This is a genomic window from Brevundimonas sp., from assembly GCF_036676055.1.
Lineage (GTDB): Bacteria > Pseudomonadota > Alphaproteobacteria > Caulobacterales > Caulobacteraceae > Brevundimonas.
In genome coordinates, this window is record NZ_JAKFDS010000058.1 from 1 (window position 1) to 55321 (window position 55321).

General features: G+C 70.0%; 56 protein-coding genes (1 of these 56 cut by a window edge). 20 read left to right on the forward strand and 36 right to left on the reverse strand.

Annotated elements, in window-relative coordinates; genetic code table 11:
- On the reverse strand, positions 1-1204 hold a 1204-nt coding region (locus V6M45_RS10430; protein ID WP_332656164.1), incomplete at its 3' end, for a DEAD/DEAH box helicase family protein.
- Between the two features lie 184 nt (positions 1205-1388).
- On the opposite strand from V6M45_RS10430, the gene V6M45_RS10435 reads away from it, so the two are divergent.
- Together V6M45_RS10435 and V6M45_RS10440 are read left to right on the forward strand one after the other, a co-directional pair.
- Entirely contained in the window at positions 1389-2177 is a 789-nt protein-coding gene (locus V6M45_RS10435) for an isocitrate lyase/PEP mutase family protein (protein WP_332656166.1), read from the forward strand.
- Entirely contained in the window at positions 2174-2701 is a 528-nt protein-coding gene (locus V6M45_RS10440; RefSeq protein WP_332656168.1) for a methylated-DNA--[protein]-cysteine S-methyltransferase, read from the forward strand. Before V6M45_RS10435 ends, V6M45_RS10440 begins: the two co-directional genes overlap by 4 nt.
- A gap of 19 nt (positions 2702-2720) precedes the next feature.
- Here V6M45_RS10440 and V6M45_RS10445 read toward each other — a convergent pair whose 3' ends face one another.
- On the reverse strand, positions 2721-3812 hold the full coding sequence (locus tag V6M45_RS10445) for a hypothetical protein (RefSeq protein WP_332656170.1): 1092 nt from the start codon (positions 3810-3812) through the stop codon (positions 2721-2723).
- Positions 3813-3931: 119 nt separating this feature from the next.
- Here V6M45_RS10445 and V6M45_RS10450 point away from each other — a divergent pair, with 119 nt between their 5' ends.
- Positions 3932-4756 (forward strand): sulfite exporter TauE/SafE family protein, encoded by an 825-nt coding sequence (locus tag V6M45_RS10450; protein ID WP_332656172.1) that lies wholly within the window; start codon positions 3932-3934, stop codon positions 4754-4756.
- A gap of 23 nt (positions 4757-4779) precedes the next feature.
- On the opposite strand, the gene V6M45_RS10455 is transcribed toward V6M45_RS10450, so the two are convergent.
- Both V6M45_RS10455 and V6M45_RS10460 read right to left on the reverse strand, forming a co-directional pair.
- On the reverse strand, positions 4780-5289 hold the full coding sequence (locus tag V6M45_RS10455; RefSeq protein ID WP_332656174.1) for a retropepsin-like aspartic protease family protein: 510 nt from the start codon (positions 5287-5289) through the stop codon (positions 4780-4782).
- A 77-nt stretch (positions 5290-5366) separates the two neighbouring features.
- Positions 5367-5597, reverse strand: coding sequence for a DUF1289 domain-containing protein (locus V6M45_RS10460; protein ID WP_332656176.1), 231 nt, complete (start codon positions 5595-5597; stop codon positions 5367-5369).
- Between the two features lie 154 nt (positions 5598-5751).
- On the opposite strand from V6M45_RS10460, the gene V6M45_RS10465 reads away from it, so the two are divergent.
- Both V6M45_RS10465 and V6M45_RS10470 read left to right on the forward strand, forming a co-directional pair.
- On the forward strand, positions 5752-5910 hold the full coding sequence (locus V6M45_RS10465; protein ID WP_332656178.1) for a hypothetical protein: 159 nt from the start codon (positions 5752-5754) through the stop codon (positions 5908-5910).
- Positions 5911-6019: 109 nt separating this feature from the next.
- Positions 6020-6817 carry a crotonase/enoyl-CoA hydratase family protein gene (locus V6M45_RS10470; protein WP_332656179.1) on the forward strand — a complete coding sequence of 266 codons (798 nt, stop codon included), beginning with the start codon at positions 6020-6022 and terminating at the stop codon, positions 6815-6817.
- 3 nt (positions 6818-6820) lie between these two features.
- Here V6M45_RS10470 and V6M45_RS10475 read toward each other — a convergent pair whose 3' ends face one another.
- From V6M45_RS10475 to V6M45_RS10485, 3 genes are read right to left on the reverse strand one after another with little or no spacing between them, the layout of a single operon-like run.
- On the reverse strand, positions 6821-7834 hold the full coding sequence (locus V6M45_RS10475) for an HlyD family secretion protein (RefSeq protein WP_332656180.1): 1014 nt from the start codon (positions 7832-7834) through the stop codon (positions 6821-6823).
- Between the two features lie 25 nt (positions 7835-7859).
- A complete protein-coding gene (locus V6M45_RS10480; RefSeq protein ID WP_332656182.1) occupies positions 7860-8615 on the reverse strand; it encodes an ABC transporter ATP-binding protein in 756 nt (251 codons plus the stop codon).
- Positions 8612-9754, reverse strand: a complete 1143-nt coding sequence (locus V6M45_RS10485; protein WP_332656184.1) for an ABC transporter permease — start codon at positions 9752-9754, stop codon at positions 8612-8614. The genes V6M45_RS10480 and V6M45_RS10485 overlap by 4 nt, the downstream gene beginning before the upstream one ends.
- A 161-nt stretch (positions 9755-9915) precedes the next feature.
- Here V6M45_RS10485 and V6M45_RS10490 point away from each other — a divergent pair, with 161 nt between their 5' ends.
- Both V6M45_RS10490 and V6M45_RS10495 read left to right on the forward strand, forming a co-directional pair.
- Entirely contained in the window at positions 9916-11982 is a 2067-nt protein-coding gene (locus tag V6M45_RS10490; protein WP_332656186.1) for a S46 family peptidase, read from the forward strand.
- A 169-nt stretch (positions 11983-12151) separates the two neighbouring features.
- The gene (locus tag V6M45_RS10495; RefSeq protein ID WP_332656188.1) at positions 12152-14236 is read left to right on the forward strand and encodes a S46 family peptidase; all 2085 of its coding nucleotides are present in this window, start codon (positions 12152-12154) and stop codon (positions 14234-14236) included.
- Between the two features lie 18 nt (positions 14237-14254).
- Here the strand turns inward: V6M45_RS10495 and pgsA are convergent, their stop codons facing one another.
- The 5 genes from pgsA to V6M45_RS10520 all read right to left on the reverse strand — a co-directional run bounded on the left by pgsA (position 14255) and on the right by V6M45_RS10520 (position 18956).
- Positions 14255-14890 (reverse strand): CDP-diacylglycerol--glycerol-3-phosphate 3-phosphatidyltransferase, encoded by a 636-nt coding sequence (gene pgsA / locus V6M45_RS10500; protein WP_332656190.1) that lies wholly within the window; start codon positions 14888-14890, stop codon positions 14255-14257.
- Positions 14891-14959: 69 nt separating this feature from the next.
- The gene (locus V6M45_RS10505; protein WP_332656192.1) at positions 14960-15583 is read right to left on the reverse strand and encodes a carbonic anhydrase; all 624 of its coding nucleotides are present in this window, start codon (positions 15581-15583) and stop codon (positions 14960-14962) included.
- A 66-nt stretch (positions 15584-15649) separates the two neighbouring features.
- Positions 15650-16462 (reverse strand): class I SAM-dependent methyltransferase, encoded by an 813-nt coding sequence (locus tag V6M45_RS10510; protein WP_332656194.1) that lies wholly within the window; start codon positions 16460-16462, stop codon positions 15650-15652.
- Between the two features lie 135 nt (positions 16463-16597).
- Positions 16598-18493: an excinuclease ABC subunit UvrC gene (gene uvrC / locus V6M45_RS10515; protein WP_332656195.1), complete on the reverse strand. Its 1896-nt coding sequence runs from the start codon at positions 18491-18493 to the stop codon at positions 16598-16600.
- A 16-nt stretch (positions 18494-18509) separates the two neighbouring features.
- Positions 18510-18956, reverse strand: a complete 447-nt coding sequence (locus V6M45_RS10520) for a DMT family transporter (RefSeq protein WP_332656196.1) — start codon at positions 18954-18956, stop codon at positions 18510-18512.
- Between the two features lie 249 nt (positions 18957-19205).
- On the opposite strand from V6M45_RS10520, the gene V6M45_RS10525 reads away from it, so the two are divergent.
- The 5 genes from V6M45_RS10525 to V6M45_RS10545 all read left to right on the forward strand — a co-directional run bounded on the left by V6M45_RS10525 (position 19206) and on the right by V6M45_RS10545 (position 21983).
- On the forward strand, positions 19206-19964 hold the full coding sequence (locus V6M45_RS10525) for an SDR family oxidoreductase (RefSeq protein WP_332656198.1): 759 nt from the start codon (positions 19206-19208) through the stop codon (positions 19962-19964).
- 3 nt (positions 19965-19967) lie between these two features.
- Positions 19968-20372: a dihydroneopterin aldolase gene (gene folB, locus V6M45_RS10530; protein WP_442880577.1), complete on the forward strand. Its 405-nt coding sequence runs from the start codon at positions 19968-19970 to the stop codon at positions 20370-20372.
- A gap of 70 nt (positions 20373-20442) precedes the next feature.
- The gene (locus V6M45_RS10535; protein ID WP_332656200.1) at positions 20443-21162 is read left to right on the forward strand and encodes a DUF4870 family protein; all 720 of its coding nucleotides are present in this window, start codon (positions 20443-20445) and stop codon (positions 21160-21162) included.
- A 12-nt stretch (positions 21163-21174) separates the two neighbouring features.
- Positions 21175-21573: a hypothetical protein gene (locus V6M45_RS10540; protein WP_332656202.1), complete on the forward strand. Its 399-nt coding sequence runs from the start codon at positions 21175-21177 to the stop codon at positions 21571-21573.
- Positions 21574-21695: 122 nt separating this feature from the next.
- A complete protein-coding gene (locus V6M45_RS10545; RefSeq protein WP_332656204.1) occupies positions 21696-21983 on the forward strand; it encodes a GNAT family N-acetyltransferase in 288 nt (95 codons plus the stop codon).
- A gap of 20 nt (positions 21984-22003) precedes the next feature.
- Here the strand turns inward: V6M45_RS10545 and V6M45_RS10550 are convergent, their stop codons facing one another.
- Entirely contained in the window at positions 22004-22990 is a 987-nt protein-coding gene (locus tag V6M45_RS10550; RefSeq protein WP_332656205.1) for an SDR family oxidoreductase, read from the reverse strand.
- 49 nt (positions 22991-23039) lie between these two features.
- On the opposite strand from V6M45_RS10550, the gene V6M45_RS10555 reads away from it, so the two are divergent.
- Positions 23040-23708, forward strand: coding sequence for a DUF4126 domain-containing protein (locus tag V6M45_RS10555; protein WP_332656207.1), 669 nt, complete (start codon positions 23040-23042; stop codon positions 23706-23708).
- On the opposite strand, the gene V6M45_RS10560 is transcribed toward V6M45_RS10555, so the two are convergent.
- Both V6M45_RS10560 and dusA read right to left on the reverse strand, forming a co-directional pair.
- A complete protein-coding gene (locus V6M45_RS10560; protein ID WP_332656209.1) occupies positions 23705-24016 on the reverse strand; it encodes a hypothetical protein in 312 nt (103 codons plus the stop codon). The genes V6M45_RS10555 and V6M45_RS10560 overlap by 4 nt on opposite strands.
- Before the next feature lie 124 nt (positions 24017-24140).
- A complete protein-coding gene (gene dusA / locus V6M45_RS10565; RefSeq protein ID WP_332656211.1) occupies positions 24141-25154 on the reverse strand; it encodes a tRNA dihydrouridine(20/20a) synthase DusA in 1014 nt (337 codons plus the stop codon).
- Between the two features lie 93 nt (positions 25155-25247).
- Here dusA and V6M45_RS10570 point away from each other — a divergent pair, with 93 nt between their 5' ends.
- Positions 25248-25823 (forward strand): DUF4142 domain-containing protein, encoded by a 576-nt coding sequence (locus V6M45_RS10570; RefSeq protein WP_332656213.1) that lies wholly within the window; start codon positions 25248-25250, stop codon positions 25821-25823.
- 38 nt (positions 25824-25861) lie between these two features.
- On the opposite strand, the gene V6M45_RS10575 is transcribed toward V6M45_RS10570, so the two are convergent.
- Positions 25862-27718 carry a monovalent cation:proton antiporter-2 (CPA2) family protein gene (locus tag V6M45_RS10575; protein ID WP_332656215.1) on the reverse strand — a complete coding sequence of 619 codons (1857 nt, stop codon included), beginning with the start codon at positions 27716-27718 and terminating at the stop codon, positions 25862-25864.
- 144 nt (positions 27719-27862) lie between these two features.
- Here V6M45_RS10575 and V6M45_RS10580 point away from each other — a divergent pair, with 144 nt between their 5' ends.
- Together V6M45_RS10580 and V6M45_RS10585 are read left to right on the forward strand one after the other, a co-directional pair.
- Positions 27863-29686 carry a vWA domain-containing protein gene (locus V6M45_RS10580; RefSeq protein ID WP_332656219.1) on the forward strand — a complete coding sequence of 608 codons (1824 nt, stop codon included), beginning with the start codon at positions 27863-27865 and terminating at the stop codon, positions 29684-29686.
- 12 nt (positions 29687-29698) lie between these two features.
- Positions 29699-30889, forward strand: a complete 1191-nt coding sequence (locus tag V6M45_RS10585; RefSeq protein ID WP_332656221.1) for a winged helix-turn-helix domain-containing protein — start codon at positions 29699-29701, stop codon at positions 30887-30889.
- Here the strand turns inward: V6M45_RS10585 and amaB are convergent.
- Positions 30886-32391, reverse strand: coding sequence for an L-piperidine-6-carboxylate dehydrogenase (gene amaB, locus V6M45_RS10590; protein ID WP_332656223.1), 1506 nt, complete (start codon positions 32389-32391; stop codon positions 30886-30888). The two genes, V6M45_RS10585 and amaB, sit on opposite strands and share 4 nt — an antisense overlap.
- 96 nt (positions 32392-32487) lie before the next feature.
- Positions 32488-32883, reverse strand: a complete 396-nt coding sequence (locus V6M45_RS10595; RefSeq protein WP_332656225.1) for a hypothetical protein — start codon at positions 32881-32883, stop codon at positions 32488-32490.
- 170 nt (positions 32884-33053) lie between these two features.
- Here V6M45_RS10595 and V6M45_RS10600 point away from each other — a divergent pair, with 170 nt between their 5' ends.
- The 3 genes from V6M45_RS10600 to V6M45_RS10610 all read left to right on the forward strand — a co-directional run bounded on the left by V6M45_RS10600 (position 33054) and on the right by V6M45_RS10610 (position 36661).
- Positions 33054-33464, forward strand: a complete 411-nt coding sequence (locus V6M45_RS10600) for a CBS domain-containing protein (protein ID WP_332656227.1) — start codon at positions 33054-33056, stop codon at positions 33462-33464.
- A gap of 102 nt (positions 33465-33566) precedes the next feature.
- Positions 33567-34139 (forward strand): hypothetical protein, encoded by a 573-nt coding sequence (locus V6M45_RS10605; RefSeq protein ID WP_332656229.1) that lies wholly within the window; start codon positions 33567-33569, stop codon positions 34137-34139.
- A 110-nt stretch (positions 34140-34249) separates the two neighbouring features.
- A complete protein-coding gene (locus V6M45_RS10610) occupies positions 34250-36661 on the forward strand; it encodes a sensor histidine kinase (protein ID WP_332656230.1) in 2412 nt (803 codons plus the stop codon).
- A 5-nt stretch (positions 36662-36666) separates the two neighbouring features.
- Here V6M45_RS10610 and V6M45_RS10615 read toward each other — a convergent pair whose 3' ends face one another.
- The 16 genes from V6M45_RS10615 to V6M45_RS10690 all read right to left on the reverse strand — a co-directional run bounded on the left by V6M45_RS10615 (position 36667) and on the right by V6M45_RS10690 (position 53338).
- Complete coding sequence (locus V6M45_RS10615; RefSeq protein ID WP_332656232.1) at positions 36667-37179, reverse strand: periplasmic heavy metal sensor; 513 nt, start codon at positions 37177-37179, stop codon at positions 36667-36669.
- Entirely contained in the window at positions 37176-37592 is a 417-nt protein-coding gene (locus tag V6M45_RS10620; RefSeq protein ID WP_332656234.1) for a hypothetical protein, read from the reverse strand. The genes V6M45_RS10615 and V6M45_RS10620 overlap by 4 nt, the downstream gene beginning before the upstream one ends.
- Positions 37592-38161, reverse strand: coding sequence for an RNA polymerase sigma factor (locus tag V6M45_RS10625; protein WP_332656277.1), 570 nt, complete (start codon positions 38159-38161; stop codon positions 37592-37594). Before V6M45_RS10625 ends, V6M45_RS10620 begins: the two co-directional genes overlap by 1 nt.
- Before the next feature lie 64 nt (positions 38162-38225).
- A complete protein-coding gene (locus V6M45_RS10630) occupies positions 38226-38852 on the reverse strand; it encodes an EF-hand domain-containing protein (protein WP_332656236.1) in 627 nt (208 codons plus the stop codon).
- 66 nt (positions 38853-38918) lie between these two features.
- Positions 38919-41807, reverse strand: a complete 2889-nt coding sequence (locus V6M45_RS10635) for a bifunctional [glutamine synthetase] adenylyltransferase/[glutamine synthetase]-adenylyl-L-tyrosine phosphorylase (protein ID WP_332656237.1) — start codon at positions 41805-41807, stop codon at positions 38919-38921.
- Positions 41804-43216: a HAMP domain-containing sensor histidine kinase gene (locus V6M45_RS10640; RefSeq protein WP_332656239.1), complete on the reverse strand. Its 1413-nt coding sequence runs from the start codon at positions 43214-43216 to the stop codon at positions 41804-41806. The genes V6M45_RS10635 and V6M45_RS10640 overlap by 4 nt, the downstream gene beginning before the upstream one ends.
- A 9-nt stretch (positions 43217-43225) precedes the next feature.
- Positions 43226-43897: a response regulator transcription factor gene (locus tag V6M45_RS10645; protein ID WP_259548316.1), complete on the reverse strand. Its 672-nt coding sequence runs from the start codon at positions 43895-43897 to the stop codon at positions 43226-43228.
- An 82-nt stretch (positions 43898-43979) separates the two neighbouring features.
- Complete coding sequence (locus V6M45_RS10650) at positions 43980-45527, reverse strand: Do family serine endopeptidase (protein ID WP_332656242.1); 1548 nt, start codon at positions 45525-45527, stop codon at positions 43980-43982.
- 111 nt (positions 45528-45638) lie between these two features.
- Positions 45639-46145 (reverse strand): cytochrome c-type biogenesis protein, encoded by a 507-nt coding sequence (locus V6M45_RS10655; protein WP_332656244.1) that lies wholly within the window; start codon positions 46143-46145, stop codon positions 45639-45641.
- Complete coding sequence (locus V6M45_RS10660) at positions 46142-48127, reverse strand: heme lyase CcmF/NrfE family subunit (protein WP_332656246.1); 1986 nt, start codon at positions 48125-48127, stop codon at positions 46142-46144. The genes V6M45_RS10655 and V6M45_RS10660 overlap by 4 nt, the downstream gene beginning before the upstream one ends.
- A complete protein-coding gene (gene ccmE / locus V6M45_RS10665; RefSeq protein ID WP_332656248.1) occupies positions 48124-48600 on the reverse strand; it encodes a cytochrome c maturation protein CcmE in 477 nt (158 codons plus the stop codon). The genes V6M45_RS10660 and ccmE overlap by 4 nt, the downstream gene beginning before the upstream one ends.
- Positions 48597-49415 carry a c-type cytochrome biogenesis protein CcmI gene (ccmI, locus tag V6M45_RS10670; protein WP_332656250.1) on the reverse strand — a complete coding sequence of 273 codons (819 nt, stop codon included), beginning with the start codon at positions 49413-49415 and terminating at the stop codon, positions 48597-48599. Before ccmI ends, ccmE begins: the two co-directional genes overlap by 4 nt.
- An 18-nt stretch (positions 49416-49433) precedes the next feature.
- A complete protein-coding gene (locus V6M45_RS10675; RefSeq protein ID WP_332656252.1) occupies positions 49434-50795 on the reverse strand; it encodes a hypothetical protein in 1362 nt (453 codons plus the stop codon).
- An 81-nt stretch (positions 50796-50876) separates the two neighbouring features.
- Complete coding sequence (locus V6M45_RS10680) at positions 50877-52349, reverse strand: ATP-binding protein (protein WP_332656254.1); 1473 nt, start codon at positions 52347-52349, stop codon at positions 50877-50879.
- Positions 52346-53026 carry a response regulator transcription factor gene (locus tag V6M45_RS10685; protein WP_332656256.1) on the reverse strand — a complete coding sequence of 227 codons (681 nt, stop codon included), beginning with the start codon at positions 53024-53026 and terminating at the stop codon, positions 52346-52348. Before V6M45_RS10685 ends, V6M45_RS10680 begins: the two co-directional genes overlap by 4 nt.
- On the reverse strand, positions 53027-53338 hold the full coding sequence (locus tag V6M45_RS10690) for a hypothetical protein (protein ID WP_332656258.1): 312 nt from the start codon (positions 53336-53338) through the stop codon (positions 53027-53029).
- 238 nt (positions 53339-53576) lie between these two features.
- Here V6M45_RS10690 and V6M45_RS10695 point away from each other — a divergent pair, with 238 nt between their 5' ends.
- Complete coding sequence (locus tag V6M45_RS10695) at positions 53577-54017, forward strand: hypothetical protein (protein ID WP_332656259.1); 441 nt, start codon at positions 53577-53579, stop codon at positions 54015-54017.
- A 61-nt stretch (positions 54018-54078) separates the two neighbouring features.
- On the opposite strand, the gene V6M45_RS10700 is transcribed toward V6M45_RS10695, so the two are convergent.
- Together V6M45_RS10700 and V6M45_RS10705 are read right to left on the reverse strand one after the other, a co-directional pair.
- Positions 54079-54894 (reverse strand): PhzF family phenazine biosynthesis protein, encoded by an 816-nt coding sequence (locus V6M45_RS10700; protein ID WP_332656261.1) that lies wholly within the window; start codon positions 54892-54894, stop codon positions 54079-54081.
- Positions 54894-55321, reverse strand: partial view of a nucleotidyltransferase family protein gene (locus V6M45_RS10705; protein ID WP_332656263.1) — the 3' portion only. 154 nt of this gene lie beyond the right edge of the window; 428 of the gene's 582 nt are visible here — the last part of the coding sequence; its start codon lies off the right edge, out of view — the gene reads right to left on this strand; it ends in the stop codon at positions 54894-54896. The genes V6M45_RS10700 and V6M45_RS10705 overlap by 1 nt, the downstream gene beginning before the upstream one ends.

A 55321-nucleotide genomic window follows, 5' to 3' on the forward strand; every position in this document is an offset into this window, starting at 1 on the left:
GGATGTATTCGAAGAAGGTGGGCGGCGGCTCGCCCGGGGCGCGGCCGGTCAGCCAGCGGCTGTAGTTCTCGATGCCGGCGCAGGAGCCGGTGGCCTCCATCATCTCCAGATCGAAGCGCACCCGTTGCTCGAGGCGCTGGGCCTCCAGCAGCTTGCCGTTCTCGACCATCCAGTCGAGCGTCTCCTTGAGCTCGGCCTTGATGCCGGTGATGGCCTGGTTGAGCGACGGTCTGGGCGTGACGTAGTGGCTGGCGGCGTAGACGGTGATCTCGGTCAGGTCGGCGGTCTTCTTCCCCGTCAGCGGATCGAACTCCTGGATGCTTTCCAGCTCGTCCCCGAACAGCTGGATGCGCCAGGCCCGGTCCTCCTGGTGGACCGGGAAGATTTCGATCGTGTCGCCGCGCTTCCTGAACATCCCCCGCTCGAACGCCGCGTCGTTCCTCTTGTACTGCAGCGCGATCAGATCGGCCCTGAGCTTCGCCTCATCGATCTGGTCCCCCACCTTCAGCGTGAACGTCATCGCGGTGTACGTCTCCACCGACCCGATGCCGTAGATGCAGCTGACCGAGGCCACCACGATCACATCGTCCCGCTCCAGAATCGCCCGCGTCGCCGAGTGGCGCATCCGGTCGATCTGCTCGTTCACCGAGGAGTCTTTTTCGATGTAAGTGTCTGTTCTGGGTACGTAAGCTTCGGGTTGGTAGTAATCGTAGTACGACACGAAATACTCGACCGCGTTGTCGGGGAAGAAGCTCTTGAACTCGCTGTAGAGCTGGGCGGCGAGGGTCTTGTTGTGGGCGAGGATCAGGGCCGGGCGCTGGGTCTGTTCGATGACCTTGGCCATGGTGAAGGTCTTGCCCGAGCCGGTGACGCCGAGCAGGACCTGGTCGCGCTCGCCGGTTTTGGCCGTGGCGACGAGCTCGGCGATGGCCGAGGGCTGGTCGCCGGCGGGGGTGTATTTCGTCTCGAGCCGGAACGGGATGTGCTTGCGGTTGTCGGGCCGGTCGGGGCGGTGGGGGACCCAGTCGGAGGGCTTGCCGGGGGCCTCCTCGGGCGTCAGGCGCGGGCCGGTGACGGGGGCGAACATCGGCATGCGGTTCTTCGCCGCCGCCGGGTCGTGCAGGAAGGCGGCCGGAGCTTCCGCCAGGCCCGACTGGCCGGGGACGTGGACGGGCTTGGCGGGCTTGCTGGGGGAACGGGCCATGAACGCAATCTAGGGGGCGGAGGGCGACAGCGCCACAACGCACCGGCGCGGCGGGGGATGCGGCGGGCCGCTGCTGACAGCAGGGTGGCAGGAGGACGGCGGCAGACGGGTGACACTGTCCGGAAACCGCCAGCGTGCGCAGGCGGCGGCGCCCATGTTATCCGTCCCGTCGAGGAGACCCGCCATGACCGCCTTCCGTGAGCTGCATCGATCCGGGCTGCTAATCCTGCCCAACGCCTGGGACGGGGGCTCGGCGGCGCTGATGCGGTCGCTGGGAGCGAAGGCGATCGCCACGACCAGCGCGGGCGTGGCCTGGGCGCTGGGCTGGCCGGACGGCGACGCCCCGCCGGTCGACCGGGTGGTTCAGGCGGCGCGGGACGTGGTCCGGGCGGCGCAGGGCCTGCCGGTCTCTGTCGATTTCGAGGGCGGCTATTCCGACGAGCCGGCCCAAGTGGCGGCGGTCGCGCGCAGGCTGGTCGAGGTGGGGGCGCAGGGGATCAATATCGAGGACGGCGGCGGGTCGCCGGAGGTCCTGGCGGCCAAGATCGCGGCGATCCGGGCGGCGGTCGGGCCCGAGCTGTTCATCAACGCCCGCTGCGACCTCTGGCTGAGGGGCGTCGGCGAGGCGGGGACGCGCGTGGCCGAGGCGGCGCGGCGCGGAGCGATCTACCGGGCGGCGGGGGCTGACGGGCTGTTCGCGCCGGGTCTGGTCGAGGAGGCGGGGATCGCCGACATGGTCAAGGCGACAGACATGCCGCTGAACCTGCTGGCTTACCCGGGACTACCCGAGGCGAAGCGGCTGGAGGCGTTGGGGGTTCGGCGGCTGAGCGCGGGGTCGGGCATCGTCGGGGCGGCGCTGGGGCGGGCTGCGGCGCTGACCCGCGACTTCCTTGTGGACGGGCGGTCCGAACCGCTGGGCGAGGGCGCCTTGAGCTGGGGCGAGTTGAACGCCCTGATGCCGCCTGCGCCATGACGCCCTCCCCACCCCCGGCCCTGACCCTGTCCTGGTTCGACAGTCCGATCGGACCGTTGGCGCTGGCCTGCGATGATGAGGGCGTGCTGCGCGGCCTGTCTTTCGGGGACGGGCTGATCAAGGCGATGCGGCGCGAATATCCGGCGGCGACGCTGGCGGACGGCGGGGCGCCGGCGCGTGTCGCCCGCACCCTCTCCGCCTACTTCGACGGCGAGCGCGAGGCGCTGGCGGGAATGCCGTGGTCGCTGGACGGCGCGGTCGCGGGGGAAGGCTTCCATGCGCGGGTGTGGCGGGGGCTGGCCGGAGTGCCGGCTGGCGTGACCATCACCTACGGCGAGATGGCGAAGCGGGCCGGAGAGCCGGGGGCGGCCCAGGCCGCGGGCGTCGCCCTGAACCGCAATCCGATCCCGCTGGTGCTGGCCTGCCACCGGGTCATCGGCGCGGACGGAGCGCTGGTGGGATTCGGCGGGGGGCTGGAACGCAAGGGCTGGCTGCTGCGACACGAGGGGGCGTTGCTGATCTAGCCCCCTTGTGTCGCACGGGTCAGCGTCGGATCTGCACCCGGGCCTCGAGCTCGGCCCAGCGGCGGGTCAGGTCACGAAGTTCCTCGCGCAGGCGGGCGGCCTCGGTGCGGCTGAACTGGCCGTTGCGTTCGCCGGCGACGATGCGGGCCTCGATCTCCGCGGCGCGGGGGTCGTAGCCGTAGCCGCCGTCATAGACGACGTCGCCGACGCGACGGTCGAGATCGGCGAGGCGGGCGGTCAGGTCCTCCTGTTCGCGTGCGCTGAGGCCGTCACGGCGATAGTCGGCCTCCAGCCGGACAAGGGCGTCGTAGTCGGTCCGCAGGCGGCTCGCCTCCGTACGGGTCAGACGTCGATCCCGAACGGCGAGATCAAGGCGCGCGTCGAAGGCGGCGCGCTGCTCGATGAGCGGGCGCCAGCCATAGCCGTCATCGTAGTCGTCGCGCCGCTCGTCGCTGACGCGTTGCGACAGGGCGCGATAACGGTCGCGCAAGTCGGCGCGCTCCGTCGTGGTCATGCGGCCATCCGCGGCGTAGCGGGTCTCAAGCTGCACCAGGGCCTCATAGTCGCTCCGCAGCCGGCTGGCCTCAGTGCGGCTGATCGAGCCGTCGCGAACGCCGGCCTCGATACGGGCGTCCAGGTCGGCGCGGCGCTGGTAGAGAGGACGGCGGCCGCGGCTCCAGTCATCGTCGAGAGCGCGGTCCTGGTCCGCGGTCTGGACGCCGAACAGGGCGCCAAGCAGGGCGCCGAAGACGCCGCCGGGCTGGTCCTGCGGCGAGGTTTGGCCATACCCTTGATCCGACCCGTACGGGTCGGCGGGATACAGGGGGCCGACCGTAGCCGTCGCCCCGCTGCAGCTCAGCACGCCATTGCGGTTGGTCATGGCGCTGCGGCAGTCGATGCTGCGGATCGAGCTCCAGCGGAAGCCGCCGTCGGTCTGGCATTCGGCCGAGACATAGCCATTGGCCAGTTGTTCGAAATTGCGGCACGACGAGGGGATCGCCGGTTGGCTCGACGGATAGCTGGTGTAGGGGGTCTGGGCCTGGGCGCCGCCAGCGGCGGACAGGGCCAGGGCGCCGGCCGCGAGGGCAGACAGGGTATGGATCGCGGTCATGGGGGTTTCTTTCCGGCGAATGCCTTGAGGCAGGAGAACGGAGTCAGGCCGCGAAGGTTGCCGCCTCCATGCCGAGGGCGGCCCTCCCCTCGCCCTTCCGGCTCGGCTAGAGCTGGCCGATGACCGCCCTGCCGCTGAATGAGATCCTGCTGTTGCTGGCCGCGCTGGTCGCAGCCGGACTGGCGGGCGGCCTGGTCGCCGGGCTGTTCGGAGTCGGCGGAGGCACGGTGATTGTGCCGGCCGTATTCTATGCCTTCGAGGTGCTGGGCGTCGGGGGCGAGGGCAATTTACATACGGCGATCGGGACCTCGCTACTGACCATCGTCGCGACCTCGTGGCGGTCGCTGGGGGCGCATCGGGCGCACGGGGCGGTGGACGAGGTCGTGCTCAAGACATGGACACCCTGGGTCGCCTTAGGCGCATTGGTAGGCGCGGCAGTAGCCGGTGTGACCTCGATGGAAGGGCTGGCCATTGTCTATGGCGTCTGTCTGGCGGTGGTGGCGGCGCAGCTGGGTTTGATGCCCGAGCGGTTCGTGCTGAGGCCGGGCCTGCCGACAGGCTGGAGGCGACGCGGGTTCGGAACCCTGATCGGCGGGCTGTCGGCGATGATGGGGATCGGCGGCGGCAGCTTCGGCGGGATGCTGATGACCCTGTGCGGGCGGCCGATCCACCAGGCGGTGGCGACGGCCTCGGGCTTCGGCGTAGCCATCGGCGCGGCGGCGACGCTGGGCTTCGTCGTGTTCGGCTGGGATGGGGGCGGACGACCGCCGCTCTCGCTGGGCTATGTCAACGTGCCGGGCGCGGTGGTGATGGCGGTGCTGACGACGGCCGTGGCGCCGTGGGGGGCGAAGCTTGCGCACTCACTGGACCGGCGGGTGCTGCGCAAGGCGTTCGCCCTGTACCTGCTGGCGACCGCCGCGGCGGTGATGGTGAAGGCGCTCTGAGGCCGTCGTCGGCCGCCTGCGCCTCAGGGACGGAGGGTCAGACCAACCGGAGTGGCGCTGAACGAGGACAGCCGCCCGAGGTAGCTCATGCCGAGGAGGGAGTGCGGCAGGCCGTGCTCGACGACGAGGGCCTCGACCGAGGTGACGCGAGCGCCGGCGACCGCGACAGCCTGAAGCCGGACCGGGGCGGCCCGGACCGTACCGGAGGCGGTGACGACCGTGCCCGAGAAATCCGCAGGCTCGAGGTCAAGGCCGAGGCGGGCGGCGTCGTCGCGGGTCAGGGCCACGACGCTGGCGCCAGTATCGACCATGACCCGGACCGCACGGCCCTCGATCAGGGCGTCGGCCCAGTAGTGGCCATCAGGCGCCTTGAGCACCTGGGCGGCGTCGCCGGTGGCGGGGGTGGAGACCGGGGCGGGCGTCGCCGCCTGGGCCTGGCCGCGCAGGCCGGCCTGATCCATCCACCAGGCGGTGGTCAGGGCCGAGGCGACAGCGAGGGCCATGATGGCCGCGGAGGAAGGATCGAACCGCATGGCCGTGTTCTCGCACGAGGCCGTTGGGATGCGGTGAAGAGGGATGGTTGGCGGGGAGTAAACGGAGGCGCGAGAGATCAGGGATCGGGGGCCAGGGATGCGGACCCGCCGCCCCTCGCCCGTTCCGGCAGCGCCGCCATGATCCGCGCCCGTTCGGCGTCAGTGAAGCCGCTCCAGCCGCCGATCTCCACCAGGGTGCGCCAGCAGCCGAGGCACAGGCCCGAGGCGCCGTCGACGATGCAGACCTTGACGCACGGCGTGGTGATCGAACGCGGCGGTCTCGGGGTGGGGGGATCATTTGATGACATAGTTTCGAAATATGCTCCGGCGGCGGAGTAAAGTTTATTGATATTCCGGCGGGTTTCGACTACCTTGACCGTGACGCGAAACGACCCGGAGGGTGAGACCCCCTGCAAGCACGACGTGTCTCTTTTCATCGCTCAGCGAAAGGAGACTTCAACGATGAATGACAAGGACCGCAAACTCCAGCACACCATGATGTCATTCGCCCTCTGGGGCGGGATGCTGGTGAACACCCGGGACACGAACGGGGCCGGCGACCGTGTGATCAGCCATCCGTCCAACTTCGTCCCGATCAGGATCGACAGGGTGCGCCGCTAGTCCCCTGGCGCATGACAGAGCCCCGGCCGGACGGCCGGGGTTTTGTGTTTCGGGGCCTCCGCAATGCTCCGGATTTGTGCGGCGAGATCGAATGCGGCACGGTCGGCGCATGACCCTGATCCACACCGAGAGACGCGGCGCCATCGAGATCTGGACCCTGGACCGGGCGGAGCGGCTGAACGCCCTGCCCGATCTTGAGGACGGCGAGGCCTTCGCCCGGGCCTGCGCGGCGGTGAACGGTGACGCCGAGGTGCGCTGCGTGATCATCACCGGAGCAGGCCGGGCCTTCTCAGCCGGCGGCGACCTGAAGGCGATGCGCGACCGGCGCGACCTGTTCGAAGGCTCGGGCGCCGAGATCCGCGAACGCTATCGGCGGGTGGTGCACCGGATCGTCCGCTCGCTGTACGGGCTGGAAGTCCCGCTGATCGCGGCGGTGAACGGAGCCGCCATGGGTCTGGGCTGCGACATCGCCGGGCTGGCTGACATCCGCATCGCCTCGACCAACGCCGCGTTCGGCGTGCCCTTCCTCAAGCTCGGCATCCTGCCCGGTGATGGCGGGGCCTGGCTGCTGCCGCGGAACGTCGGCTATGCGCGGGCGGCCGAAATGCTGTTCACGGGCGAGTCGATCGACGCCGCCACCGCCGAGCGCTGGGGGCTGGTCAACCATGTCGTCGCGCCCGAGGCCCTGATGGAGGAAGCCCTGTCCACGGCGGAACGGGTGGCGGCGCACGCACCGCAGGCCCTGCGCATGGCGAAGACCCTGCTACGCCAAGGCCGCGACATGAATTTCGACCAGATGCTGGAAATGACCGCCGCCATGCAGGCGCTGGCGCATCTGACCGAGGACCACGCCGAGGGCGTGGCCGCGGTGCTGGAGAAGCGGCCGGCGGACTTCACCGGCCGCTAGACGTCAGGTCTTTGCCGGGGCCTGCATGGCCCGGTCGGCGGGCACGCCGGCGGCGGCGGCGCGCGGGGCGCCGGCGCGCTCGCCGGGCTTCATGAATTTGACCAGCACCCGCTGGCCGATCAGCAGCGGGGCGTTATCGGCCGAAACGACGACCTCAACGACCCGTTCGTCGGTGCGCTGCGAGGGGTCCTCGGACGCCAGCTTCCGGGCCCCGAAAAGAGGGGCGCGGCGCAGGACGCGACCGACGTAGACCTTGGACTGGTCGACCTCGGAGATCAGTTCGACCTCCTGGCCGTCGGTGACGTTGGGGATGTCGGCCTCGACGATCTCGGCGCGGACGATGCGCTGGGTGTCAGGCTCCAGATCGAACATGTTGGACACGTTCAGGGTGGAGGCGCCGGCGCCGGGGTTGGCGTAGCGGCGCACGATGCGGCCGTCCATCGGCGCGCGGATCACCGTCAGTTCGAGATTGTAGGCGGCTTCGTTCAGACGGGCGCGGGCGGTCTGGACCGCGGCCTGCTGCGAGCCGAGGCGCGCCTCGGCGGCCGCGATCTGGTCACGGGCCTCATCCATGCGGGCGGCGGCGACGAAATTGGTCTCGACCAGGCGTGCGAGACGGTCGTGTTCGCGCCGGGCGGTGTTGATGTCGACCTGGATGGCCCGCAGCTGGCTCTCGGCCTGGGCGACCTCCGCCTGGGCCCGCTGGAGCGCCAGACGCGGTTCGTCATCCTCCTGCCGGGCGAGAATCTGTCCGGCGGTAACGCGCTCGCCTTCCTGCACATAGACGGCCCTGACCACGCCGCCGCGGCGGGCGGCGACCTGGATGATGCCGCCCTCGACGTCAGCCTTGCCGTTGGCGATGGCCGCATAGGGACTGTCGATCTTCTCGGCCGCGGCCTTTTCCTGCTCGACCTTCTTCGCGGCGGCGCCCTGCTGCATGAACATGAAGCCGACGACGGCGACAATGATCAGCGCCAGGCCGATCCAGAGCCACTTGTTCTTGAGGAAGCGGGGCATTTTTCGGATGTCCTTGAGGATCGGTCTAGTGCGAGCCGAGAGTGGCGTTGGGATCGGGGGTGCGGCGCTGGTCGTCGAGGATGCGGCCGTCCTCGATATGGATGACCCGGTCGGCCCAGGCCTCAAGGCGCGGGTCGTGGGTCACGCAGATGACGGCGGCGCCGTGTTCGGTGGCGGCCCGGCGCAGCAGGCGGATCACCACCTGGCCGTTTTCGCCGTCGAGGGCCGAGGTCGGTTCGTCCGCGAACAGCAGGGCCGGGTTCTTGGCGAGCGCGCGGGCGATGGCGATGCGTTGCTTCTCGCCGCCGGAGAGGGAGTCGGGCTTCTGGTTCAGGCGGGCGCCGAGACCGACCTCCTCGAGGGCGGCGACGGCGCGGCGACGGGCCTCGTCCTTGGGCACGCCCTGGTACTTCAGCACCGTCATGACCTGCTGGGTCGCGGTCAGGGCCGGGAACAGGTTGAAGCCCTGGAAGATGAAGCCGCAGTTATCGAGGCGGAATTTGTCGATGCGGCCGGACGAATGGTCCCACAGATTGTCCACGTCGAGGGCGTCGACGCGTCCCTCTTCGGGCTTGAGCAGGCCGGACAGGGCGGCGACGAGGGTCGACTTTCCGGACCCGGACGGGCCCATGACCATGGTCATCTCGCCGTGGCGCGCATCGAAGTCGACGCCCTTCAGCACCTCGATGAAGGAGCGGCCGGTCTTGAAGCGCTTGATCAGGCCTTTCGCCTCGATGGCTGATTCACCGGCGCGGCCGTGGGTGACGGTAATCGCATTCATCGCAGCAGATCCGCCGGCTGGCTCTTCTTGAGGACGCCCAGCGACAGGAAGCCGGAGGCGAGGGCGATGACGAGCAGCATGATGCAGACGCCGGCCACCATCGGGATGGGGAAGGCCATGGTCAGGCCGCCGGTAGTCGCCAGCAGGGACACCGCCCAGGTCAGCAGCCCCGCTGCGAATATGCCGGCGATGCCGACCCAGAAGCTGAGCTCCATGACGATGGCGCGGAGCGAGCCCATCGACACCCCCAGGGCGCGCAGGGAAGCGAACTCCTTGATGTTGGCCATGATGGCCCCCCGCAAGGTCTGCCAGGTGATGGCCACGCCGATCAGGATGCCGAGGAACAGGGAGAAGCCGAGCATGATGACGATGAAGCTCTCCTTGAACATCGCCGCCTGGTTGGCCTCGCCGAGCTCGGCCCGGGTCCAGGCCTTGAACTGGCCCCTCGACTGGGCATTGAGCTGGGCCACCACGCGCTCGGAATCGGCCCCCGGCCTGATGCCGACCATCAGCGGGCCGACGCGGTCGCCGGTGCTGGCCTCGCCCAGCATACGCAGGGTGTCGCGCGACATCACCACGCCGGCCTGCATCATGTTGGGGTAGCCGCGGGTGACGGCGACCACGCGCACGGTCTTGCCGTTGTAGATGGCCTTGTCGCCCAGTTTGACGCCGAGGCGTCCAAGCGCAGTCTCGTCGACGGCGACGCCGAACGGCTGGCGCAGCGCCTCCACCAGTTCGGGAGAGTAGTCGGTCGGGACCGTCACGGCGCCCGGAACGGCGTCGATGATCGAGACCTGGACGAACTCGGTCTTCCGCGGCGCGTCGCCCTCGACGACGTTCTGCCAGCGGCCGCCGGAGCCGTCGAGGTCGGCCACGGCGACGATATCGGGATGGCTCTGCACCACCGGCATAATCCGCCGGGGCACGCCGGACGGACCGCCATTGAACAGGCCGGTCGAGCCGGGAGCCAAGACCATGATATCGGCGCTGGCGCGGTCGATTGTCGCGGTGAAGGCCTTGCCGATGCCCATGAACATGCCAACCTGAGCCAGCACGAGCAGACCTGAGAAGGCGAGCGCCACAATCGCCGCCATGTAGCGACGCCACTCGTAGAGCAGGGTGGAAAGTGCAAGCGACATCGAGACGTACGGCCCCCCGGGTTTCGTCGCTATGTGAGGGCGCCTGTGGTGAGGGCCAAGTTAAATCGGGTTAAGGCCGTGTGGACGGGGTTCGTTCATCGGCGGTATGCAGTGTGTCTGTCTGTACCGGCCGGAGCCCCGGCAACCCTGGAGACCGCCTCATGATCCTTCGTTCGCTCCGCGCCGCCATGGCCGCTACCGCCTCGATCGTCGCCGTAGCCGGGGCTGTGACCACCGCGGCCGTCCCCACCTCCGCCCGGGCCGACGAGGGCATGTGGACCTTCGACAATTTCCCGGTCCAGACGGTGAACCAGAAATACGGCACCCGTATCGACCAGGCGTGGCTGGACCGGGTGCGCAACGCCTCGGTGCGGATCCAGGGCTGTTCCGCCTCGTTCGTCTCGGATGAAGGTCTGATCCTGACCAACTGGCACTGCGTCGTCGGCTGCGCCCAGGAGCTTTCGGATGCGCAGAAGGACTATGTGAAGAACGGCTTCACGGCCGGGACGCGCGAGGAAGAGATCCGCTGCCCGGGGCAGACGGCCGAGGTGCTGACCGAGATCACCGACGTCACCGCCCGCATCCGCGCCGCCGGCGAGGGGCTGGAAGGCGCCGCTTTCAACGCGGCCCGACAGGCCGAGACGACCCGCATCCAGAACGAGGCCTGCGCCGAAGATGCGAAATACAGCTGCCAGGTGATCAGCCTGTATCGAGGGGGTCAGTACAGCCTGCACAAATTCCGCAAGTACGACGACGTGCGGCTGGTCTTCGCGCCGGAGAACCAGGCGGCCTTCTTCGGCGGCGACCCCGACAATTTCAACTTCCCACGCTACGCCCTCGATGCCGGTTTCCTGCGCGCCTATGAGGACGGCAAGCCGGCCGAGACCCCGAACTTCCTGAAGTGGAACGCCGAGGCGCCCAAGGAAGGCGACGTGACCTTCGTGTCCGGTAATCCGGGTTCGACCTCGCGCCTGCTGACCATGAGCCAGCTGGAGCGGCTGCGGGACCAGCAGCTGCCGATCACCCTGATCCAGAACTCGGAGCTGCGCGGCCGCCTGCTGGAATATTCCCTGACGGGCGACGAGGCGAAGCGGGTCTCGTTCGATCCGATCTTCGGCCTCGAGAACAGCTTCAAGGTCTACTACGGCCAGCAGGGTGCCCTGACCGATCCGGCCTTCATGCAGACGAAACGGGAGGCGGAGGCTGAACTGCGCGCCCGCGTCGCGGCCGACCCGAATCTGGTGCAACAGATCGGCGACCCTTGGTCCGAACTGGAAGCGGTCCAGAACACCGCGCGCGACCTCTACCTGCCCTATCGCCAGCTGGAGCAGGCGGCGGGCGGCGGCTCGCAGCTCTACCAGATGGCCCGCACCCTGGTCCGCTCGGCCGGCGCCGAGCTGCCGGCCGAGCGCCGCGCGCGTCTGGCGGAAATGATGGGCGAGGAGACGCCGATCTCGACCGACATGGAAGAGATCCGGATGCGCTACTGGCTGTCCAAGACCCGGGAGTATCTGACGGTCGACAATCCGCAGGTGAAGGCGATGCTGGGCCGCGAAAGCCCGGAGGCCCTGGCCGAGCGCCTGATCAGCGGCACGCGGATGGCCGACGCCGCCTTCCGGCGCGAGGCGGCCGGCATGACGCTGGAGCAGCTGACGGCGGCTGACCCGCTGCTGGCCTTCGTCGCAGCCAATGACGCCGCGGCCAAGGCGATCGCCGACCGCTGGGCCGCCGAGGTCAACGCCCCCACGGCCCGCGCGGCCGAGAAGGTCGCCCAAGCCCGCTTCGCGGTCTACGGCACCAACCAGTATCCCGACGCCACCTTCAGCCTGCGTCTGTCCTATGGCGACGTCCGGGGCTGGACCTATCGCGGCGTGACGGTGCCGCCGTTCACCTACATCGGCGGCCTGTACGAGCGGGCGACCGGCTCGGAGCCGTTCAACCTGGCCCAGGCCTTCGCCGACAATGAGTCGCGGGTGAACAAGGAGGTCGTCTACGACTTCGTCTCGACCAACGACATTATCGGCGGCAACTCGGGCTCGCCGGTGATCAACGCCGAGGGCGAGGTGATCGGCGCGGCCTTCGACGGCAACATCCACTCGCTGGGCGGCGCCTTCGGGTATGACGGCGACCTGAACCGCACGGTGTCGGTGTCGACTGCGGCCATCACCGAAGTCCTTCGCACCGTCTATCCGAACCCGCGCCTCCTGGAGGAACTGGGGGTCGAGTAGGCCAAAAATCCTTCTCCCCTCGGGGGTGAAGGCGGCTCGTGGAGCGAGACGGTTGAGGGGGCTGGTTGACGCCGGCCCCCTTTTTCCGTTCTGGATGCGGACAGAGCCCCCTCATCCGAGCCCTTCGGGCCCACCTTCTCCCCCGGAGGGGAGAAGGAAGGAGAAGTCCATGCGCAACACCCTCGCCGCCTCCGCCGCCGTTCTCGCCTTCGCCGCCGCCTCGGGCGTCCACGCCGAAGAGGGCATGTGGACGTTCGACAACTTCCCGATCGCGCGGGCCAACCAGACACTGGGGACCAATATCGACCAGGCGTGGCTGGACCGGGTGCGGCTCAGCTCGGTCAAGTTCGGCGGCTGTTCGGCCGGACTGGTGTCGGGCGAAGGCCTGGTGATGACCAACAACCACTGCGTCGCCACCTGCGTGGCCAATCTGTCGACGCCGGAGGTGAATTACGCCGAGGCGGGCTTTGCGCCGCGCACCCGTGAAGAGGAACTGAAGTGCCCGGGCGGGACGGCGGAAATCCTGACCGACATTTCCGACGTGACGGCGAGGATGCACGCCGCGGGCGAGGGTCTGGACGGCCAGGCCTTCACCCAGGCGCGGGACGCAGAGGCGGGCCGGATCGAGCAGGAAGCCTGCGCCGGCGACGCGACCGTGCGCTGTCAGGTCGTGAGCCTGTATCGCGGCGGCCAGTTCAAGCTGTACAAGTTCCGCCGCTACTCCGACGTGCGTCTGGCCTGGGCTCCGGAGGATCGGGCGGCGACCTTTGGCGGTGATCTCGACAATTTCAGCTTCCCGCGCTTCGCCATCGATGCGGCCTTCATCCGCCTGTACGAGAACGGCCAGCCGGTCGTGACGCCGACCCACTTCAAATGGAATGCGGACAAGCCCGTCGAGGGCACGCCGGTGTTCGTCGCCGGCAGCCCGGGCGCGACCCAGCGGCTGCTGACCCAGGACCAGCTGATGACGGTGCGGGACGTGGTCCTGCCGCTGGACCAGCTGATCGCCTCCGAACTGCGCGGACGGCTGATCCGCTTCTCCGAGGAGAGCGAGGAGAACGCCTTCATCGCCATGGACCCGATCGTCGGTCTGGAAAACACATACAAGCGCGGGCGCGGGCGGATGGCCGCCCTGACCGATCCGGCCTTCATGGCCGGCCGGGCCGAGAACGAGGCCGATTTCCGGCGCCGCGTGGCGGCCGACCCCGCCCTGACGGCGCGGGTGGGGGATCCGTGGGGCGATCTGACGGCGGTGCAGCCGGCCCTGCGCGAACTGTATCCGGCGGTCGCCTTGCTTGAAGGCGGGACCGGCGTGGGGACGACCGCGCCCGGCGGCGGCTCGCAGCTGTTCAGCTGGGCCCGGACGTTGGTGCGCGGAGCGCAGGAGCGCGAGAAGCCGTCGGCCGAACGCCTGCCGGAGTACGCCGACAGCCGGCTGGCGGCGGCGCAGTCGGCCCTGTTCGCCGAGCGGCCGGTCTATCCGTCGCTGGAGCAGCTGCGTCTCGAATGGTGGCTGTCCAAGACCCGCGAGTGGCTGACGGTCGATGATCCGCGCGTGCGCGGCCTGCTGGGTCAGGAGTCCCCGGAAGGGCTGTCGGCGCGGCTGGTCGAGGGCACGACCCTGGCCGATCCGGCGGTGCGCCGGGCCCTGTGGGAGGGCGGCCAGGCCGCCATCGAGGCGTCCGACGACCCGCTGATCCGGTATATGCTGTCGATCCAGGACGAGACCCGGGCGGTCCGGTCGGACTGGGAAGCCCGCATCGAGGCGCCGACCAACCGAGCCTCCGAGCGGCTGGCCTCGGCCCGGTTCGCCGCCTATGGCGACGCCGTCTATCCGGACGCCACCGGCACCCTGCGCCTGACCTACGGCCGGATCGAGGGCACGGACGTGCCTGGACAGCGGTTCGGAGCCTTCACCACCTTCGCCGGCCTGTGGGACCGTGCCACAGGGGCTGCGCCGTTCGACGTGGCTCCGAAGCTTCTGGCGGCCAGGGACCGGATCGACCCGGACACGGTGATGAACATGGCGGTGTCGTCCGACACAATCGGCGGCTCGTCGGGTTCGCCGGTGGTCAATGAGGCGGGCGAGCTGCTGGGCGCCAACTTCGACTCCACCGTCCTGAGCCAGCGCAACGCCTATGGCTATGACGTCCGGGTCAACCGCTCGGTGATCGTGACGACCGGCGCGGTGACCGCCGCGCTGCGTGACGTCTACGGCATGGAACGCCTGGTCGAGGAGTTGGGGGTCGAATAGACCCCCTTCGCCCGGACCCTAGAGCTGGCTCATCTTCTGCTGGGCCTTTGAGAAATACTGCCACCCGGTCCAGAGAGTGACGATGGCGGCGGCCCAGATCAGCACATAGGCGAAAGTCTGGAAGTGGGGCTGCCAGTCCAGCGGCAGGCCGAAGCCGTCCCACAGAAGGACCATCTGCAGCGCGGCGAGGGCCACCATCTGCAGGGTGGTTTTCCACTTGGCCAACAGGGTGACCGGCAGCTTGACCTTGCCGGCCACGGTCTCGCGCAGGGCGGAAACCGCGAACTCGCGGAACAGGATCAGGCCGCAGGGAATGGCGATCTGGGGCACCGAACCCCAAGCCAGGACGCCGAGGATGGCGCCGGTGACAAGCACCTTGTCCGCGATCGGATCGAGGATGGCCCCCCAACGGGTGGTGGCGTGCCAGCGCCGCGCCAGATAGCCGTCGACCCAGTCGGTCGAGGCGGCGACGATGAAGATGACGAAGGCGGTCCGGCCGAAGCGGAACTGGTCATCCGGGCTCAGATAGTCCGACAGGATCGGCACGCCCTGCGGCGCGGCTCCGGCCAGAATCAGGAACATGACCACCCCCGCGATCAGGCGCAGGCCCGTCAGGATGTTCGGGATGGGGTTGGCGTGGTGGGTGGGGGTCATGGGGGACATCCTGCTTCAACGCCGATGTGCCACGCTTCGATGCGCGAGGCGAGCGAGGGCGGGTTCGACCTAGAGCGTTTCGAACCGGTCGGGGCCCCGGAGGGCCCGCAGGATCCCGTCGGCGATGCCGAAATGCAGGCCGGTCAGAACCAGTTCACCGGCGGCCTCGCGCTCGGCGATCCACGGAAAGGTGCGAAGGTTCTCGATCGACAGACGGACAACCGCCTCCTCGGCGGCGCGCTCGACCTGATCCGGCTCCACCGCCTCGGCCACGCGGCGCACCCGGGGAGCGCCTTGCGCGACCCAGGGGGCGACGAAGTCCTGACAGTTCCCCGGGGCGCCGTTGAGCATGGCGTTGACCCCGCCGCAGTGGGCGTGGCCCATGACCACGATCTGCGACACGCCCAGAACCTTGACCCCGAACTCCAGCGCCGCCGAGACGCCGTGCAGGCGGCCGTCGGGCTCATAGGGCGGCACCAGATTGGCGACGTTACGGACCACGAACAGCTGGCCCGGCGCCGTGTCGAAGATCAGCGCCGGGTCGGCGCGGCTGTCGGAACAAGCGACCACCAGGGTGTGCGGGCGCTGCCCCTCGGCGGCGAGCGCCTGGTACTCGGCCCGGGCCTCGGCCCAGTGGCCTTCGCGGAATCGGCGGTAGCCGGAAAGAAGGGCGTCGGGGGATTCGTCTGACATGGGACCTCTATAGGCGAACCGCCCTCACTGGGGGAGAGGGGCGGCAAGGCTGCGGATTGCCCTGACCTAAGGCTTTGTGACGACCACCTTGAGGAAAGTCGCCGGTATCTCGGTGCGGTCCGCGCCGCCGCGGTTGTGCGCCTCGAAGATCCCGGTCAATTCAGCCTCCAGTTCGTCAGCCCTGCCGTCCTTCGACGCCGCCTCAAAGGCGTTCATGGTCGGGCCGTAATAGTGTTTGAAGGTCTGAAGCAGGTCGGTTGGCGGCGTGGGCGAGATGAAGACGTAGGTCGCGCGCTCGCAGACGACATTCTCGGCCGGGACACCCGCCGCTTCGAAGCGTTCCCGGACGTGGGTCTCCACTCCCCACGTCACCGGGCTGACGAAGCCTTCGGGCGGCGCCGGAGTGTAGGCCGCGCTTGTCTTCAGAACCTGGGCGACCAGGGTCGGATCGCCGGGGATCCAGTTTCCCATGACGATGCGGCCCCCGCTACGGGTCACCCGCGTCATCTCCCTCGCCACGTCGAACGGGCGCGGGGCGAACATCGCGCCGAAGATGCTCACCACCAGATCGAAGCTCTCATCGTCGAGTTCCCGGAGGTCCGATGCATCGCCTTGCTGGAAGCGGAGATTGTCCAATCCCGCCTCGGCCGCACGCCGTTTGCCGGCGGCGACGAGGTTCTCGGCTATGTCGACGCCGAGCACCTCGGCGCCCCGCCGCGCCGCCGGAACGGCCGTCGTGCCATCCCCGCAGCCGAGATCGAGGACGCGGAGGCCCGGCGTAACCCCCAGGCCGTCGACCAGCGCCTCTCCGCTTTCCCGCATCGCCGCAGCGATGCGAGTGAAATCACCCTTCTCCCAGAGCGCCTTGTTCGGGTTCATGTCCTCGCCTCTCTTACAAGACCGATGTTCGTCACGTCACACGCAAGCCAACCATCGAGCGTAAGCGCCACAGGCGCTGCTGGAAAGACAGCCCCGACACTCAGCCCCGGAGCAGACTGGCGCAAGTCCGGGGGGTCAGCGGCTCGCGGGGTGGAAGAAGGCGTGGATACGTTCCGCCAGCGGCTGGCTGACGCCCTCGACCTTGACCAGGTCGGCGACGGCTGCACGGGAGACGCCCTTGGCCGAGCCGAAGGCGTGCAGCAGGGCCTTCTTGCGGCCGGGACCGACGCCCTCGATCTCGTCGAGCGGATTGCGCTTGATGTCCATCGAGCGCCGCTTGGCGTGAGCCCCGTTGGCGAAACGGTGCGCCTCGTCGCGCAGACGCTGGATGTAGTAGAGGGCCGGCGACTTCAAAGGCAGCATGAAGGGCGGTTTGCCGGGCACGAAGAAGCGTTCCAGACCGGCGTCGCGATCCGGCCCCTTGGCCACGCCGACGGCGAGGATGTCGTCGAGGCCCAGATCGGCGAGGACGGCCTGGACTTCGGCCAACTGGCCGGCGCCGCCGTCGATCAACAGCAGGTCGGGACGCTCGACTTCCTCGCCCTCGTCCTCGTCCTTGACCAGACGGCTGAAGCGGCGGCGCATGACCTCGCGCATCATGCCGTAGTCGTCGCCGGGGGTCAGGTCCTCGCCGCGGATGTTGAACTTGCGGTACTGGTTCTTGCGGAAGCCCTCGGGTCCGGCGACGACCATGCCGCCGACCGCATTGGTCCCCGAGATGTGGGCGTTGTCGTAGACCTCGATCCGCTCGGGTCGGGCGTCGAGACCGAAGGCCTCGCAAACCTCCTCGAGGATTTTGCCCTGGGCGGAGCTCTCGGCCATCTTGCGGCCCAGCGCTTCGCGGGCGTTGGTCAGGGCGTGGTCGACCAGCGCCTTGCGGTCGCCGCGGGCCGGCCGTTCGATGCTGACCACCCGGCGCCCGTCGACGGTCCTGGCCTTCATTGAGAAAGCCTCTTCCAGAAGCTCCTTTTCGTGCGGGACCACATTGGACAGGATCTGCCGCGGCACGGGCTTGTCCTCGTAGAACTGGCCGAGGAAGGCGGCGAGGATTTCGGGGTCGGTGTCGGTGCGGTCGACGCGCGGGAAGTAGGCGCGACCGCCCCAGTTCTGGCCGCCGCGGTAGAAGAAGACCTGAACGCAGGCCTGGCCGCCCTCGCTGAACAGGGCGAAGACGTCGGCCTCGGCCACGCCCTCGGCGCTGACCGAATTCTCCATCGAGATGGCCGAGAGGGCGCGGATGCGGTCGCGGACGCGGGCGGCCTGTTCGAAATCCATGGCGTCGGAGGCGGCCTGCATCTCCTGCGACAGGCGGGCGATCACGGCGCGGGACTTGCCGCGAAGGAACTGCTCCGCCTCCGTGACCAGATCGCCGTAGTCCTCAAGCGAGATCAGGCCGGTGCAGGGGGCCGAGCAGCGCTTGATCTGGTGCAGCATGCAGGGCCGGGTGCGGGTCTCGTAGACGCTGTCCGAACAGGACCGCAGCAGGAAGGCCTTCTGCAGGGTGGTCAGGGTGCGATTGACCGCCCAGGTCGAGGCGAACGGACCGAAATAGTCGCCCTTCATGGTGTGGGCGCCGCGGTGCTTGCGGACCTGGGGGGCGCGGTGGTCGCGGCGGATCATCAGTTCGGCGAAGGACTTGTCGTCGCGCAGCACCACGTTGAAGCGCGGCTTGAGCTTCTTGATGAAGTTGGATTCGAGCAGCAGGGCCTCGGTTTCCGAGGCGGTGACGACCAGCTCCATCGACCGCGTCAGGGAGACCATCAGGCCGATGCGCTGGGTGTGGAAGCGGCCTTGGGCGTACTGCAGGATTCGTTTCTTCAGCGAGCGCGCCTTGCCGACATAGAGGCAGGCGCCGTCCTCGCCGTACATGCGGTAGACCCCGGGCTTGTCGGGCGCGCGCCGGGCCTCGTCCCGGATCAGGTCGGCGGCCTTCAGGGCCTCGGCGTCAGCGGGAATCGTCTCCTCGGTCATCGGGACCGATATAGGCCTAGAAGCGGCGGACCATAAGCACGCCGGCGATCACCAGGCCGATGCCGGCGACGCGGCCGGGGCTGATCGGCTGTTTCGGCATGCCCATGGCCCCGAAATGGTCGAGCACGACGCTGAGCAGGAGCTGACCGGCGACCATCAGGATGATGGTGGTCGCCACGCCCAGCCGGGGCACGCCCCAGGCCGCCGCCACCACGAAGATCGCCCCGTAGAGACCGCCGACCCAGGCGTACCAGGGCAGGGCCCGGGACGCGGCGATGTCCGGGCGCACCTGCAGCACCAGGGCGAGAACGCCAAGCGCCGCCGTACCGACGGCGAACGACACGAAGGCGGCGTTCACCGGCGAACCGACGGCGCCCATCATCTTGGCGTTGGTCGGGGCCTGCAGGGCGGTGGCGGCGCCGCCGAAGACGACGGCCAGCATGGCGAGTAGGGAGGGGTTCATCCGGATTGGCTACCAGCTTGGCGCGCTTTCCGCATCGCCGAAAATCTCGGCCGGCCGCCGGCGGCGATCAGGCTCCGGCCGGCGCCCCGTCGGCACGGACGGAACGATAGGGCCTGACGGCTGCTTGAACAGCGGGGCCGCGCGCTTTATTGCGGGCGCCGACACAGGAGCATCCCATGCTGGCCCTCTACATCATCCTCGGCTTCGTGGCCGTTCTCGCCGCGATCAACTTCATCGAGTTCGGCCGGGTTGACTGAGCCGTCGGCCCGGAACGGCGCCGCCCTCGTCACCGGCGGGGCGCGGCGCATCGGCCGGGCCATTTGCCTCGAACTGGCCGCCGCCGGATTCGACGTCGCCGTACACCACCGCGCCTCGGAAGACGAGGCGGCCGGGCTCGTCCGCGAGATCGAGAGGCTCGGACGTCGCGCGGTGAGCCTGTCGGCCGACCTGACAGACGCGATCGCCACCCACGAGCTGATTGACCGCGCAGCGCAAGCGCTGGGGCCGCTGTCGGTGCTGGTCAACAACGCCTCCGTGTTCGCCGACGACCGGCTGGACACGATTACCGGCGACAGCTGGAGTGAACACCTCGACACCAATCTGCGCGCGCCGGTGCTGCTGGCGCAGGTATTCGCGCGGCAGGCGCCGGATGGCGCGGCCATCATCAACATCCTCGACCAGCGGGTGCTGAAGCCCGATCCGCGGTTCTTCTCCTACAGCCTGTCCAAATCGGCTCTGTGGTTCGCCACCCGGACCATGGCGCAGGCGCTGGCGCCGCGCATCCGGGTCAATGGAGTGGGACCGGGACCGACGCTGCCTTCGGTGCACCAAACCCCGGAAGAGTTCGAGGCCGAAGCCAGGGCCGTGCCCCTCGCTCGCGCCGGCAGCCCGGAGGCCGTGGCCTCAGCGGTGCGATGGTTGGTGGACGCGGAGCTGGTGACGGGTCAGATGATCGCCGTAGACGGGGGCCAGCATCTGGCCTGGCAAACCCCGGACATCGTGGAGTAGCCCGTGGCCGCCTCATCCCCCCTGCCCTTCCCGGGCGCTGTCGCCGCCCCGGGCATCCGCCGCGAGACCCTGACCGTGTTCGTGCGCGGGCTTGAGGTCGCGGCCGGCATCGGGGTGCACGATCATGAATTGGGACGGCTGCAGCGGCTGGTCATCGACGTCAGCCTCGACCTCGCCCCGGCGGCCGTCGAGCGGCTGGCCGACACCATCAACTATGAGACCGTAGCCGAGGCGGCCCGGGACATCGTGGCGGACGGTCATATCGGGCTGGTGGAGACCTTCGCCGAACGGCTGGCCCTAGCCATGCTGGCGGACGGGCGGGTCCGGCGTTGTACGGTGAGGATCGAAAAGCCGGGAGCCCTGGACGGGGCCGTCGCGCCCGGCTGCGAAGTGACGCTGGCGCGCTAAGCACCACGTTCGGCAGTTGCGCCCCCGACGGCGGACCGTCATTCTGATACGAGGACTCGAAGGACCCCCGATGGCCCAACCCGGCGATCCGCACGCCCCGGACGATCACGACGACCTGATCGGTTTCGCCTCGCCGGCGTCATTGCAGGGCCGCGCCCGGACGCCGGGCGAGCCCGAGGCGGAGGTGACGCTTCAGGCGCCGGAGCCTGAGCCCAATGCCGATGCCGAACCGGCCACCCGATCCGCGCCCGACCTTTTCACGGCTTCGGTCGCCGCCTCGATTCCGGTCGAGCCCGAGGTGGAGTTGGTGGAGATGCAGGAGCCGGAGCCACCGCAGGCCGACGAGATCCCGCCCGCGCCCGAAGCGTCCGTCGCGCCAGTTTCAGCCGCCTCCGTCTTCGAACCCTCGCGCGAGGTCTCGTCCCGTCCGCAGCGGCGCGAGCCTCCGGCCATTCCAGGAGGCGGCATGGGCCTGTACGCTGTCTATGCGCTGTTGCTTTTCGCCGTGCCGACCCTCGGGGTCTCGGCGATCATCGCCCTGTTCGCCGTCACCGGCCGTCCCGGCCCGGAAGACCCGCTGTCGCAGTCCCATTTCGTCTACCAGCAGCGGACGCTGTGGACCGCCGCCATGGCGGTCGGGGTGGGTGCGGTCTTCTTCCTCGTGCCATTCGGGCTCGGCCCCGCCATCATGTTCGTCGCGGCGCTGTGGCTGGTGGTGCGCGGCGCCGTCGGCGTCTGGGCGCTGAAGGCGGGGCGGCCCATCGCCGATCCCCGTGGCTGGTGGATCTGAAGGAGCTCGCCGATGACTTCCACACCTCCCCGCGACGAACCCGTGTTCCGGTCCGGCGGTCAGGCCGACGGCAAGGTCGCCGCCGTGCTGGCCTGGGGCCTGTACATCCTGTCCATTCCCAGCGCCAACGTGCTGGTTCTGGTCGGACTGATCGTCGCCTATGCGGGACGGGGCTCCGCCACCGGCGTGGCGCTTGAGCACCTCAACGCGCAAATTCGGCTGTTCTGGTCGGTGTTCTGGTGGACCGTCGCCTGCTGGCTGGCGATCGCCGTCAGCGCGGTGGCCAGCGTCGTGCTGATCGGAATCCCGTTCCTGTTCTTTTTCCTGCTGGTCTGGTTCCTGATCAGCGTCTGGTTCACGGTGAAGAGCGTCTTCGGCCTGATCAACCTCCTGGGGGAGCGGGCGCCCTGAGGCGACGCTGCGACAGTGGCCGCGCAATGCGCAGGCGACCCACGGTCGGTCAGGAACGGTTCGCCCGCACTGGAGTTGGCCGGGGGTCCGCGCGCCGACTGGTTTGACCGGAGTTCCCAACCATGACCGACCTTCGCGATGTCGTCGCCCAGCAGCGCTTCGAACAGGGTTTCACTGACGCCGACGGGCAGACGCGAACCGTGTTCGCGGACTACGCGGTGCAGGGAAACACCCGCGTGATCCTGCACGTCGAGGCGGACCCGGCGCTGCGTGGGACCGGGGCGGCCGGAAACTTCATGCAGGCCCTGGCGGAACACGCCCGCGCCGAAGGGCTGAAGCTGGCGCCCCGGTGCAGCTACGCTGTCGCCTGGCTGAAGCGGCACGCCGAGTATGACGACATCGTCGCCTGACGCATCCCGGCTCGGCCCGGTCAGCCGCCGCCGTAGCCGCCGATGATCGGCAGGATCTCGCCGGTGATGTAGCTGGAGCATTGCGGTGAGGCGAGGAAGACGAAGGCTGGGGCGATTTCTTCCGGCTGGGCCGGTCGTTTCATCACCGTCTTCGAGCCAAACTGCGCGACCTTGTCCGCCTGCTGATCCGCGGGATTCAGCGGCGTCCAGACCGGCCCCGGAGCGACCACATTGACCCGAATGCCCCTTGGCGCGAGGTGGGTTCCAAGCGACCGGGCGAAGGCGTGAATGCCGCCCTTGGTCATCGAATAATCGAGCAGGTTGTCGTTGCCCAGGATGCCGGTGACCGATCCGGTCATGACGATCGACCCGCCCGGCTTCAGATGCGGGACGGCCGCCTTCACGAGGCTGAAATAGCCGTAGAGGTTGGTTTTCAGCGTGCGGTCAAAATGCTCTAAGGTCAGGTCTTCCAGCGCCTCGACATGCTCCTGAAAGGCGGCGTTGGGTACGACCACATCGAGGCGGCCGAAGGCGTCGAGCGTGGCCTTCACGGCGGCCTCGGAGAAAGCCGGGTCCGCGACGTCCCCCTTGAGTACGATGGCCCGGCGGCCCTCCGCCTCGACCGCGGCCTTCGTGTCCCCGGCGTCTTCTTCCTCGTCGAGGTGGCAGATGGCGACGTCGCAGCCCTCGCGCGCGAACAGCACGGCCACGGCCCGGCCGATGCCCGAGTCGCCGCCGGTGATGATGGCCGCCATGCCGTCGAGCTTGCCCGAGCCTCTCCAGTATGGCGCGTCGTACATCGGAGCCGGATCGAGCGCCGCCTCATCGCCGGGCTTGCGCTGGTGCTGTTCCGGGAAGGGCGGTTCCGGGTATCTGCGAGCGCCGGCCTGGACTGCGCCCTCGTCCTGCGCTCCCCCTTCATCACCGGCCTTCGCGTCAATCCGGGCCTGAATCTTCCGCTCCTGGTCGGCGATATTTTCGGCGCGGCGTTCGAAGCGATCGTCCATGGCTGGCTCCTGTTTCGGGGAATGACCGGAAAGCCGATGGAGCGGGCGGGTGTTCCCGCGCATTGTAGCGGTGCGGTTGAAGGAGACGACGATGCCCGAGGTCGATCTGGAGGCGCTCGGCGCGGCGGCGGGGCCGATGCAGGTCTGGATTCTGCCGACCCTGCTGGGGCTGGGGCTGGCGTCAGCCACTGGGCTACGGACGTTTCTGCCCCTGCTCATGCTGGCGCTGGCGGCGCGGTTCGAGGTGTTCGGCGTCAGGCTGATCGACCAGATGGACTGGCTGGTCTCGTGGCCGGCCATTGCAGCGCTGGGCGTGGCGACAACGGCGGAGTTCCTGGGCGACAAGGTGCCGGCGATCGACCATGGCCTCAACGCGGTCGGCTATGTCACCCGGCCGGTGGCCGGGGCGATCGCAGCGGGCAGCGTGTTCTGGGCCGTCGATCCGGCGATGGCGGCGGTGGCCGGACTGATCGTGGGCGCGCCAGCGGCCCTCGCCTTCAACGCGGCCCAGACCGGCGTTCGCGTGAGCTCGACAGCGACTACCGGGGGGCTGGGGAATCCCGTGGTCTCGCTGATGGAGGACGTGCTCGCCTTCTTCACTGTGATCATCGCCTTCCTGGCGCCGATCGTGATCCCGGTGGTGCTGATCGTTCTGGCGGTGGTCGTGTTCCGGCTGGCGCGGCGTATCCGTGATGGCCGCGGGGCCCGACCGGCCTAGAGGCTGCGGCTCACGATGGCCTTGAGCGTCTCGGCCTTGGCCGGCAGGTCGGACGACAGCCGGGCGGCCAACTCCCGGGCGCCGACGGGATAGGCGTCGCCGCCGTCGGCGATCTCCTTCGCCATGCGCGAGGCTTCCAGCAGCACCCGTTCCAGCGCCTCGACCTGCTCCACAGCCAACGCCCGGGCCTCCAGCTGAAGCCGGCGCACCCGCTCCGAGGTGGATTCGGGCGTTCGCATCAGGTCGTAGATCTCGGCGTCGCCGGGGACGAGACGCAGGGCGGGCGTGGACGGCGGGTTCTTGGGCATGGCTGCACTCCTGCACAGCCAATGCGAAGCGGCGCCGCTCTGTTCCGCAGTGCAGGCCAAAACGGGCGTCAACCGGCGGCGGTGTGGTTCCGTTGCATCACGAGACGGTGTCGGAGCCGGCCGATCAGGCCGCCTCGGTGCGCGGGTCCGCCCGGGCTTCGGCCTCGCGCACCGCCTCGACAGCGCGGTCCACCACTTCAAGACCCGCCCCCGGCTTGACCGCCTCGACCGTCAGAATGCGGCGGAAGGTCCGCGCGCCGGGCCGCCCGTGCATCAGACCCAGCATGTGTCGGGTCATGGCCGGCAAGTGGACGCCTTCCGCCAGGCGCGCGGCCATATAGGGGCGATACCGCTCCACAGCCTCAAAGGCGTCGACGTCCGTCGTGGAGGCTCCGAACATCCGCCGGTCGGCCTGACCGAGAAGGGCCGGCTCATGGTAGGCGGCGCGACCCAGCATGACGCCATCCAGTTGCACGCCGTCTGAGTCGTCCAGGTGAGCCTCGGCCTCGTCGAGCGACGCGACGCCGCCATTGATGCTGACGGACAGATGCGGCCGCTCGCGCTTCAGACGCCGCACGAGCGCGTAGTCCAGCGGCGGCACGTCGCGATTTTCCTTCGGCGACAGGCCCTGGAGCCAGGCCTTTCGGGCATGGACAATGAAGACTTCGATGCCGACATCCGCGCAGGCGTCGACGGTCTCGAACAGGGAGACCGCCGGGTCCTGGTCGTCGACGCCGATCCGGCATTTCACCGTCGCCGGAACCGACACCGCCGCCTTGATCGCCGCCATGCACTCGGCGACCAGTTGCGGCTCCCGCATCAGGCAAGCGCCGAAGCGGCCCGACTGGACCCGGTCCGACGGGCAACCGACATTCAGATTGATCTCATCATAGCCGAAGGCCTCGCCGATCCGGGCGGCCTCGGCCAATTGCTCCGGGTCGGAGCCTCCCAGCTGCAGAGCCACGGGATGTTCGACCGGGTCGAAGCCGAGAAGGCGCTCGCGGTCGCCGTGGATTACGGCCGGGGCCGTGACCATCTCGGTGTAGAGCAGGGCCCGGGACGTGAGGGCGCGATGGAACGCCCGGCAGCGCCGGTCAGTCCAGTCCATCATCGGGGCGATCGAGAGGCGGCGGTCCATCGGGCGGGCCCATACACCGAACAGGGGCGCAAGGCGACCGGGGGAACCGGGGGAAGCCTCACCTGTTGTCCGGGTCTCCAAGGAGGAATTTCAATGATCAGACCACTTCTCGCCGGCGTCGCCTGCGTCGCCCTGCTCGCCGCCTGCAATCAGGAACAGAGCCCGGAAGCTGTCGACAAGGCCCAGGACATGGCCTCGGCCCCCGTCGGCCAGACCTCGGCCGCGACGCTCGGCGCCAATACGGTCGGCGGTTATGTGCCGAACGCCGCGGAAGGCGACATGTACGAGATCATGGCCGCGGACATCGCCCTTGAGCGGTCCCAGAACGCCCAGGTCAAGGAACTGGCGACCATGATCAAGACCGATCACCTGGCCGCGTCGAACGCCATGAAGGCCATGCTGCCCCAAGCCGCGCCGGATATCACCCTGCCGACCGCGCTGGATGAGCGTCGTCAGGGCCTGCTGGACAATCTGCGCTCGGCGTCGGCGGAGAATTTCGACCGGACCTGGATCGATCAGCAGATCGCGGCGCACAATGAGGCGCTGACCCTGCATCGCGGGTTCTCGAACAACGCCGATGCCCCGCAGCTGGCCGGGCACGCCCAGTCGGTCGTTCCGAAGATCGAGGCGCACCTGCGTCAGGCCGAGGCGATCAAGGCGGCGATGTAACCCCCGTCACCGCTGGACCCCTTGAAGGCCGGCGTCGCTCAGGCGCCGGCCTTTTCGCGTTCGTCGTCCTCTTCGAGAGCTTCGGCGGCCTCCTCGTTGAGGGCGGTCCCCTCGCGGCGCGGCTTGATGTAGGGCTCCGGGCGGGTGGTGGCGATGTTGCCGCGCATCAGCGAGCGGCCGCCGGTGATGCCCTCGACCAGCTGGATCGAGAACCGCTTCTCGTCGCGGCGGCGGACGTCCTCGATGCTCTCGCGCGCCTCTTCGGCCGAGAAGCCCAGGTCGATCAACACCTGCTCGCCGAAGACCAGCGCCGACTCGAAGGTTTCGCGGATCTGGTACTCGACTCCCGCCTGCACCAGCCGGATGGCGTGGCCTCTGTCGTAGGCGCGGACGAAGAGCTTGGTGAGGGGGAATTCCGATTTGACCAGCTCGACGATGCGGTCGGCGGTTTCCTGTTTGTCGACGCAGACGAGGATGGTTTCCGCCTCGCCGGCGCCGGAGGCGTGGAGGACGTCGAGGCGGGCGCCGTCGCCGTAGTAGACCTTGAAGCCGAAATTGCCGGCGGCCTGGATCATCTCGACGTCCATGTCGATGATGGAGACGTCGACGTCGCGAGCCAGCAGGGGCTGGGACACGACCTGGGCGAAGCGGCCGAAGCCGATGATCAGCACCCGCTCGCGCAGGTTGGCGGCCCGGTCGACCCCGTCGGCGTCATCTGGGGACAGGTCCTCGTTCGGACGCAGCCGGTCGGCCAGCATGACCCTCAGCGGGGTCAGGGCCATCGACAGGATGACCACCGCCGAAAGGATGGCGGCGGTGCGCGCGTCGAACAGGCCGGCGGCGAAGGCGGTCGAATAGATGACGAAGGCGAACTCGCCCCCCTCGCCCATCAGGGCCGCGCGCAGCAGGCTTTCGCCGTGCCGGCGCTTGAGGCGGGCCACGGCGTAGACGGCGATCATCTTGGCCGACATGAAGGCGGCCAGTCCGCCCAGCACCCAAGCCCAGTCGGCGAACACGACGCGCACGTCCAGCGACATGCCGACGCTGAGGAAGAACAGGCCCAGCAGCAGGCCGCGGAACGGCTCGACGTCGGCTTCCAGCTGGTGGCGGAAGGTCGATTCCGACAGCAGCACCCCGGCGAGGAAGGCGCCCATGGCCATCGACAGGCCGCCGAGGTTCATGGCGTAGGCGGCGCCCAGCACCACGAACAGCGCCCCCATGGTCATGACCTCGCGGCCGCCGTAGCGGGCCAGCAGGCGGAAGAACGGATTCACCACCCAGCGGCCGGCGACATAGACCAGCCCCACGGCGCCGATCGCCAGCGCCACGGTCATCCAGATCGGATTGCCGGTCTCCACCGCCGAGCCGTAGGTCCCGGCCAGCACCGCCACCAGGGCCAGCAAGGGCACGATCGCAAGGTCTTCGAACAGGAGGATGGAGATCACGCGCTGGCCAGCGGGATCAGCGTTCTCGTTCCGCTCCTGCAGCAGCTGCATGACGATCGCGGTCGACGACAGGGCGAAGCCGAAGCCCGCGATCACGGCGGCGTACCAGGCGAGACCGGCGGCGAAAGCGAGGCCGGTCAGCAGCACGGCGCAGACCAGCACCTGAACGGCGCCGAGGCCGAAGATCTCGCGCCTCAGACTCCACAGGCGGGCCGGTCGCATCTCAAGGCCGATGATGAACAGGAACATGACGACGCCCAGTTCGGCGACGTGCAGCACCGACTCCGGGTCGCGCACCAACCCCAGGGCCGAGGGGCCGATCAGCAGGCCGGCGGCGAGATAGCCGAGCACGGAGCCGAGGCCGAGACGGCGAAACAGGGTGGCGGCCACGACCATGGCGGCCAGCAGGGCTACGGCATGCCCCAGACCCATGCTGGTGGTCTCGTGCATTCGGCTCCCCTGTGTGCGTCGGCGTCATAGTGGGGTGCCGCCGCGCCAAGCGCCAGTCGGGATGTCAGGCTTTGTCAGGCGACCCGACGGTCGTCGCAGCGCAGGGTGTGGTGCGCTGAACGCGCAAGACACGGAGCGCCGCTGATGAACCACCACCCCCTGAGGGCCAATCTGGCTGCGGTGATCGCGACCGCGATCGCCGCGCCCTTGGCGCCCGCCCCCGTCATGGCCGGGGCAGGCTGGCCCGATCAGCCGCGCGACGGCGTGGTCTCGCCCGACAACTGCCGGGCCGTGGGGATCGAACTGGGTGATATGCGGCCGGGTACGGCCTCCCCGGTGCGTGTGGGCCCGGCCTACGCTCCGCCGCCCCCTCCTCCTCCGCCGCCTTCAGCGCCGCCTCCGCCGGTCGCTCCGGCCGCTCATGTCGCGGAACTCCGGGTTTCGGGATCGAGAGTCCCCGCAGCCGAGAGCGCCTATGTGGTTGGCCCCAGTCTTGCGCGGCCGGTCGAACGCCCTCCGTCCGGGGTTCTGCGCGACACCGAACGCTATCCTGACGCCCCGCCGAACCCGGTGCGACGGGTCGCCGACGAGCCGGTTTCGACCTTCTCCATCGACGTCGACACGGCCAGCTATTCGAACGTGCGCCGCTTCATCGACGAGGGGCGGCTACCCCCCGCCGACGCGGTGCGGGTCGAGGAGATGATCAATTATTTCGACTACGGCTACGAGCGACCGCGCTCGGCGTCGGAGCCGTTCGCCATCACGACGGCCGTGGCGGCCTCGCCGTGGGCCGAGGGACGTCAGATCGTCCATGTGGCGCTGCAGGGCTATGAGCTGCCGGAAAGCCAACGGCGCCCGCTGAACCTGACCTTCATGGTGGATGTCTCGGGGTCGATGCAGTCGCCGGACAAGCTGGACCTGGCCAAGAGGTCGATGAACCTGATCATCGACCGGCTGCGGCCGCAGGACCGGGTGGCGGTGACCTACTACGCCTCGGATGTCGGCACCGCCGTCGGGCCGACGCCGGGCGACCAGAAGCTGAAGCTGCGCTGCGCCGTCGAGGCGCTGAACTCAGGCGGCTCGACCGCCGGGGCGCAGGGCATGGTCAACGCCTATCGCCAGGCCGAGGCCGCCTTCGGGCGCGACAAGGTCAACCGCATCCTGATGTTCACCGACGGCGACTTCAACGTCGGGGTCACCGAGGATCAGCGGCTGGAAGACTATGTCGCCGCCAAGCGCGAGACGGGCATCTATCTGTCGGTCTACGGCTACGGCCGGGGCAACTATCAGGACGCCCGGATGCAGGCCATCGCCCAGGCTGGCAACGGCACGGCGGCCTATGTCGACAATCTGGGGGAGGCGCGGCGGCTGTTCGGCCCGGCCTTCGACCGCGGGGCCTTCCCCATCGCGGACGACGTCAAGATCCAGGTGGAGTTCAATCCGGCCCGGGTCAGCGAATACCGTCTGGTCGGCTACGAGACCCGGATGCTGAACGAGGAGGATTTCGCCAACGACCGCGTCGATGCGGGCGAGGTCGGATCGGGGGCGTCGGTGACGGCGCTGTACGAGATCACCCCGGTCGGCGGACCGAGCCAGGTCCCGGATCGGCGCTATGACCAGAACCGCATCGGAACGGGCGGCGGCGATCCCAACGGCGAGGTCGGCTTCGTCCAGGTCCGCTACAAGTTGCCGGGCGAGCGGGACTCGCGGCTGATGCAGCGAGTGGTGTCAAACAACGGCGCCGGGCGGGTCTCGGCCCAGCCGCCAGAGAGCACCCGCTGGGCGCTGGCTGTGGCCGCGTTCGGCCAGAAGCTGCGCAACGATCCGTGGATAGCCGCCGGCTACGGCTGGGACGACATCCTGGCGCAGGCCCAGGGGGCGCGCGGCGAGGACCCCTACGGCGAGCGGGCGGACTTCGTGCAGCTGGTCCGCGCGGCGCGGGACATGGAGACGCAGGCGCGGCCGTAGTAAGCCTTGCGGGTGACGGAACAAATCACCCCCAGGACCGCCCGCCGCATCGCGCTCGCCGCGCAAGGCTTCGGCCGGACGCCCCCCGCGGCGCCCGGCCGAAAGCACGTCAGGGACCTGGTGCGCCGCCTGGGCGTGGTGCAGATCGACAGCGTCAATGTGGTGACGCGGACCCACTATCTGCCGGCGTTTTCACGGCTGGGGGAATATCCGCGCGAGGCGCTGGAGGCAGAGGCCTGGGGGGCGCGGCGGGGGTTGTTCGAATACTGGGGGCACGAGGCCTCGCTGATGCCGATGGAACTGCACCCGCTGCTGCGCTGGCGCATGGCGCGGGCCGAGGCGGGCGAGATGTGGACCGGACTGTCGCGGTTCGGGCGCGAGCGGCGCGACTACATCGACGGGGTGCTGAAGGAGATCGAGCGGCGCGGGCCGGTGACCGGGGCCGACTTCAACGATGCGCCGCGCGGGGCGCCAGGCTGGTGGTCGTGGTCGGACGGCAAGCGGGCGCTGGAGTGGCTGTTCTGGGCCGGGATGATCACCACGAAGACCCGGCGCGGGTTCGAGCGGGTTTATGACCTGACGGAGCGGGCCTTGCCGGCCCGGATCGTCGACCTGCCGACGCCGGACGAGGCAGACGCCCAGCGCGAACTGGTGCGGATCGCGGCGCGGGCGCTGGGCGTGGCGACGGACGCGGATCTGCGGGATTATTTCCGGCTGCCGCTGGCCGATGCGAAGGCGCGCGTGGCCGAGCTGGTCGAGGCGGGCGAGTTGACGCCCGTGTCGGTAAAGGGGTGGCGGCAGCCGGCGTATCAGGCGGCCGGAGCACGGACGCCGCGCAAGGCGCCCGGCGCGGCGCTGCTGTCGCCGTTCGACAACCTGATCTGGACCCGCGACCGCACCGAGCGGCTGTTCGGGACGCGGGTGCGGCTGGAGATCTACACCCCGGCCCACAAGCGGACCCACGGCTATTACGTCCTGCCCCTCCTCCAGGACGAGGCGATCACGGCGCGGGTCGACCTGAAGTCGGACCGGCAGGCGGGCGTGCTGCGGGTGCAGGCGGCGTGGCGCGAGCCGGACGCGACGGCGGAGACCCCGGAACGGCTGGCCGCGGAGCTGCGGCGGATGGCCGGGTGGCTGGGGCTGGAGGAGGTCGAGGTGGCCGGCAAGGGCGACTTGGCGGAGACGCTCGCTGGCGCCCTCTAGACGTCGAACTTGACCCCCTGGGCCAGCGGCAGTTCGCGGCTGAAATTCACCGTCTGGGTCTGGCGACGCATATAGGCCTTCCACGCGTCGGAGCCGGATTCGCGGCCGCCGCCGGTGTCCTTCTCGCCGCCGAAGGCCCCGCCGATCTCGGCGCCCGAGGGGCCGATGTTGACGTTGGCGATGCCGCAGTCGGAGCCCCAGGCCGAGAGGAATTGCTCGGCCTCGCGGACGCTGTCGGTGAAGACGCAGGACGACAGGCCCTGGGGCACGGCGTTCTGCATCTCGACCGCCTCGTCGAAATCGGACCAGGTCAGGACGTAGAGGATGGGGGCGAAGGTCTCGTGCCGGACCACCGCGCTCTGGGCCGGCATGCGGACGATGGCGGGGCGGACGTAGACGCCATCACCGTCGAACCGGTCGCCCCCGACAACGACCTCGCCTCCCTGCTCCACCGCCTGGAGCAGCGCGATTTCGAAGCCGTGCGCCGCAGCGTCGTCGATCAGCGGGCCAACCAGCACGCCCTCTTCGCGAGGGTCGCCCACGGGCAGGGTCTGGTAGGCGGTGTTGAGGCGGGCGATCAGGGCGTCAGCGATCGACTCGTGGACCAGCAGGCGGCGCAGACTGGTGCAACGCTGGCCGCAGGTGCCGACGGCCGAGAAGGCGATGGCGCGCACCGCCATGTCGAGGTCGGCGCTGGGCGTGATGATCATGGCGTTGTTGCCGCCGAGTTCCAGCAGACTGCGGCCAAGCCGGGCGGCCACGGCCTGCGCCACCGCCTTGCCCATTCGGGTCGAGCCGGTAGCGGAGACGAGCGGGATACGCGGGTCGGCGGCGAGGCGTTCGCCGGTCTCGCGACCGCCGACCACGACCTGCGACAGGCCGTCGGGCGCGTCTCCGAAACGGGCGAGAGCGCGGTCGAGGATGGCGTGGGTCGCCAGCGCCGTGAGCGGCGTCTTTTCCGACGGCTTCCAGATCACCGGATCGCCGCAGACGAGGGCGAGGCAGGCGTTCCAGGCCCAGACGGCGACCGGGAAGTTGAAGGCCGAGATCACCCCCACCGGGCCGAGCGGCTGCCACGTCTCGCGCATGTGATGGCCGGGGCGCTCGCTGGCGAGGGTCAGGCCGTAGAGCTGGCGCGACAGGCCGACGGCGAAGTCGCAGATGTCGATCATCTCCTGCACCTCGCCGAGGCCCTCGGAGACGATCTTGCCGGCTTCGAGGGTGACAAGGCGGGCGAGGTCGGCCTTCGCGGCGCGCAACTCTTCGCCCAGCAGGCGGACCAGTTCACCGCGGCGCGGAGCCGGAACGCGCTTCCAGGCTTGGAAAGCCGCGACCGAGCGGGCCACGGCGGCGTCGAGGGCGGCCGGATCGGCCTCGGCCAAGATGGGGCCGGCCGAGCCGTCGATGGGCGACCGGGTGGCGAGGCCCGCGGCGGCGAAGGCGGAGTCGGGCACGCCGAGGCGGCGCAGGATGTCACGGCTTTCGGCGGCGGCGGGGATCATGGGACGGCTCCGGCAGGTCGGGGCGGCTTAGCCGGGGCGGCGGCAAAGAGAAAGGCCGCCCCCTCCCGGGAGCGGCCTTCCGTGGCTGGGCTCCGACTACCAGCGGGTGCGGTAGGCGGTGCGCTGGAGCTGATACTCGAGCCGATCAAGCCGGCGGTTCAGATCGACGTATTCCGCGCGGCTCAGCCCGTTGCGGGCGTAGCGGTATTCGAGCCGCTGATACTGGTTCATCTGACGGGCGAGATCCCGCGCTTCGAGACGGTGAACCCCGCCGCTCCAGGCGAGACGGTCGATGTGCTGCGACAGGGCCTGGGCGCGATAGTGGAGGTCGCGCGGGGCGTAGCCGTAGCCGCGCGCTGGGCCATAGCCGTAGGGCTGGCCGTAACCGGGCGACCCGATGCCGAAGCTGAGGCTGAAATTCTGGGCCAGCGCCGGGGTCGAGACCATGACCGCGGACGCCGCCAGCACCGGAAGCAGGGCTTTCCTGATCATGGCGGTCTTCATTGCGTTCGTCCTTTCGTGTCCGGGACCATTCCCGGCTGATGGACGCATCAAAGCAGGCGGCCCCTGACCGTCGCCTGAGGGGTTCGTTGTCCAGCTGTCAGGAACCGGCGCGACGCCGGCGGGTTCTGTCGCCGAGCCCGAAAACCAAGGAGAGAGCCATGAAAGTTCGCGACGTAATGAGCAAGGACGTGCAGGTAGCCCGCCCGGGAGACACCCTGCAGGACGTGGCCGCGCGCATGGCCAGCGGCGATTTCGGCTTCATGCCGGTGGCCGACGGCGACCGGCTGATCGGCACGATCACCGACCGCGACATCGCCGTGAGGGCCGTGGCGGGCGGCGCCGCCTGCACCTCGCCGGTGGTGGAGTACATCAGCCGCGATCCGCACACCGCTTATGCCGACGACGATCTGAAGACCGTGCTGGACGGCATGGGCTCGAAGCAGATCCGCCGCATGCCGGTGCTGGACAAGGACGAACGTCTGGTCGGTGTGGTGTCCCTGGGCGACCTGTCGACCCGGGTCAAGGAACGCTACGCCGGCGAGGCGCTGGAAGAGATCTCGCGCACCTGAGGCCGATGGGAGGGCGGGCCGTCAAGGTCCGCTTAACCCTTTCGCCAAACCACGTGTTCACCCGCGCGGGCGCATGCTCGCCGTTCACGACGGGAGACGCCGATGGCGCGCGCGCAGTTCCAGAAGGGTCAGAAGGTCTGGGTCGAATGTGTCGGCGCCTGGGCCCAGATCGAGAAGGTCCAGCCCGTATGGGCCAAGGGCTTCGAGGAACCCGTGCGTGTCACCTACGATGTCGGTCTCGGGCGCGAGTTCCTCGGCCATGAACTGCTGCTCCCGTCCGAGGATCCGGCGGTCAATTCCGGCGAGATCTGGCGGCTGATGCGGGCGCGCAACAAGTGGCAGACCGCGGAAGACACGCCGCACCACCCCTTCCCCGGCACCTATCCGGTGGTGGTGACCGACAAGGCGGACTGGGGCGGCTGGCGCGTGCCGGGAGCGGAGTACGACCGCGACCCGGACCAGATCGAATTCCAGGCCCGGCTGATCGCGGCGGCGCCGAAGCTGATGGCGCTGGCCGAGCGGATGGTCGCCGCGGTCGACGAGGCGCCCGACGATGCGCCGCCCGAGATGCAGATGCTGGCGCGCGACGCCCGCACTGTGCTGAAGAGCATCACCGACGTGCTGGCCGCTCCGGCCGAAGCCGGAGCCCGACCGTCGCCCTCACGCGCAGCCTGACGGCGAACCGTCCCCGTATTTGATCCACCGGCGGGGTAACGAAGCCTCGACAGGAATCCGCGACGCAGCCTAGATTCAGCCATCGTCGCCGAATCGTCCGGGAGAGCGCCTTGCGGGGCAGAGAGCGCCGCATAACCCCGCAAGGACGGCGCGCCGCGGACCGGCGCAAGGGCCCGCCCGCATGGGTGCGGATCTCCATCCTCGCCGTGACCCTGGCCGTCGCCGCCTATGTGCTTCTGTTCGCTCGCGAGATGGCGCGGCCGGGGCAGGAGGCGGACGCCCTGCGCATGGCGGCGGTGGACCGCGAGGCGCGCATGCTGGCCCTGGAGACGGAGACCCGGATCGCGCCGGTCCAGGCCGCCGTCCGCGCCGCCACGGCCCAATCCCGCAGCGCCTCGGAGATGATCCAGCAGGCCCGCGCCGCCGCGCCGGACGCCGCCTTCGCGGTGGTTTCCTCCAGCCAGGCCGTGACGGCCGCCGCGGGCGCTTCTCCCGCCGCCTTCCTGGCCGCGCCGGGCAAGCCCCTGCTGGCCGCTGACGGCGCCGCCCTGCTGATCTCCCGCCCCGTGCCGGACGGCGGCCGGCTGATCGGGCGGGCGCCCCTGCCCTCGCTTGCGACCACCGACGGAGTCCATCTCTGGCTGCTGTCGGGGCCGCAGACGCTTCTGATCGGGGGATCGGGCGAGGGGGAGACGCTGGCCCTGGCCCGAAGCCCGGCCAACGGGAGGGGGCAGGGCGCGACCCTGACGGTCGCCGACGGCGCGGTGCGGCGGACGACGGTGGCGGTCGGGGACACCGGGTTGATCGCCGTGGCCTCGACCCCCGTGAACGTCGGCGCCGGCGCCCTGCTGGACGACGCCTGGGTGCTGACGTCGCCGTTCATTATCGGCGTGCTGGTCCTGCTGCTGACCCTGCTGCATCAGCGCAAACAGGTCGGTATCAGCCGCGAGTGGGCCGCGTCAGAACGCCGCTTCAGGGGCGCGGTCGAGGCCGCGCGCTGCGGCGTATGGGACTGGGACCTTGAGACGGGTCAGATCCTGCTGTCCGACTACATGGCCGATCTGATGGGGCTGGAGAGAACCGGGGCGGTTTCGGCCGAGGTTCTGATGGAGCGGATCCATCCCCGCTACCGGGACGCCGTGACCCATGCCGTGCGTCAGGCCGAGACCTTCGGCGCCTTCGAGGTGAGCTTCCCCGTGCCGGACGCCCAGGGTCGCGCCCGCTGGATTGACGCCCGGGGGCAGGCCCGCGGCGAGCGGGGGGAGGATGGGTTCACCTCCATCCTTGGCATCGCGCTGGACACCACCGAGGCCCGGCGGGCCAAGGCCCACGCCCAGGCCGCGGAAAGCCGGCTGCGTGACGGCATCGAAAGCGTGTCGGACGCCTTTGTGCTGTTCGATCGTCAGGGCCGGCTGATCCTGTCCAACCAGGCCTTCCAGGACGCGTTCGGATTCGAGGACGCGGTGATCCGCCGGGGGGCGCTGAAAACCGACCTGAATCGCATCGCCGCCCTCGCCATCAAGTCGGAGCAACCGGCGGCTGGGGGCCGCGCCGGCGCCCGGGAGGTGGAGCTGCACGACGGGCGCTGGCTGCAACTGGTCGAGCGGTTCACCTCGGACGGCGGGTCGGTGGTCTCGGCGGCGGACATCACCGCCATCAAGCAGAAGGAAGCGGAGCGGCAGCGGGCCAGCGAGCGGCTGCACGCGACCATCACCGAACTGGAGGACCGCGAGGAGAAGCTGTCGCTGCTGGCGCGGAAATACGAGATCGCCATGACCCGGGCCGAGGCGGCGAACCAGGCAAAGTCCGAGTTCCTGGCCAATATGAGTCACGAATTGCGTACGCCGCTGAACGCCATCAACGGCTTCTCCGAGATCATGGCTGGCGAGATGTTCGGCCCGCTGGGCGACGCCCGCTACAAGGGCTATGCGGCCGACATCCTGCGGTCGGGCCAGCATCTGCTGAGCCTGATCAACGACATCCTCGACATGGCGAAGATCGAGGCCGGCAAGCTGACGCTGCACTATGAGGCGGTGTCGCTGAAGGAGATCGTCGAGGACGCGGCGCGGCTAATGCGCGGCCGGGTCGAGGAGGCGGGGCTGAAGCTGCTGGTCGATGCGTCCGACCTGCCGACCATCGAGGCCGACCATCGTGGCCTGAAACAGGTGGTGCTGAACCTGCTGTCCAACGCGGTGAAGTTCACGCCGGAGGGGGGCGACATCGTGGTGTCTCTGACGCGCGAGGACGATGACCGCGTCCGCGTTGCGGTGACCGACACCGGCATCGGCATCGCCTCCGAGGACCTGGGCCGACTGGCGCGGCCGTTCGAACAGGTCGAAGGCCAGCATTCGAAGACCACCCAGGGCACGGGCCTCGGCCTCGCTCTCACCAAGGCCCTGATCGAGCTGCACGGCGGGACGCTGACGCTGGAAAGCGAGCCGGGACGTGGCACCACGGTCAGCTTCGACCTGCCCATCCGCAAGCCGGGGCAGCCCGCCGAGCGGCAGGCCCGGGCGGCCTGAAGCCCTCAGGATCCGGCGCGCCGCCCGGCTGCGTGAGCCTTACGCTCGCCCCTGTCGCGCACGACGATGCGCCCACGACGGGTGAGGATCTCCGACAGGGCCGCGCGGTCGTCGGGCTCCAGCGTCGCCAGCACCGCCACGGCGTCGGCCTCAAGCCGGGCCCGGCCGCGCAGCTCGGCGGCGCGCGACTCTTCGAGCAGGGCCGAGACCTTCGCCGGATCGAAATCGGACGAACGGGCCAGAGCCGTCGCCTGCCGCCGCTTGAGTCGGGTTTCCTCGAAGTCGGGATGGGCCGCCCGGGCCGACGTGCGCAAGGTCTCGCGCACACGATCGCGCACGGCGGGGTCGAGGCCTTCGACAACGGTCATGAAGGAGCGGTCGCGGGGCGGGCGGTGCTGCGCCTCGATGCGCCGCTCCACGTCGGCCCGGCCGACCAGCAGGGTGGCGCCGGCCGCCAGCGCGAACAGGTTCAGCGCCACCGAGGCGGCCAAGGCGATCTTGAGCGTGCTGGAGTTCACCCGAGCACCTCCGTGTCGTCGACCCCAAGCAGCGACGCCTGATAAAGCACGGCGTCGGCCTGGGCGTCGGCGGTGAGATGGCCGGTCAGCATGACGCCGGCCGCCACGCCGGCGCAGGTCGCCGCCGCCCAGCCCGCCCCGAAGGCGATGGAGAGACGATTTTTCCACACCCGACCAGTGCGGCGGGCCGAAACGGCGGCGGCGGTGACCCGATCACGCAAGGCCATCGACACCTGCGGCGTCGGCGACCGATGCAGCAGGGCGTCCATGGCGTCGGCCTCGGCCAGGGCCGGTGCGGAGATATCCGCATGGGTCGCCGCGAAGGCCTCGGCCGCCGCGCGTTCGCCTTCCGGCCAGCGACGCCGGTCGGCGCCGTAGGCGGCCACAAGGGCGAGAAAGCGTTCCGCCGTCATCACTTCGATACTCCTTCGGCGCCCGGCCGATGTCCGGCCAGCGCCAGTCTCAACGCCCGTCGTCCCCGCGACAGCAGGCTTTCCAGAGCCTCGACGCTGATCTCCATCAGCCCCGCGGCGTCGATATTCGACAGCTCCTGATAATGGCAAAGCACGATGGCCTCGCGCTGCCGATCGGGCAAGCCGGCCAAGGCGCCGTTTACCGCCGCTCCGACATCGGCCGCGATCAGGCCCCGATCCGGCGCCGGACCTTCGTCGCGTCGCTCCGGGAGCACAGCGGTCGGAACCTCCCGACGGCGCCGGAGACGGTCGTAGCAGAGGTTCAGCGCCACCCGGTGCAGCCAGGTGTCGAACTTCGCCTTGCCCGGCGCCCAATGCGGCGCCTGTCGCCAGGCCCGCAGCAGAGCCTCCTGCGCGACGTCCTCGGCCTCGACGGGGTCGCCGAGCATGCGCTGGGCGAGCGCCAGCATGCGCGGCAGCTTGCGCGCGACCATGGCCTGGATGGCCGCGGGGTCGCCCTGACCCACGCGACGCACCAGATCCTCATCGGGGTCGGCGAAGGTCGCCATCCGGCCTCGTGCGAACGTTGCTGCAAGGCCGGTGAGGTCGAGGACCGCCGCGCCCGTCATCTGCTTACTCCGAAGCGGACGCCGCAGGCGACGGTTGTTGGGCGTGATGGGCGGCGCGGCGTTCGCTCATGCGCTCGTGCCGATGTTCGCGGCGGTCGGCGCGGGCCGTCTGACGCTCCGCCGCCGTGACGTAGCCGTCCCGGTCAGTGTCGAGTCGGGCGAACGCCGCCTCGCTCCGGGCCCGGGCCTCGGCGACCACGACCGGCCCACGGGCCTCCATGCCCTCGCCACGACCGCCGCGGCGCCCGGATCCGCGATGGGCGCGGGCGGGACGCGGCCCCTGCCCGGCGCGCGCCTCGCGGTGGGCGTCAAACTCGGCGCGGCTGATGGCGCCGTCATTGTCGGCGTCGAGCCGGTCGAACCGGGCCTCGGCGCGGCCGGCGCGGCGGGTCTGGGCGGCGGCGCGCATCTCCTCGGGCGTGACCGAGCCGTCGCGATCGGCGTCGGCCGCGGCGAGACGCTGGACCCGCGCCTCGACGAATTCCGCCCGGCTGAGCTTCTGGTCGCCGTCGGCGTCAGCCCGCATGCCGCGGGCGTGCGGCCGGTCCGGCGTCTGCTGGGCCATGGCGACGCCGCCAGCGGCGGCGACGGTCAGGGCGGCCAGAGCGCCCGCCACAAGGGTCTTTCTCATCTCGATGCTCCATGGGCCGCCAGGGCGGCCGTACATCCCTGTCTGGAGAGTGAAACGCGGCTCACGTCAGTCTCCGTCGCCGACCGGCGGCAGGGCGGTCTCGAAGGCGGCGCGGGCGGTCTTGCGGGACCTGGACAGGGCCGACCTGAGGGCGTCGAAATCGGTGAAGCCGGCCGCCCGGGCCAGCCGCAGCCGGAACCCTTCCGGTTCATGTTCCGGATCGGGGCGGTCGTCGAAGGCGGCGCCGAGAATCTGGCTGAGGGCCTGCTGCAGCCGCCAGGCTTCGGCCAGGACCGGATCGTCGGCCAGCGCCTTGAGGGTGGAGACGGTCAGAGGCGCGCCCGCGCGCGCCTGTCGAAGCTGGCGGACCTGGGCCACGAACTCGGCGTCGACCTGGCCGCCGGGCGCGAGCTTCACGTCCCAGTCGCCCTGCGGCGGGCGATCGCGGGCCATCCGGTCGCGCATCCGGCGGGCGTCGGCGGCGAAGCCGACGCCGGGACGCGGGTGGCGCAGGATGGCCTCAAGGGATGCCGACACCCGCGCCCCGAACGCCGCATCGTCGGCCCAGACGACGCGGGCGCGGGTCAGGGCCATGAACTCCCAGGTGTCGGCCTCGGCGGCGTAGTAATCCTCGACCGCGGACAATCGCAGGGAGACCGGCCCCTTGGCGGCGCCGGGACGCAGGCGCATGTCGACTTCATAGAGCCCGCCCTCGGCGGTGTGGGCCGACAGGGCCGCGATTAAGCGTTGGGTGAAGCGCGCGTAGAAGACGGCGGCCGCCCACTGCTTGCCGTCGGAGGCCGCCTCGGCCGGGGCGTCGTAGACCGTCATCAGATCGAGGTCTGAAGACGCGGTCATTTCCCGCGAACCCGCCTTGCCGAGCGCCACCACGGCGACCGCACCGCCGGGCAGGCCGCCGCCCTGCCGCACCGTCTCGGCCATGGCGGCGGGGGCGAGGGCGTGAAGGCAGGCGTCGGCCAGGGTGGTGTAGGCGCGTCCGGCCTCCTCCGGCCCGGCCCGCCCGGTCAGGGTCTGGACCCCGATCCGGAACATCTGTTCGCGGTGAACCCGGCGCACGACGTTCATGGCGGTCTCGAAGTCGGGGGCGGCAGCCGCATCTGCGATCATCTGGGCGACGACGCCGCTATCCTCCTCGATGTTACGGGCGAATCGCGCGTCCAGCATGCTGTCCAGCGCCGCCGGATAGCGGCCGAGGGTGCGGGCCAGACGCGGGGCGAAGGCCATGACGCCGACGACGAGATCGAACAGCTTCGGCTGGGCCAGGAACAGGGCCTGGACCTGCACCCCGCTGTTGAGCCCGGAGAAGAAGACAGCGAAACGGCGGAAGGCCGCGTCGGCCGCCCCGGTGTCGGCAAGGGCGGTCAGCAGGCGCGGGGCGAGGCGGGTGAACAGTTCGCGGCCGCGCGCCGTGCGGGTGGCCGGGATGCGGCCATGGTGCCAGCTACGGATGCTATCGGCGACCATGGCCGGGTCGGAGAAGCCCATCCGGACCAGGGTTTCCAGAGTCTCGGGGTCGTTCTCCACACCGGTGAAGACCAGCGAGCCATAAGGCGACGACAGTTCTTCCTCGCCTTCGAAGAGTTCGCCATAGCGCCGGTTGACGCCGACCAGCAGGGCCTCGACCCGGGCGTCGAAGGCGGCGAGATCGCCCTCGCCCGCCAGGACGGCGGCGCGCGCACGGGCTTCGGGATCAACCGGCAGGCTGTGAGTCTGCTCGTCATCCAGCATCTGCACGCGGTGCTCGAGCCCGCGCAGGGTGACGTAGGCGTCGGTCAGCTCGGCGCAGGCGACTTTGTCGATGTGGCCGGCGTCGCGCAGCGCCCCCAGGGCGTCCACGGTGCGCGGCGCGCGCAGGCCCGGATCCCGGCCGCCGAGGATCAGTTGCTGGGTCTGGGCGAAGAACTCGATCTCGCGGATGCCGCCCCGGCCCAGCTTCAGATTGGCCCCGGCGGCTTCCAGCCCCTCGCCGGTCTTGTGTACGTGGATCTGGCGCTTGATCGACTGGATGTCGAGGATGGCCGGATAGTCGAGAGTGCGCCGCCAGATGAAGGGCGTCAGGGCCTTCAGGAAGGCGCGCCCGGCCCCCACGTCGCCCAGCACCGGCCGCGCCTTGATGAAGGCGGCCCGCTCCCAGTTCTGGCCGACGCTTTCATAATAGGCCAAGGCCGTCGGGGCCGCGACCACCGGGGGCGTCGAGGACGGGTCGGGCCGGAGGCGCAGGTCGACCCGGAAGACGTAGCCGTCGCCGGTCCGCTCCTGCATCAGGGCGGCCAGCGACTGGGCCAGTCGGTCGACGAAGCGCTGGGGCTCGACGCCGTCGGCCAGGGCCGGGATCAGGGCCTCGGGCTCCCAGAACAGGCTGATGTCGATGTCGGACGAGTAGTTGAGCTCGAAGGCGCCGTGCTTGCCCATGGCGAGGCCGAACAGGCCGGGGACGGGGCCTCGCGGGTCGTCGGCGGGGCTGACCAGCTTGCCGCGCTCGCGCTTGTCGTGGGCGACGGCTCGGAGAGCGGCGTTGACGGAGACGTCGGCGAAGCGGCTCAGGGCGGCGGTGACCTGATCGAGATCCCAGACGCCGCCGAGGTCGGCGAGGGCCGTCAGCAGGTGCAGCTCGCCCTTGAGGCGGCGCAGGGGGACGCGCATCTCATCCGCCCCGCCCGCGAGGGCGGCGGCGTCTCCGAGGAGGCTCTCCAGGCGGGCTTCGGGCGCTTCCTCCAGAACCGCGCGCAGGCGATCAGGCCAGCGCCGCGCCAGGCCGAACAGATAGGGCGAAGCGGCGAACACCGGCGCGAGGGCTGGCCAGGCGCCTTGCAGGGTCGGGCTCCAGCCGCCTGCGGCCGCGGCCTCGGCCAGTCGTTCGTGCGCCCGGGCGGCGGCCTCGACGTCGACGACCGGACCGCACGGCTTGAGGGCCGGGGCCAGCGCCTCGCTCACGTCGCTTCCGCCGGCGGCAGGACCAGGGCCACCCGGAGGCCGGGGCCGAAGCCGCCGTATTCGCCGGGGCCTTCGTCGAGCTGGACCCGTCCGCCGTGGGCCTCCAGCACGGCGCCGACCAGCGACAGGCCGAGGCCGGAGCCGGGCTCGGTGCGGCTGTTGTCGAGGCGGACGAAGCGCTGGAGGACGCGCTCCCGGTCGGCCTCCGGCACGCCAGGGCCGGTGTCGGTGACGGAGAATTCGATCTCGCCCGAGCTGCGCCGCCGGGCGCGCAGCATCACGGCGCCGCCCGGCGGGGTGTATTTGATGGCGTTGTCGATGACGTTGGCTAGGGCTTGGGCGAGGAAGGGGCGGTTGGCCTCGATCATCAGGCCACGCTCGATCTCGGCCGAGAACTCCAGCCCCTTGTCCTCAGAGGCGGGCTCATAAAGCTCGGCCATGTCGGCGGCGAGGTCGGCGGCGTCGAACAGTTGGGGATCGGGGGTGCGGCCGGCCGCGGCCTGCAGCCGGGCGATGGCGAGGACGGTGTTGAAGGTCTTGAGCAGATTGTCGGCCTCGTCGAGGGCCAGCTGAAGGGCGTCGACGCCGGTGATCTTTCCCGCCTCTGCGTCGATCAGCGACACCTCCAGCTTGGCCCGCATCCGGGTCAGGGGCGAGCGCAGGTCGTGGGCGATGGCGTCGCCGGCGTGGCGGATCGAAGCCATCGACGCCTCGAGACGATCCAGCATGGTGTTGAGGCCCGAGCCGAGCTCGTCCAGCTCATCGCCGGAATTACGGACCGGAAACCGCGCTTTGAGGTCCCCTTCCTGCACGGAGGTGGCGACCTTGTTGAGCCGACCCATCGAGCGTTCGAGATTGCGGCTGACCAGCACCCCCCCGGCGAGACCGAGCAACAGCACGATCCCCATGGCGCCCCAGAGCGCCTGGGTCAGGCGGGCCAGATAGGCCTCCGTGTCGCTGAGGGACTTGCCGACGAACAGGGTCTCGCCGCCGGACAGCCGCATCTGGACGCCACGGACCTGGGGCCGCGTCACGCGACCTTCGGCGTCGGTCTCGGTAAAGGGAAACGTGATCCACTCCGACGGCCCCTCGAGCTCCGCGATCGGCTGGACGCTGATCGAGCCGGTGATCATGCCGTCCTGCGCGTCCGTCAGCAGGTAGAGGTAGGTGCTGTCGCGCAAGGTGCGATCGATCAGGGCCTCGTTGAGGGCGTCGACCCCCCGGGCCTGGTAGATGCCGGTCAGCACCGCCGTTTCGGCCCGCACGTCCCGCTCGGCCTTGGCCCGGGCCTCGGCCGCCGAGGCGAAATAGACATAGGCGAGGATGGCGCTGGCCGCCGCCGCGAACAGGGCGAGGAACAGCAGCGTCAGCCGGAAGGGCGTGCGGCGAAGGAGAGAGGGGAGTTTCATCAGGAGGCGTCAGGCCTCCAGCCGATACCCCGCCCCGCGGACCGTCTGCAGCATGGCGTGGTCGAAGCCCTTGTCGATCTTGGCGCGCAGGCGGCTGATGTGGACGTCGATGACGTTGGTCTGGGGGTCGAAATGATATTCCCAGACCTTCTCGAGCAGCATGGTGCGGGTCACCGACTGGCCGGCGTGGCGCATCAGGAATTCGAGCAGCTGGAACTCGCGCGGTTGCAGGTCGATCTCCTGGCCGGCGCGGTGCACGGTGCGGGCGATCAGATTCATCTCCAGGTCGCCGACCTTGAGCATGGTGGCGACCGAGCCGGTCTCGCGGCGGCGCGACAGGGCCTCGACGCGGGCAATCAGTTCGGAGAAGGCGTAGGGTTTGACCAGATAGTCGTCGGCCCCGGCCTTGAGCCCCGCGACGCGGTCATCGACCTCACCCATGGCGGACAGGAACAGGACCGGGGTCTGGTCGCCGTCCTTGCGCAGGGTCTCGACCATGCCGATGCCGTCGAGGCGGGGCATCATGCGGTCGACGACATAGACGTCGTAGCCGCCCTTCTGGGCCTCCAGCAGGCCGAAGGCGCCATCGACGGCGTGGGTCGGTTCGTGACCGGCCTCGGTCAGTCCCCGGACCATGGCGGTCGCGGCCTCGGCGTCGTCTTCGACCACCAGAATGCGCATGGAATCAGCCCTCAGATGCGGAATCGCCGCCGATGTTAGCGCATCGGCGGCGATGGGGGCAGTTAAGGCTTTGTCAGACGAATTACTCGCGCGCGATCGGCAGAACGACGGGCGAGTTGCCGTTCGACGTGCGGACGAGGAGCAGGATGCCCGAGCGGCCCGCCGACCGCACGGCGGCGATGGCGGCGCGGAAGTCGGCGGCGGTTCTCACCGGGCGGCTGTTCGCCTGCATGATGACCATGCCGGGTTCGAACTGCAGTCTTGCGGCGCGCGAGTTAGGGGCGACCGCGTTGACGACGAGGCCTTCGATGCGCGGCGGCAGGTCATAGCGGCTACGCACGGCGGCGGTCAGCGGAGCCACCGTCAGGCCTTCGACCACCTCGCCGGAGGCGCCGCCGTTTCGTGGCGCCTCGTCCGCTTCAGGCGCTGCCGGCCGGGTTGATGCGTTGATGTCGGACGGACGGGTCCCCGAGCGCACCTCCACCGTCTGCCGACGCCCCTCGCGGAGGATCTCCAGGCGCAGAATCTCGCCCGGCCGGGCCGCGCCGACCAGCCGGGTGAGCTCGGTCGAGGTCTCGACCTTCTCGCCGTTCAGGCTGGTGACGATGTCGCCGTTCCGCAGGCCGGCCCGTTCCGCGGGCGCATCGGGCGTGACCTCGTTGATGTAGGCCGCCTCGAAATTCTCAGGAAGGCCGAGCGACTCGCGCATGTCTTCGGACAGCGTCCCGATCTGGGCGCCGAGATAGCCGCGCTGGATCGACTCGCCCCGCATCAGGCTGTCGGTGACCTCCTTGGCGATCGAGGCGGGAATGGCGAAACCGACACCCACAGAACCGCCCGTGGTGGAGAAGATGGCCGAGTTCACGCCGATCACGCGGCCGTAGATATCGAAGGTCGGTCCGCCGGAATTGCCGCGATTGATGGCGGCGTCGATCTGAAGGAAGTCCGTGTAGGGGTTGTCGCTGGCCTGCGGCAGGCTGCGGCCGGTGGCCGAGACGATGCCCGCCGTAGCGGTGCCTCCCAGTCCGAACGGATTTCCGACTGCGATAACCCAGTCGCCGACGCGAGGCTGCGCCTGCTCCTCGAACGAGACGAACGGGAAGTCGGAGCCCTGCACCTTGATGACGGCGAGATCGGTGTCGACGTCGCGGCCGACGAGCGTCGCCTCAAGCTCGCGACCGTCCGACAGCGTCACCCGGATCTCGGTCGCGTTCTCAACGACGTGATTGTTGGTGACGATGTAGCCCTCGGCGGAAATGAAGAATCCGGACCCGGCCCCCTGGGTCGTCAGCGGCTCCTCGCCTTCCTCAGGCTGCGGGACAGGAATGCCGAACGGCATGCCCGGAACCTGGAGAATGCCGCCGGGAGGACGCTCAAGCGGCGCCTCGACATCGATCTGCACCACGGCGGGCGCGACCTGCTGGAAGATGTCGGCGAAGCTGAGCGGGGCGCCTTGCGGCGGGGCGAAGGCGAGGCCGGCGGCGCCGGCGTTGGGCGTCAGGCGGCCCGAGGCGCCGGCGACGGGGCCGGCGTTCGCGGTCGGCCAGTCGATGACGCCGCCGGCGGTGGCGCCGGCCGCGAGAACCAGGCCGAACGTGGCCCCCAGCATGAATTCCTTACGCTTCATCATCGGGTTTCGTACGATCCTTTCGTCGGGCGCGAGGCGCCCGGTGCAGTCCGTCAATACAGGACGCAGCCTCCCTCCGCCAACGTCGTGACGCGAGGATGGGTCCGTCGGACGTCAGTCGTCAGACGGCTTTGCGTCAGGATCACGGCGAAGATCGCCTGCGGCGACAATATCGGCCAGACGGGCCTCCTCGTCGGCCGTCAGCGGCGCCACCTCGGCGCGGCGGCGGCGCGACCGCAGCAGAAGCAGGGCCAGCACCGCGCCCATCAAGGCGACGGGGCCGAACCACAACAGCCATGTGCCGAGGCGGACCGGCGGCTGGAACAGCACGAAATCGCCGTAGCGGCGGACCAGATCCTGTTCGATCTCGGCGTCGGTGCGCCCGGCGGCGACCTGTTCGCGGACCAGCTGGCGCATGTCGGCAGCGATGACAGCCGGGCTGTCGGCGATGGCCTCGTGCTGGCAGACGACGCAGCGGATGTCGTCGAACAGGGCCTGGGCGCGGGCTTCCTGCGACGCGTCGGGCAAGGGCCGGTCCGGCGCCGGCGGGGGCTCCTGGGCAAGCGCCGGGGCGGCGACCAGACCGAGGGCGGCGACGGCGATCAGAAGGACCTGCTTCACGCCGCGCCCTTGCGCCGGCTGACGCCCAGCCGCAACCGGCGGTCCATCAGCGACAAGGCCCCGCCCAGAGCCATGATGGCCGGGCCGAGGAAGATCAGCCGCGCCCATGGATTCCACCAGACGCGGAGGCTCCAGGCCGGGGCGCCGGCGGCGGTGCGGCCACGCTCGCCCAACACCACATAGACGTCGTCGAGGCCCCGGAAATCGAGACCGACCTCGGTCGTCGTCTGGCCGCCGGCAGGGAAGAAGCGGCGTTCCGCTGTGATCTGGCGCGGCGCGGCGCCGGAGCGGAGGGTCACGGTCAGCCGGCCCTGTTCGGCGAGATAGTTCGGTCCCTCGACCACGCGCACGTCATCCAGTCTGACCCGCCACGGGCCGGCCTCGACCGCCTCGCCGAGCGCGACCGGGCGGGCGGCCTCGATGCGGTAGCCGGTTTCGACCACCGCGCCGAGCACAAAGACTCCGAGGCCGGCATGGGCCAAGGTCGCACCCCAGGAGCCGAGCGGCAGGCCGCGCACCCGGCGCAGGCTCTCGGCCAGAGGGACGCGGAACAGGCGGATGCGCTCCACGGGATCGGTCAGCGCCCCGAGGATCAGCCAGGCGCCGAGGCCGATCCCGGCCGCAGACAGCGCCTTGCGGGTATCGAACAGGGCGTAGGCGGCCAGGGCCAGCAGCACCGCCAGACCGGCGGCGACGGCGAGCCGCTGCATGGCGCCCGGCACATCCCCCCGCTTCCACGCCAGCAGGGGCCCGAACGGCAGGATCAGCAGGGCCACGGCCATCAGCGGCACCAGCGTCAGGGCGTAGAAGGGCGGACCGACCGAGATGGTCGAGCCGTTGGTCGCCTCGAGGATCAACGGATAGAGGGTGCCCAGCAGGACAGTCGCGCAGGCGGCGGTCAGGAACAGGTTGTTCAGCACCAGCGCGCCTTCGCGACTGACCGGGGCGAAGATCCCGCCGCCCTTGAGCTGAGGCACCCGCCACGCGAACAGGCCGAACGCCACGCCGCCGGTCAGGCCGAGGATGGCCAACAGCATCAGGCCGCGCTCCGGGTCGACGGCGAAGGCGTGGACACTGGTCAGCACGCCGGACCGGACCAGAAAGGCGCCCAGCATCGACAGGACGAAGGCCGCCATGGCCAGGAAGGCTGTCCACCCGGCCACGGCCCCGCGCCGCTCGGTGATCACCGCGGAGTGCAGCAGGGCCGCGCCCGCGAGCCACGGCATGAAGCTGGCGTTCTCGACCGGGTCCCAGAACCACCAGCCGCCCCAGCCGAGCTCGTAATAGGCCCAGAAGGCGCCGAGCGTGATGCCGACAGTCAGGAGCGCCCAACTGGCCAGCGCCCACGGCCGGACCCAGCGGCCCCATGCCGGCCAGAACGCGGCGTTGGCCCGGCCCTCGATCAGGGCGGCCAGGGCCAGCGAGAAGCAGACCGAAAAGCCGACGTAGCCCGCGTAGAGGAAGGGCGGGTGGAAGGCGAGCGCCGGGTCCTGCAGCAGCGGATTCAGCGACGCGCCCTGGAACGGGGCCGGGTTCAGCCGGTCGAACGGATTGGAGGTGAAGACCGCAAAGGCGAGGAACAGCACTCCGAGCAAGCCCTGGACCGCTACGGCCGAGGTCTTCAGCTCGAACGGCAGGTTGCGGCCCCGGGCCAGGAAGGCGCCGAAGCCGGTCAGGACGAGACACCACAGCAGCAGCGAGCCCTCATGGCTCCCCCAGGCGGCCGCGACCTTGTAGAGCATCGGCTTGTCGGTGTGGCTGTTCGCGGCCACGTTGGCGACCGAGAAATCCGAGACCGAGAAGGCGTGGATCAGGATGGCGAAGGCCACCGCCACCGCGAGGGCCGCCGCGATGGCCGCCCCCGTGGCCGCGCCCGCCAGCACCGGGCTGCGACGCACGCGCCCGGCCACGGCCAGAACCGCCTGCAAGGCCGACAGAGCCAGGGCGAGGATGAGGGCGAAGGCGCCCGTTTCGACGATCACGGAGCCACCGCGGCGGCGTTGTCGTCGGGACGCCATTCGCCCTTGGCCTTCAGGCTGTCGGCGACTTCACGCGGCATATAGGTCTCGTCGTGCTTGGCCAGCACCTGGGTGGCGCGGAAGCTGCGGTCGGGCAGGAAGGCGCCCTGCGCCACCACGCCCTGCCCCTCGGCGAACAGGTCCGGCAGATCGCCGCGATAGATCACCCGGGTGGTCGCCACATTGTCCGTGACAGAGAAGGACACCTGGCCCGAGTCGTCGCGGGCGACGCTGCCCGTCTCGACCAGCCCGCCGAGCCGGACCACGCGGCCCGGGGGGGCGTTCTCAGCCGTCGCCTCGGACGGCGAGAAGAAGAAGGTCACGCTGTCGCGCATGGCGTAGAGCGACAGGCCGACCGCAAGGACCAGCACCGGCGTCACGGCGGCCACGACCCACAGACGGCGGCGCGCCTTGGGCGATTTCGGCAGCCAACTCACGCGCCCGCCCCCGGCAGGCGGGCCTGAAGTTCCGCGCGGGCGGGATCGCGCGGATCCATCGCGGCGATCAGGGGCAGCCACATCTCTCGAACCATCGCCGCATCGCCCCGCGCCAGCGCCGCCTCGCCGAGGAAGTAGCGGGCGCCGCCCTGGTTGGGATCGAGCTTGAGCGCCTCGCGGAAGGCGGCCTCGGCATCGCCGCCGATGGCGCCGTCATTGGCCCGCACCAGACTCTCGCCGAGCCGGGTCCAGCTGCGGGCGTCCTCCGGTTGCAGCGCCACCGCCCGACGGAAGGCGGAGACCGCGCCGATCGGGTCGCCGGCCTCGAACCGGGCGGCGCCGAGCATGGCGAGGGCCTCGTGGTCGTTCGGGCGCTCCTCGACCACCCGGGCGACCACCGCCGCGACCTGCGGCGGTTCAAGCGTGTCCAGCTGGGTCGACCATTCGTCGACGCGCCGGTCGAATCCCTGGTCAGGCAGCCCCGGAGCGCCGAACGTCAGATACAGGCCGACCGCTGCGGCGACGGCGCCGACGATCCCGCCAAGCACCCAGAAGCGGTCGCGCGCGCCGGCGGTGACAGGGGCCGCCTCCCGTTGCGCCGACAGGATACGGCGACCGGCCTCGGCCCGGGCCGCGGCCCAGGCCGCGTCGTCCAGCAGGCCGCGCGCCTTCAGTCGATCCAGTTCGGCCAATTCTTCCGAGGCCGAGGCGGGAGTCACGAACGCGCCCGCGTCGGCGCCGCGGCGGGCGCCGGCCAGCACCAGCAGGCCCGAAAGCGCCGCCATCAGGGCCATCATGATCCAGAATATCGTCATGTCTGGCGATGTAGCCGATCAGGCGGCTCGCGACGAGGCTTTCGACCGCTCCTTGCCGGTCCCGGCCACTGCGGCGCGGCGACGCACCGTCCGGGCTGCGTCCCGCGCATCGACCAGGTCGAGGCAGCGGGCCGACAGCTCGACCAGGCGGAGCGCATTGACCTCGTCCTGCGCCTCGCCGTCGTTGATGATGAGCAGGGCCTTGTCGACGTAGTCGGTGAGGCGGACCGTCAGGGAGTCGACCAGCCTCTTGCGGTCGGATTCGGCGCCGAAGACCGAGGCGGGGCCGCGCACCGCGCCCACCAGCTTCAGCAGATGCCGGACCGCCTGCACCGTCTCGCCCTGGACCGGGGCGGTCAGTTGAGGCGACTGGCGGGTCATCCGGCCGGCGATCTGGACGCGTTCCAGTGGCAGGGCCTTGTCGACGGCGCGGTCGGCGGCGCGGAGGAAGGCCGAGAGCTGGCCGGCGATGCTGACGCGAGCGTCGCGCACCGACTTGCCCCAGACGCTGAGGGGATTGAGGGTCAGGGTCACGTCCAGCTCACTGAGGACGTTGGCGCACCAGGTCAGGTCCTCGATGACGGCGTCGACATTGGCCAGGTCAGAGCCCGGGCGGAAGGCGGCGATCCGCTCGACCCGGGCGTCGACTCCGGCGATCAGCCGCTCGATGAAGCCCGCCAGCTCGGAAGCGCTGAGGAAGCCCTCGCGACCGGACGCGCAGGAACTCTGGGTGATGATGCGCAGGATCAGCACGGCGTCGTCGAGATGCGAGAACAGCATTTCGAGCACGCGCTGGGCCCCGTCGAGGTGAACCTCGGCGCAGTCCTTGATCAGCAGGCGCAGTTCGGCGACCTGGTCGCCGTCCGGCCGCTTCAGCCAGATCTGGATCGATGGCAGGCCGCGACGGGCCAGGTGGGCCAGGTCGAGACAGGCGGCGAGGTCGACCAGCCCGCGCTCTCGCCGCTCGGGCTGGAGGTCGACCGGCCAGATCATCTCGGGACGGTCGCGCACGGCCGCCGCGGCGGCGAGGCAGATGCGGTCGGCGACGGCGACGGCGTCAGCCCCCTCCTGGTCCAGTCGGGGCAGCAGGGCCGGTTCGCGCGCCGAGCCGGCCTTCCACAGGCGCGGCAGGACCGCAGCCGGAAAGGTCATGGCCTCGATTCCGTCGGCGCGCGGTCGGAACATCGGCAGAAGGGGAGCCATCACGAGGCGGCGGCGGGTCCGGTCGAGCACCTCGTCCGCGAGCATGGCGCCGAGCTCCAGCGCCCGCGCCCCGGGCAGGGCGACGGCCACTGACGAAAGCTTCGTCAATGTGGCGTCGGGCGCCTGCTCGATCAGAGCAGCCAGAGCGACGCGATGGGCGACGGACAGCCCCGACATTCAGACCCCTCGCGACCGGTCATCGCCCGGCCGACGCCATGGTGCCCCTGACGAGGTTAACATCCGCTATCCGGGCGGCGCTCAGGCCTCGGCGGCGGGGAGTTCGAGCACGGCCTTCAGTCCGCCCAGTTCGCTGTCGGAGAGCGAAATTCGCCCGCCGTAGGCGCGGGTCAGCTCGACCACGATCGAGAGGCCGAGTCCCGAGCCCGGCGTTGTCTCGTCCAGGCGAGAGCCCCGCTGCAGGGCCGCCTCGCGCTGGTCCTCCGGCAGGCCCGGGCCGTCGTCCTCGACCACCACGACCATCTGGCCCAGTCCGGTCGGGCCGGCCGAGACGCGAACGCGCCGTTTGGCCCATTTGCAGGCGTTCTCGATCAGATTGCCGAGGAGTTCCTGCAGGTCCTGGCGCTCCCCGCGGAAGGCCAGCCCCTCGGGCGCGCGCCAGTCGATCACCACGCCCTTGTCCTCGAAGACCCGCTCCAGCATCACGGCCAGCTCGTCCAGCACCGGTTCGATTGGGGTGGTCTCGCCCAGCATCTGAGCCCGGGCGGCCGCGCGGGCGCGGCGCAGGTGATGGTCGACCTGGGCCTTCATGACTTCGGTCTGACGCCGCACCATGTCTGGCAGCGGCCCCTGCTGCGACCCGGCCTCCGCGAGCATCACCGACAGCGGCGTCTTCAGCGCATGGGCCAGATTGCCGACGTGGGTCCGCTGGCGCTCGACGGTCTCCTGGTTGTGGTCGAGCAGGCGGTTGACCTGTTCGGCGAGCGGCTGGATCTCGAGCGGATAGCTGCGGGCGATCCGTGCGGCCTTGCCCTTTCGGACGTCGGCGATCTCGTTCCGAAGCGCATAGAGCGGGCGCAGGCCGATCCGGACCTGCAGGAAGACGGCGATGACCAGTCCGAGACCGAGAATGAGCAGCGCCGTCCAGGTGAAGGTGGCGAACTGGCGCGTGTCGTTGTCGATGTTCGAGCGGTCGATTCCAGCCAGGAAGACGACCGGCCGTTCGCGGCCGGGTAGCTGCTTCATACTGGCGGCCACCCGCAACGGGACGCCCAGGGGCCCCTCGCCGCGGGGGCGAAGACCATCCGGGTCGTTGTAGCTGATGGTCGCGCCGCGGGCGGCGGCGAGCCGGCCGGGCAGCTCGTCAGGGATGGACAGGCTTTCGCCCGCCAGCGAGGGAGAGCGCACAAGGATTCGCAGCCGACCGTCGGCTCCCGGTTCCGCCACGGCCCAGTATTCTCCGGACAGGGGACGCAGGGTGCGGTCGTCCCTGACCTCGTCGACAGTCAGGGAGCCATCCGGGGCGGCGTTGGTCGCGACGACCACTTCATCGATGGTGTCGGACAGGACAGCGCCAAGCCGGCGCAGGGCGGACTCCTGATACTGGTTGGTCAGCGCCCAGCCCGTCAGGACCAGGGCCAGGACGATCCAGGCGGAGGCCAGCCAGATCAGGCGCCGCGTCAGGCTTCGACCGGGACGTCCGAACCAGCGGCCCCAGGTGCGCGGCTCCGTGGCCGCATCGGCGTCGACAGGGCCCCCCGAGCCGTCCGTCACGTCTCGTCGCTCTCCCCGGGCAGCGGCGTCAGCCGGTAGCCGAGCCCGCGCACGGTCTCGATCCGGTCGGGGCCGATCTTCTTGCGCAGGCGTCCGACGAAGACCTCGATAGTGTTGGAGTCACGGTCGAAATCCTGATCGTAGAGGTGTTCGACCAGTTCGGTCCGGGAGATCACCCGACCTTGGTGCATCATCAGATAGTGCAACAGGCGGTATTCCAGCGAGGTCAGACGCAGGGGCTCGCCGTTGACGCTGGCCCGCGCGGCGCGGGGATCAAGGCGGAGGCCGCCGCACGCCAGGGTCGAGGAGGCGATGCCGGCCGAACGGCGCAGGAGGGCGCGCAGCCGGGCCAGCAGTTCCTCGGTGTGGAACGGCTTGGTCAGATAGTCGTCGGCGCCGGCGTCGAAGCCGGACACCTTGTCCGACCAGGCGCCCCGTGCGGTCAGGATCAGGACCGGCGTGGTCTTGCCGTCGCGCCGCCAACGCTCCAGCACCGACACGCCGTCTATCTTGGGCAGGCCCAGATCCAGCACGACCACGTCATAGGGTTCGGTGTCGCCGAGGAAATGCGCCTCTTCGCCGTCCGCGGCGTGGTCCACCGCGTAGCCCGCGTCCGAGAGCGCGCCCTTCAGCTGGCGCGACAGGTCGGCGTCATCCTCGACTAGCAGCACGCGCATTCAGCGTTCTCCGATCACCCGGCCAGTGCGGCCGTCCACCATGATGTCCGCGACACGGCCGCCAGGATACTCCCAGCGGACCACGATGGTGTCGCCCCGGTTGCTCGCCCCGAGGAAACGGCCGGGACGTCCCGCCGACGCGCGCTGGACAGCGGCGCCCATGCTGACGCGAGGCCGGTCGTCCGACTGTTCCCGCCGGGGGCGGTCCTGGTCGCCGTCGCGACCGCCGCGGTCGCCACGATCCTGCGCCGCCGCGGACAGGGGCGCGGCGGCGAGCAGGGCGGCGAGGATGTAGGCTGGCATCCGGGTCATGGGCGACGGTCTAGGCCCCAGGCTCTGAACGACGGCTGAACGGCGAGTGTAGACATATTTCACCGTTTCAATCGCCCCGTCGTCCGATGTCCACAGACGCGGGAAGCGTCGCATGGATGCGTTGTCATCGACATGAACGCAAGCTGACACAAGCCGTTCAGATCGGGCTCAGGCGAAAGATGGTCTTGTCGGCGTCAACGCAGCCAGTCCGGCCTGCGTGAACGCGAAGGATAAGACGATGATGAAGAAAGCCCTCATCCCCGTGCTGGCCATCGCCGCGGCGTCCGTCGCGGTTCCCGCCGCCGCCCAGAACTATGACCGGTACGACCGCTACGAGCGGAACGACCGCGATGACCGCTACGATCGCGATGACCGGTACGAGCGCGATGATCGCTACGACCGTGGCGATCGGTACGAGAACCATGGTCGCTGGCAGTCGATCAGCCAGCGGAAATACCAGCTGGACCGCCGCATCGACGTCGGCCTTCGCAATGGCTCGCTGAGCCGCCGCGAGGCGGGCCGGCTGCAGGTCGAGCTCAACAGCCTCGTCCGCCTGGAGCGCAGCTACATGCGCGGCGGTCTGACCCGCTGGGAGCGCAGCGACCTGGATCAGCGCTACGACCGTCTGGCCAGGCAGGTCCGGATGGAGCGCCGCGACCGCGACAATCGTCGCTGGTAAGGCTGACCTTTCCTCCCCGGAAGGTCCGAGGGGCGTCGTCCGAAAGGGCGGCGCCCCTTTCCTATGGCGCGAGGCGCAGACGGCTTTCGATGACGGTGACAGCCCGGCCGCGCAGCAGGATGCGGTCGCCACGGACTTCGGTTTCGAGCTCGCCGCCGCGGCCCGGGAAAACCTGCCGGAACCGGACGTCGGGCCGGCCGAGCCTGTCGGCGTAGAGAGGCCCCAGGATGCAGTGGGCCGAGCCGGTGGCCGGATCCTCGTCGATGCCGCAGCCGGGGCCGAAGAAGCGGTCGACCACATCGACGTCGTCCTGGGGATCGGCGGCCGCACAGACGATGACCTGGCCCGCCTCCCCCGCCTCGCCCTGCATGGCGGCGAGGGCGCGGATGTCGGGGGCGAGGGACCGCACCATTTCCGCGTCGGCGAGGATGGCGACGAGGTATCGGCCGGCCCAGACCTCGACCGGTTCGGCGCCCAGCGCCTCGGCCAGACCCGCGACCGGCCCGGTGCGCCGCGGCGGGTCGGCCGGAAAATCCATTTCATAGCCGTCGCCGGCGCGACGCACGATCAGCGACCCTGAGCGGGTGTCGAAGGTCAGGGCTTCCGCCTCGACGCCGAGCTCGGCCATCAGCGCATGGGCCGCGGCGAGGGTGGCGTGGCCACACAGGTCGACCTCGCGGCCCGGCGTGAACCAGCGCAGGCCGAACCGGGCCGGGTCGGCGGTGCGCAGCAGGAAGGCGGTCTCGGCCTGATTGTTCTCCTTCGCCAGAGCCTGCATCCAGCCGTCGGCGGGCCAGGCTTGGAAGGGCTCGACGACGCAGGCGGGATTGCCCCGAAAGGGGGCGGAGGCGAAGGCGTCGACGGTCCACTGGCGCATCAGGCGGTCTCCGGCTGCATGATGGAGAGTTCCGGCCAGCGGGCTGTGGCGTTCCCGACCGCACGGGTCCAGCCCTTGGCCAACGGCCGGTTCGGGTTGGGGCGCAAGGTCAGCGAGAAGACGTCCTCGAGCCCGAAGGGGGCGGCGACGCTGATCGCATCGTCGTCTTCCAGCCGGACGCCGACGGCGAAGGCGGGCGCGACAAAGCGGGCGAGGGCCTCGTCCGTGCCGGCAAGGGCCTCGTAGGGTTCGCCGAACTTGCCCTCGAACCACAGATGGACACGGGCCTGATTGCGGACCTCGACCATGTCGCGGAACGGCGGCTGGAAGGCGGCGGCGACACGCTTGATCACCGCATCCTCCGCGTCCCACGACGTGTCCGGGTCGAAGTAGCCGAGATCATAGTCGCGGATGCCGTAGCCGGCCG

Bases quoted from the DNA above. Each gene is read 5' to 3' on its own strand.
- V6M45_RS10435 (WP_332656166.1), top strand. From the start codon at position 1,389: ATGACCGCCTTCCGTGAGCTGCATCGATCCGGGCTGCTAATCCTGCCC.
- V6M45_RS10440 (WP_332656168.1), top strand. From the start codon at position 2,174: ATGACGCCCTCCCCACCCCCGGCCCTGACCCTGTCCTGGTTCGACAGT.
- V6M45_RS10445 (WP_332656170.1), bottom strand. From the start codon at position 3,812: ATGACCGCGATCCATACCCTGTCTGCCCTCGCGGCCGGCGCCCTGGCC.
- V6M45_RS10450 (WP_332656172.1), top strand. From the start codon at position 3,932: ATGACCGCCCTGCCGCTGAATGAGATCCTGCTGTTGCTGGCCGCGCTG.
- V6M45_RS10455 (WP_332656174.1), bottom strand. From the start codon at position 5,289: ATGCGGTTCGATCCTTCCTCCGCGGCCATCATGGCCCTCGCTGTCGCC.
- V6M45_RS10460 (WP_332656176.1), bottom strand. From the start codon at position 5,597: ATGTCATCAAATGATCCCCCCACCCCGAGACCGCCGCGTTCGATCACC.
- V6M45_RS10465 (WP_332656178.1), top strand. From the start codon at position 5,752: ATGAATGACAAGGACCGCAAACTCCAGCACACCATGATGTCATTCGCC.
- V6M45_RS10470 (WP_332656179.1), top strand. From the start codon at position 6,020: ATGACCCTGATCCACACCGAGAGACGCGGCGCCATCGAGATCTGGACC.
- V6M45_RS10475 (WP_332656180.1), bottom strand. From the start codon at position 7,834: ATGCCCCGCTTCCTCAAGAACAAGTGGCTCTGGATCGGCCTGGCGCTG.
- V6M45_RS10480 (WP_332656182.1), bottom strand. From the start codon at position 8,615: ATGAATGCGATTACCGTCACCCACGGCCGCGCCGGTGAATCAGCCATC.
- V6M45_RS10485 (WP_332656184.1), bottom strand. From the start codon at position 9,754: ATGTCGCTTGCACTTTCCACCCTGCTCTACGAGTGGCGTCGCTACATG.
- V6M45_RS10490 (WP_332656186.1), top strand. From the start codon at position 9,916: ATGATCCTTCGTTCGCTCCGCGCCGCCATGGCCGCTACCGCCTCGATC.
- V6M45_RS10495 (WP_332656188.1), top strand. From the start codon at position 12,152: ATGCGCAACACCCTCGCCGCCTCCGCCGCCGTTCTCGCCTTCGCCGCC.
- pgsA (WP_332656190.1), bottom strand. From the start codon at position 14,890: ATGACCCCCACCCACCACGCCAACCCCATCCCGAACATCCTGACGGGC.
- V6M45_RS10505 (WP_332656192.1), bottom strand. From the start codon at position 15,583: ATGTCAGACGAATCCCCCGACGCCCTTCTTTCCGGCTACCGCCGATTC.
- V6M45_RS10510 (WP_332656194.1), bottom strand. From the start codon at position 16,462: ATGAACCCGAACAAGGCGCTCTGGGAGAAGGGTGATTTCACTCGCATC.
- uvrC (WP_332656195.1), bottom strand. From the start codon at position 18,493: ATGACCGAGGAGACGATTCCCGCTGACGCCGAGGCCCTGAAGGCCGCC.
- V6M45_RS10520 (WP_332656196.1), bottom strand. From the start codon at position 18,956: ATGAACCCCTCCCTACTCGCCATGCTGGCCGTCGTCTTCGGCGGCGCC.
- V6M45_RS10535 (WP_332656200.1), top strand. From the start codon at position 20,443: ATGGCCCAACCCGGCGATCCGCACGCCCCGGACGATCACGACGACCTG.
- V6M45_RS10540 (WP_332656202.1), top strand. From the start codon at position 21,175: ATGACTTCCACACCTCCCCGCGACGAACCCGTGTTCCGGTCCGGCGGT.
- V6M45_RS10545 (WP_332656204.1), top strand. From the start codon at position 21,696: ATGACCGACCTTCGCGATGTCGTCGCCCAGCAGCGCTTCGAACAGGGT.
- V6M45_RS10550 (WP_332656205.1), bottom strand. From the start codon at position 22,990: ATGGACGATCGCTTCGAACGCCGCGCCGAAAATATCGCCGACCAGGAG.
- V6M45_RS10560 (WP_332656209.1), bottom strand. From the start codon at position 24,016: ATGCCCAAGAACCCGCCGTCCACGCCCGCCCTGCGTCTCGTCCCCGGC.
- dusA (WP_332656211.1), bottom strand. From the start codon at position 25,154: ATGGACCGCCGCCTCTCGATCGCCCCGATGATGGACTGGACTGACCGG.
- V6M45_RS10570 (WP_332656213.1), top strand. From the start codon at position 25,248: ATGATCAGACCACTTCTCGCCGGCGTCGCCTGCGTCGCCCTGCTCGCC.
- V6M45_RS10575 (WP_332656215.1), bottom strand. From the start codon at position 27,718: ATGCACGAGACCACCAGCATGGGTCTGGGGCATGCCGTAGCCCTGCTG.
- V6M45_RS10580 (WP_332656219.1), top strand. From the start codon at position 27,863: ATGAACCACCACCCCCTGAGGGCCAATCTGGCTGCGGTGATCGCGACC.
- amaB (WP_332656223.1), bottom strand. From the start codon at position 32,391: ATGATCCCCGCCGCCGCCGAAAGCCGTGACATCCTGCGCCGCCTCGGC.
- V6M45_RS10595 (WP_332656225.1), bottom strand. From the start codon at position 32,883: ATGATCAGGAAAGCCCTGCTTCCGGTGCTGGCGGCGTCCGCGGTCATG.
- V6M45_RS10600 (WP_332656227.1), top strand. From the start codon at position 33,054: ATGAAAGTTCGCGACGTAATGAGCAAGGACGTGCAGGTAGCCCGCCCG.
- V6M45_RS10605 (WP_332656229.1), top strand. From the start codon at position 33,567: ATGGCGCGCGCGCAGTTCCAGAAGGGTCAGAAGGTCTGGGTCGAATGT.
- V6M45_RS10620 (WP_332656234.1), bottom strand. From the start codon at position 37,592: ATGACGGCGGAACGCTTTCTCGCCCTTGTGGCCGCCTACGGCGCCGAC.
- V6M45_RS10625 (WP_332656277.1), bottom strand. From the start codon at position 38,161: ATGGCGACCTTCGCCGACCCCGATGAGGATCTGGTGCGTCGCGTGGGT.
- V6M45_RS10630 (WP_332656236.1), bottom strand. From the start codon at position 38,852: ATGAGAAAGACCCTTGTGGCGGGCGCTCTGGCCGCCCTGACCGTCGCC.
- V6M45_RS10640 (WP_332656239.1), bottom strand. From the start codon at position 43,216: ATGAAACTCCCCTCTCTCCTTCGCCGCACGCCCTTCCGGCTGACGCTG.
- V6M45_RS10645 (WP_259548316.1), bottom strand. From the start codon at position 43,897: ATGCGCATTCTGGTGGTCGAAGACGACGCCGAGGCCGCGACCGCCATG.
- V6M45_RS10650 (WP_332656242.1), bottom strand. From the start codon at position 45,527: ATGATGAAGCGTAAGGAATTCATGCTGGGGGCCACGTTCGGCCTGGTT.
- ccmI (WP_332656250.1), bottom strand. From the start codon at position 49,415: ATGACGATATTCTGGATCATGATGGCCCTGATGGCGGCGCTTTCGGGC.
- V6M45_RS10675 (WP_332656252.1), bottom strand. From the start codon at position 50,795: ATGTCGGGGCTGTCCGTCGCCCATCGCGTCGCTCTGGCTGCTCTGATC.
- V6M45_RS10685 (WP_332656256.1), bottom strand. From the start codon at position 53,026: ATGCGCGTGCTGCTAGTCGAGGATGACGCCGACCTGTCGCGCCAGCTG.
- V6M45_RS10690 (WP_332656258.1), bottom strand. From the start codon at position 53,338: ATGACCCGGATGCCAGCCTACATCCTCGCCGCCCTGCTCGCCGCCGCG.
- V6M45_RS10695 (WP_332656259.1), top strand. From the start codon at position 53,577: ATGATGAAGAAAGCCCTCATCCCCGTGCTGGCCATCGCCGCGGCGTCC.
- V6M45_RS10700 (WP_332656261.1), bottom strand. From the start codon at position 54,894: ATGCGCCAGTGGACCGTCGACGCCTTCGCCTCCGCCCCCTTTCGGGGC.